This is a genomic window from Cupriavidus taiwanensis (assembly GCF_900249755.1).
Classification (GTDB): domain Bacteria; phylum Pseudomonadota; class Gammaproteobacteria; order Burkholderiales; family Burkholderiaceae; genus Cupriavidus; species Cupriavidus taiwanensis_D.
Genome location: NZ_LT976854.1, coordinates 651,075 through 706,854, shown reverse-complemented (window position 1 = coordinate 706,854; position 55,780 = coordinate 651,075). Strand labels below are relative to the sequence as shown.

General features: G+C 69.1%; 53 protein-coding genes (2 of these 53 only partly in view). 21 read left to right on the top strand and 32 right to left on the bottom strand.

Annotation, left to right across the window (positions count from 1 at the left end; all coding sequences use genetic code 11):
• From CBM2594_RS19040 to CBM2594_RS19030, 3 genes are all read right to left on the bottom strand, one after another.
• Positions 1-429, bottom strand: partial view of an aromatic ring-hydroxylating oxygenase subunit alpha gene (locus tag CBM2594_RS19040; protein ID WP_116358372.1) — the beginning only. Its footprint begins 639 nt before the window's first position; only the first 429 of its 1,068 coding nucleotides appear in the window; it begins with the start codon at positions 427-429; the stop codon falls past the left edge of the window.
• A gap of 66 nt (positions 430-495) precedes the next feature.
• A complete protein-coding gene (locus tag CBM2594_RS19035; protein ID WP_116358371.1) occupies positions 496-1,248 on the bottom strand; it encodes an SDR family NAD(P)-dependent oxidoreductase in 753 nt (250 codons plus the stop codon).
• Positions 1,249-1,305: 57 nt separating this feature from the next.
• Positions 1,306-2,292, bottom strand: a complete 987-nt coding sequence (locus CBM2594_RS19030) for a PDR/VanB family oxidoreductase (RefSeq protein WP_116358370.1) — start codon at positions 2,290-2,292, stop codon at positions 1,306-1,308.
• A gap of 94 nt (positions 2,293-2,386) precedes the next feature.
• Here CBM2594_RS19030 and CBM2594_RS19025 point away from each other — a divergent pair, with 94 nt between their 5' ends.
• Positions 2,387-3,301, top strand: a complete 915-nt coding sequence (locus tag CBM2594_RS19025) for a LysR family transcriptional regulator (RefSeq protein WP_116358369.1) — start codon at positions 2,387-2,389, stop codon at positions 3,299-3,301.
• 124 nt (positions 3,302-3,425) lie between these two features.
• Here the strand turns inward: CBM2594_RS19025 and CBM2594_RS19020 are convergent, their stop codons facing one another.
• Positions 3,426-4,532 carry a LysR family transcriptional regulator gene (locus CBM2594_RS19020; RefSeq protein ID WP_116358368.1) on the bottom strand — a complete coding sequence of 369 codons (1,107 nt, stop codon included), beginning with the start codon at positions 4,530-4,532 and terminating at the stop codon, positions 3,426-3,428.
• Between the two features lie 263 nt (positions 4,533-4,795).
• Between CBM2594_RS19020 and CBM2594_RS19015 the strand changes: the two genes are divergently transcribed.
• From CBM2594_RS19015 to CBM2594_RS19005, 3 genes are all read left to right on the top strand, one after another.
• Positions 4,796-5,824, top strand: a complete 1,029-nt coding sequence (locus CBM2594_RS19015; RefSeq protein WP_116358367.1) for a GlxA family transcriptional regulator — start codon at positions 4,796-4,798, stop codon at positions 5,822-5,824.
• Between the two features lie 144 nt (positions 5,825-5,968).
• Positions 5,969-6,727: an SDR family oxidoreductase gene (locus CBM2594_RS19010; protein ID WP_116359682.1), complete on the top strand. Its 759-nt coding sequence runs from the start codon at positions 5,969-5,971 to the stop codon at positions 6,725-6,727.
• A 15-nt stretch (positions 6,728-6,742) separates the two neighbouring features.
• Positions 6,743-7,243: an Ohr family peroxiredoxin gene (locus CBM2594_RS19005; RefSeq protein WP_116358366.1), complete on the top strand. Its 501-nt coding sequence runs from the start codon at positions 6,743-6,745 to the stop codon at positions 7,241-7,243.
• Positions 7,244-7,268: 25 nt separating this feature from the next.
• Here the strand turns inward: CBM2594_RS19005 and CBM2594_RS19000 are convergent, their stop codons facing one another.
• From CBM2594_RS19000 to hisD, 12 genes are all read right to left on the bottom strand, one after another.
• The gene (locus CBM2594_RS19000) at positions 7,269-7,664 is read right to left on the bottom strand and encodes a cupin domain-containing protein (RefSeq protein ID WP_116359681.1); all 396 of its coding nucleotides are present in this window, start codon (positions 7,662-7,664) and stop codon (positions 7,269-7,271) included.
• A gap of 19 nt (positions 7,665-7,683) precedes the next feature.
• On the bottom strand, positions 7,684-8,160 hold the full coding sequence (locus tag CBM2594_RS18995; RefSeq protein WP_116358365.1) for a carboxymuconolactone decarboxylase family protein: 477 nt from the start codon (positions 8,158-8,160) through the stop codon (positions 7,684-7,686).
• Positions 8,161-8,411: 251 nt separating this feature from the next.
• The gene (locus CBM2594_RS18990) at positions 8,412-9,152 is read right to left on the bottom strand and encodes a GntR family transcriptional regulator (protein WP_116358364.1); all 741 of its coding nucleotides are present in this window, start codon (positions 9,150-9,152) and stop codon (positions 8,412-8,414) included.
• A 125-nt stretch (positions 9,153-9,277) separates the two neighbouring features.
• Positions 9,278-10,135, bottom strand: a complete 858-nt coding sequence (locus tag CBM2594_RS18985; RefSeq protein WP_373457597.1) for a Bug family tripartite tricarboxylate transporter substrate binding protein — start codon at positions 10,133-10,135, stop codon at positions 9,278-9,280.
• A 208-nt stretch (positions 10,136-10,343) separates the two neighbouring features.
• Entirely contained in the window at positions 10,344-11,366 is a 1,023-nt protein-coding gene (locus CBM2594_RS18980) for an Ldh family oxidoreductase (protein ID WP_116358363.1), read from the bottom strand.
• A complete protein-coding gene (locus CBM2594_RS18975) occupies positions 11,363-12,298 on the bottom strand; it encodes a hydroxyacid dehydrogenase (RefSeq protein ID WP_116358362.1) in 936 nt (311 codons plus the stop codon). The genes CBM2594_RS18980 and CBM2594_RS18975 overlap by 4 nt, the downstream gene beginning before the upstream one ends.
• Positions 12,298-13,473 (bottom strand): UxaA family hydrolase, encoded by a 1,176-nt coding sequence (locus CBM2594_RS18970; protein WP_116358361.1) that lies wholly within the window; start codon positions 13,471-13,473, stop codon positions 12,298-12,300. Before CBM2594_RS18970 ends, CBM2594_RS18975 begins: the two co-directional genes overlap by 1 nt.
• A gap of 70 nt (positions 13,474-13,543) precedes the next feature.
• Positions 13,544-13,825 (bottom strand): UxaA family hydrolase, encoded by a 282-nt coding sequence (locus CBM2594_RS18965; RefSeq protein ID WP_116358360.1) that lies wholly within the window; start codon positions 13,823-13,825, stop codon positions 13,544-13,546.
• A 116-nt stretch (positions 13,826-13,941) separates the two neighbouring features.
• Positions 13,942-14,955 carry a galactitol-1-phosphate 5-dehydrogenase gene (locus CBM2594_RS18960; protein ID WP_116358359.1) on the bottom strand — a complete coding sequence of 338 codons (1,014 nt, stop codon included), beginning with the start codon at positions 14,953-14,955 and terminating at the stop codon, positions 13,942-13,944.
• Positions 14,956-15,026: 71 nt separating this feature from the next.
• Positions 15,027-16,397, bottom strand: coding sequence for an MFS transporter (locus tag CBM2594_RS18955; protein ID WP_116358358.1), 1,371 nt, complete (start codon positions 16,395-16,397; stop codon positions 15,027-15,029).
• 96 nt (positions 16,398-16,493) lie between these two features.
• Positions 16,494-17,279 (bottom strand): (S)-sulfopropanediol 2-dehydrogenase HpsO, encoded by a 786-nt coding sequence (hpsO, locus tag CBM2594_RS18950; RefSeq protein ID WP_116358357.1) that lies wholly within the window; start codon positions 17,277-17,279, stop codon positions 16,494-16,496.
• A gap of 2 nt (positions 17,280-17,281) precedes the next feature.
• Complete coding sequence (hisD, locus tag CBM2594_RS18945; RefSeq protein WP_116358356.1) at positions 17,282-18,592, bottom strand: histidinol dehydrogenase; 1,311 nt, start codon at positions 18,590-18,592, stop codon at positions 17,282-17,284.
• A 250-nt stretch (positions 18,593-18,842) separates the two neighbouring features.
• On the opposite strand from hisD, the gene CBM2594_RS18940 reads away from it, so the two are divergent.
• Positions 18,843-19,856 carry a LacI family DNA-binding transcriptional regulator gene (locus CBM2594_RS18940; protein WP_232346672.1) on the top strand — a complete coding sequence of 338 codons (1,014 nt, stop codon included), beginning with the start codon at positions 18,843-18,845 and terminating at the stop codon, positions 19,854-19,856.
• 161 nt (positions 19,857-20,017) lie between these two features.
• Here the strand turns inward: CBM2594_RS18940 and CBM2594_RS18935 are convergent, their stop codons facing one another.
• From CBM2594_RS18935 to CBM2594_RS18920, 4 genes are all read right to left on the bottom strand, one after another.
• Positions 20,018-21,049 carry a tripartite tricarboxylate transporter substrate binding protein gene (locus tag CBM2594_RS18935; RefSeq protein ID WP_116358354.1) on the bottom strand — a complete coding sequence of 344 codons (1,032 nt, stop codon included), beginning with the start codon at positions 21,047-21,049 and terminating at the stop codon, positions 20,018-20,020.
• Between the two features lie 46 nt (positions 21,050-21,095).
• On the bottom strand, positions 21,096-23,564 hold the full coding sequence (locus CBM2594_RS18930) for a CaiB/BaiF CoA-transferase family protein (protein WP_116358353.1): 2,469 nt from the start codon (positions 23,562-23,564) through the stop codon (positions 21,096-21,098).
• Between the two features lie 43 nt (positions 23,565-23,607).
• Entirely contained in the window at positions 23,608-26,925 is a 3,318-nt protein-coding gene (locus CBM2594_RS18925; RefSeq protein WP_116358352.1) for a carboxyl transferase domain-containing protein, read from the bottom strand.
• 62 nt (positions 26,926-26,987) lie between these two features.
• Positions 26,988-28,538 carry an acyl-CoA carboxylase subunit beta gene (locus CBM2594_RS18920; RefSeq protein ID WP_116358351.1) on the bottom strand — a complete coding sequence of 517 codons (1,551 nt, stop codon included), beginning with the start codon at positions 28,536-28,538 and terminating at the stop codon, positions 26,988-26,990.
• Positions 28,539-28,714: 176 nt separating this feature from the next.
• Between CBM2594_RS18920 and CBM2594_RS18915 the strand changes: the two genes are divergently transcribed.
• A complete protein-coding gene (locus CBM2594_RS18915) occupies positions 28,715-30,478 on the top strand; it encodes a sigma-54 interaction domain-containing protein (protein WP_116358350.1) in 1,764 nt (587 codons plus the stop codon).
• Positions 30,479-30,521: 43 nt separating this feature from the next.
• Here the strand turns inward: CBM2594_RS18915 and CBM2594_RS18910 are convergent, their stop codons facing one another.
• Positions 30,522-31,583, bottom strand: coding sequence for a VWA domain-containing protein (locus CBM2594_RS18910; protein WP_116358349.1), 1,062 nt, complete (start codon positions 31,581-31,583; stop codon positions 30,522-30,524).
• Positions 31,584-31,657: 74 nt separating this feature from the next.
• Here CBM2594_RS18910 and CBM2594_RS18905 point away from each other — a divergent pair, with 74 nt between their 5' ends.
• The 4 genes from CBM2594_RS18905 to CBM2594_RS18890 are packed head-to-tail and all read left to right on the top strand — an operon-like array spanning position 31,658 to position 35,682.
• On the top strand, positions 31,658-32,578 hold the full coding sequence (locus CBM2594_RS18905) for a S1C family serine protease (protein WP_116358348.1): 921 nt from the start codon (positions 31,658-31,660) through the stop codon (positions 32,576-32,578).
• An 11-nt stretch (positions 32,579-32,589) separates the two neighbouring features.
• Positions 32,590-33,600 (top strand): AAA family ATPase, encoded by a 1,011-nt coding sequence (locus CBM2594_RS18900; protein WP_116358347.1) that lies wholly within the window; start codon positions 32,590-32,592, stop codon positions 33,598-33,600.
• Complete coding sequence (locus CBM2594_RS18895) at positions 33,581-34,615, top strand: DUF58 domain-containing protein (protein WP_116358346.1); 1,035 nt, start codon at positions 33,581-33,583, stop codon at positions 34,613-34,615. The genes CBM2594_RS18900 and CBM2594_RS18895 overlap by 20 nt, the downstream gene beginning before the upstream one ends.
• Positions 34,612-35,682: a VWA domain-containing protein gene (locus CBM2594_RS18890; RefSeq protein WP_116358345.1), complete on the top strand. Its 1,071-nt coding sequence runs from the start codon at positions 34,612-34,614 to the stop codon at positions 35,680-35,682. The genes CBM2594_RS18895 and CBM2594_RS18890 overlap by 4 nt, the downstream gene beginning before the upstream one ends.
• A 17-nt stretch (positions 35,683-35,699) precedes the next feature.
• Here the strand turns inward: CBM2594_RS18890 and CBM2594_RS18885 are convergent, their stop codons facing one another.
• The 5 genes from CBM2594_RS18885 to pdxR form a co-directional block, all read right to left on the bottom strand.
• Positions 35,700-36,287, bottom strand: a complete 588-nt coding sequence (locus tag CBM2594_RS18885; RefSeq protein ID WP_116358344.1) for a hypothetical protein — start codon at positions 36,285-36,287, stop codon at positions 35,700-35,702.
• Between the two features lie 158 nt (positions 36,288-36,445).
• Complete coding sequence (locus CBM2594_RS18880; RefSeq protein ID WP_368041352.1) at positions 36,446-37,261, bottom strand: AadA family aminoglycoside 3''-O-nucleotidyltransferase; 816 nt, start codon at positions 37,259-37,261, stop codon at positions 36,446-36,448.
• A 5-nt stretch (positions 37,262-37,266) separates the two neighbouring features.
• Positions 37,267-37,590 (bottom strand): hypothetical protein, encoded by a 324-nt coding sequence (locus CBM2594_RS18875; RefSeq protein WP_116358342.1) that lies wholly within the window; start codon positions 37,588-37,590, stop codon positions 37,267-37,269.
• Between the two features lie 180 nt (positions 37,591-37,770).
• Positions 37,771-38,769 (bottom strand): tripartite tricarboxylate transporter substrate binding protein, encoded by a 999-nt coding sequence (locus tag CBM2594_RS18870; RefSeq protein WP_232346671.1) that lies wholly within the window; start codon positions 38,767-38,769, stop codon positions 37,771-37,773.
• Positions 38,770-38,929: 160 nt separating this feature from the next.
• A complete protein-coding gene (gene pdxR / locus CBM2594_RS18865; RefSeq protein ID WP_116358340.1) occupies positions 38,930-40,411 on the bottom strand; it encodes a MocR-like pyridoxine biosynthesis transcription factor PdxR in 1,482 nt (493 codons plus the stop codon).
• Positions 40,412-40,494: 83 nt separating this feature from the next.
• Here pdxR and CBM2594_RS18860 point away from each other — a divergent pair, with 83 nt between their 5' ends.
• Positions 40,495-41,118, top strand: coding sequence for an FMN-binding negative transcriptional regulator (locus CBM2594_RS18860; protein ID WP_116358339.1), 624 nt, complete (start codon positions 40,495-40,497; stop codon positions 41,116-41,118).
• Between the two features lie 87 nt (positions 41,119-41,205).
• On the top strand, positions 41,206-41,823 hold the full coding sequence (locus tag CBM2594_RS18855) for a LysE family translocator (protein WP_116358338.1): 618 nt from the start codon (positions 41,206-41,208) through the stop codon (positions 41,821-41,823).
• A 46-nt stretch (positions 41,824-41,869) separates the two neighbouring features.
• Here CBM2594_RS18855 and CBM2594_RS18850 read toward each other — a convergent pair whose 3' ends face one another.
• Complete coding sequence (locus tag CBM2594_RS18850) at positions 41,870-43,366, bottom strand: M81 family metallopeptidase (RefSeq protein ID WP_116358337.1); 1,497 nt, start codon at positions 43,364-43,366, stop codon at positions 41,870-41,872.
• 29 nt (positions 43,367-43,395) lie between these two features.
• Positions 43,396-44,715 (bottom strand): MFS transporter, encoded by a 1,320-nt coding sequence (locus CBM2594_RS18845; RefSeq protein ID WP_116358336.1) that lies wholly within the window; start codon positions 44,713-44,715, stop codon positions 43,396-43,398.
• 168 nt (positions 44,716-44,883) lie between these two features.
• Here CBM2594_RS18845 and CBM2594_RS18840 point away from each other — a divergent pair, with 168 nt between their 5' ends.
• Complete coding sequence (locus CBM2594_RS18840; RefSeq protein ID WP_116358335.1) at positions 44,884-45,819, top strand: LysR family transcriptional regulator; 936 nt, start codon at positions 44,884-44,886, stop codon at positions 45,817-45,819.
• A gap of 11 nt (positions 45,820-45,830) precedes the next feature.
• On the opposite strand, the gene CBM2594_RS18835 is transcribed toward CBM2594_RS18840, so the two are convergent.
• On the bottom strand, positions 45,831-46,235 hold the full coding sequence (locus CBM2594_RS18835; RefSeq protein ID WP_116359680.1) for a PaaI family thioesterase: 405 nt from the start codon (positions 46,233-46,235) through the stop codon (positions 45,831-45,833).
• A gap of 264 nt (positions 46,236-46,499) precedes the next feature.
• Between CBM2594_RS18835 and CBM2594_RS18830 the strand changes: the two genes are divergently transcribed.
• The gene (locus tag CBM2594_RS18830) at positions 46,500-47,906 is read left to right on the top strand and encodes a selenium-binding protein SBP56-related protein (protein WP_116358334.1); all 1,407 of its coding nucleotides are present in this window, start codon (positions 46,500-46,502) and stop codon (positions 47,904-47,906) included.
• Positions 47,903-48,568, top strand: coding sequence for a hypothetical protein (locus CBM2594_RS18825; RefSeq protein WP_116358333.1), 666 nt, complete (start codon positions 47,903-47,905; stop codon positions 48,566-48,568). Before CBM2594_RS18830 ends, CBM2594_RS18825 begins: the two co-directional genes overlap by 4 nt.
• 51 nt (positions 48,569-48,619) lie before the next feature.
• Here CBM2594_RS18825 and uraD read toward each other — a convergent pair whose 3' ends face one another.
• Positions 48,620-49,138, bottom strand: a complete 519-nt coding sequence (gene uraD / locus CBM2594_RS18820) for a 2-oxo-4-hydroxy-4-carboxy-5-ureidoimidazoline decarboxylase (RefSeq protein WP_116358332.1) — start codon at positions 49,136-49,138, stop codon at positions 48,620-48,622.
• 124 nt (positions 49,139-49,262) lie between these two features.
• Positions 49,263-50,207 carry a LysR family transcriptional regulator gene (locus tag CBM2594_RS18815; protein WP_116358331.1) on the bottom strand — a complete coding sequence of 315 codons (945 nt, stop codon included), beginning with the start codon at positions 50,205-50,207 and terminating at the stop codon, positions 49,263-49,265.
• A 381-nt stretch (positions 50,208-50,588) separates the two neighbouring features.
• Between CBM2594_RS18815 and CBM2594_RS18810 the strand changes: the two genes are divergently transcribed.
• Genes CBM2594_RS18810 through uraH (CBM2594_RS18800) form a run of 3 tightly spaced genes read left to right on the top strand, consistent with a single transcriptional unit; the run spans position 50,589 to position 52,815 of the window.
• Entirely contained in the window at positions 50,589-51,938 is a 1,350-nt protein-coding gene (locus CBM2594_RS18810) for an MFS transporter (RefSeq protein ID WP_116358330.1), read from the top strand.
• 1 nt (position 51,939) lies between these two features.
• On the top strand, positions 51,940-52,449 hold the full coding sequence (uraH, locus tag CBM2594_RS18805; protein WP_116358329.1) for a hydroxyisourate hydrolase: 510 nt from the start codon (positions 51,940-51,942) through the stop codon (positions 52,447-52,449).
• 30 nt (positions 52,450-52,479) lie between these two features.
• Positions 52,480-52,815 (top strand): hydroxyisourate hydrolase, encoded by a 336-nt coding sequence (gene uraH, locus CBM2594_RS18800; protein ID WP_012355646.1) that lies wholly within the window; start codon positions 52,480-52,482, stop codon positions 52,813-52,815.
• Positions 52,816-52,833: 18 nt separating this feature from the next.
• Here uraH (CBM2594_RS18800) and CBM2594_RS18795 read toward each other — a convergent pair whose 3' ends face one another.
• The gene (locus CBM2594_RS18795) at positions 52,834-53,280 is read right to left on the bottom strand and encodes a winged helix-turn-helix transcriptional regulator (protein ID WP_116358328.1); all 447 of its coding nucleotides are present in this window, start codon (positions 53,278-53,280) and stop codon (positions 52,834-52,836) included.
• A 179-nt stretch (positions 53,281-53,459) separates the two neighbouring features.
• On the opposite strand from CBM2594_RS18795, the gene CBM2594_RS18790 reads away from it, so the two are divergent.
• The 3 genes from CBM2594_RS18790 to CBM2594_RS18780 form a co-directional block, all read left to right on the top strand.
• Entirely contained in the window at positions 53,460-54,647 is a 1,188-nt protein-coding gene (locus CBM2594_RS18790; protein ID WP_116358327.1) for an MFS transporter, read from the top strand.
• 141 nt (positions 54,648-54,788) lie between these two features.
• Complete coding sequence (locus CBM2594_RS18785; RefSeq protein WP_198048217.1) at positions 54,789-55,358, top strand: hypothetical protein; 570 nt, start codon at positions 54,789-54,791, stop codon at positions 55,356-55,358.
• A gap of 346 nt (positions 55,359-55,704) precedes the next feature.
• A protein-coding gene (locus tag CBM2594_RS18780) for a hypothetical protein (RefSeq protein ID WP_116358325.1) crosses the window boundary here: on the top strand, positions 55,705-55,780 show its start. 1,331 nt of this gene lie beyond the right edge of the window; the window shows 76 of its 1,407 coding nt (coding positions 1-76); its start codon is at positions 55,705-55,707; the stop codon falls past the right edge of the window.

The window sequence follows — 55,780 nt, the reverse complement described above, 5'->3', positions numbered from 1 at the left end:
CGGGCAGGGATACACCGGCTCTTCCAGCGCAACCCAGATGATGCCGGCCTGCTCGGTCGCCCGAAAACACGAGGTCGAGACCTTCATGGCCTCGGTCAACTCTTCCCGCGCCGGAATACGCACGCAGGCGCCGTCGCCAGCGAAGCGCCAGCCGTGGTACGGGCACTCGATGGCGCCGTCGACGATCTGGCCCAGTGCCAGGTCGGTGCCCTTGTGCGGGCAGCGCCGGTTCATCGCGCGAACTTCGCCGTTCAGTCTGGCGAGCACGACCGGCTCGCCCAGCAGCGTCACGCCGAGCGGCTTGTCCAGCAGCTCCGCCGCATAGGCGACGGGATGCCAGTATTTCCTCAGTGCGCGGTAGAGCGGCGGCGCCTCGGCCTGTCCGCGAAGATCGTGCAAAGGAATGCCAGTATTGGAGAGGTCTGTCATAGAGGTATCCGTACGAATGCGAGTTGCGCCGGCCGCTGGCGGTTGCCGCCGGCGCCCATGGCCGTGTCAGTTGAAGAACGCGCCGCCGTTGACCAGCAGGCTCTGGCCGGTGACGAAGTCCGCGCCGTCGCTCAGCAGGAACAGCGCCGAGCCGACCATGTCTTGCGGCTTCTGCGTGCGCTTCAGGCAACGGCCGGCAATGGTCCGCTCATCGGCGGCACTGCCCTGCTTCGCGGTAATGTCCGCATCGGGAATCAGGTCGGGGCACAGCGTATTGACCTGGATATTGAACTCGCCGACCTCGCGCGCCAGGGCGCGCGTCAGGCCAATGATCGCCGCCTTCGAGGACACGTAGTGCAGGAAGTTCGGCACGCCCTTGTACGGCGTGTTGGACGACACGTTGATGATCTTGCCGCCCCGGGTGCGCATGTGCGGCACCACCGCCTTGCAGCACAGCCAGACGCCGCGGACATTGACATCGAAGCACAGGTCCCATTCTTCGATGGGGATATCGAGGAAAGACCCGAAGGAGCAGCCCTTGAAGAAGCCCGCATTGTTCACCAGGCCATCGATGCCGCCAAACGCCGCCACCGCCCGGTCGGCCATCGCCTGTACCGAAGCGGGGTCGGAAACGTCCACCCGCACGGCAATGGCGCGGCCGCCCTCGCGTTGAAATTCGCTGGCGAGCCCGGACAAGTCGGCCAGGTCTGCCATGACCAGGTTTGCCCCCGCCGCGATCAAGCCGTCGCAATAGGCCCGGCCGATATTGCCACCGGCTCCGGTGACAATGATGGTCTTGTTGTCGAGTAAACGCGTCATCCTCTTCTCTCTCTCTGATGAACCCCGGGGATGTCTTTCCCCGGGAAGTGCTGGTGGCTACAAGGCAAGGACGAGCGATTCGCCCTTGCAACGGGAAACACACACCATCATGGTCCGGCCCGTGGCGCGCTCCTGCGGCGTCAGCACACGGTCATGGTGGTCGGGCTCGCCGGCCAGTACCTGCGTCTCGCATGAGCCGCAGATCCCTTCCCGGCACGAACTGAAGACCGGCAGGCCGTGTTCCAGCAGCACATCGAGCAGCGACCGGTCGGCGGGCACGTCCAGGGTCCTGCCGGAGCTGTTCAGCACCACCTGGAAGGGCCTGGCCGCCTGCTGCGCGACGCTGCCGTCTTGGGCATTGCGCGCCGCTCCAAAGAACTCGACGTGGACACGTTCCGGCGCAATGGCGGCGCAAGCTTCAGTAAAGGCATCCAGCAGCGGGCTCGGGCCGCAGCAGTAGAAGTCGGCCCCGGCGTGCTTGCCCACCACCGGGGCAAGCTCGAGCGCAGCCTGTCCCGGCTCGCCGTCGAAGATGCAGTGCAGGGTTGCATCAGCCGCGTGGCCGGCAAGCTGCGCAAGCGCTTCCAGGAACGCGGCCCGCGCCCGGGTCCGCGCGCAGTAGTAGAAGGTCCAGGAGCGCCCCAGCCGGCTCAGCCGGCGCGCCATCGCCAGCAGCGGCGTGACGCCGATTCCGCCAGCGATCAGCACCGAATGCGGCGCGGCTTCGTTGAGCGGGAAATGGTTCCTCGGCAGGCCGATCAGCAGTTCATCGCCGACCTGCACCTGCTCATGCAGATAGCGCGAGCCGCCGCGGCTGCTGGGATCGCGATTGACCGCGATGATGTAGCGATGCGATTCGCCCGGATTGATCAGCGAATACTGCCGGGTCAGGCCACCGGGCAAATGCACGTCCACGTGCGCGCCGGCTTCGGATTCGCTGAGCGTTCCCGTCACAGGCCACAGCTCGAAGCTGCGAATGCCGTCCGCCTCTATGCGGATCGAGCGGACGCGGGTGGCAACCGGTGGATGGGGGGTGGTCGACATGGGGGCGTTCTCATCTGGTGTTGACGGCCCCATTTAAGCAAGCCCCCTTTCATCATACAATTCAAATTATTTTGTAGATTATTAAGATACGCTGATGAATGCGAACATCACCTTGCGGCAGCTGCGTGCCTTCGTTGCGGTGGCGGAGAGCGGGCAGTTCACCGCTGCCGCGGACACGCTGTGCGTGACGCAAGCCGCGCTGAGCATGCTGGTCAAGGACCTGGAGGATGAGCTCGGGCTCAAGGTGTTCGACCGGCACACGCGGATGGTGCGGCTGACCACCTCCGGGCAAGAGCTGCTGGGCATGGCCCGGCGCGTGCTGCGGGACGTCGAGGACGGCGTACAGCGGACACGCGAGACGCTGAGCTACGCACGCGGGCGCGTTGCGCTGGCCAGCGCCACCGTGCTGTCCAACACGCTGCTGGTCCCGTTCATGGCGCGGTTTCGGCAGGACTACCCCGGCATCAAGCTCCAGTTCATGGACATGGCCGAGCAGGATCTGGAGCGTGCGCTTGTCGACGAAGAGATCGACCTGGGCATTGGCACGTATCTGGAGCCGCATCGGGAAATCACCTGCACCCCGCTCTTCACCGACACGTACCGCGTGGCAATGCCTGCCGCGCATCCGCTTGCCCGGCGCCGCCGCATCCCATGGACCGCGCTGGCCAGCGAGCCGCTGATTGCGCTGTCGCCGCGCAGCCCCTTGCGGCGCCAGCTCGACAGCCACCTGGCGGCACTCGGCATCACGCCCAACCCGGTGTTCGAGGTTTCGTTCCCCGGGACCGTGTTCTCGATGATCCGCCACGGCATGGGCTTGTCGATTCTCCCGGCGAACGCGCGCATGCTGGCCGACGCGGGCGACCTGGTGTTCCGCGAGCTGGGCGCGCCGGCATTGCAGCGCACCGTGGGCGCGTTCCACCTGGCGCGCCGCAGCCCGTCGCCCGCGGCGGCGATGATGCTGGAAGCGCTGCAGGCCTATGTCGAAACGCACCGCGACAGGCTGGCGTAGCGGCGGCTGCATCGTAGGGGAATGCGTCGGCGCAGTGGGCGCCGTCGAAGACTTGCGGCGGCGCCATGCCGGAGGTGCGGCGTAGCCGAAAAATCGAGCCTGCCGGCCGGCACCGCTGCCGGCATCAGCCGCCGGGACCCGCTTTCGAATAGTCCAGGCCCGGGTCCGCCAGGCAGTGCAGGTCCTGCGCCCGGATCGCATCCGTCATGAAGTCGACGAACACGCGGATGCGCGACGGCAGGTGCTGCCGGCTCAGGTAGCAAAGATAGTGGCCGCGATCGTCCGGCGCATGGCGGCCCAGCGCGGTGACCAGCGCGCCACGGGCGATCAGGTCGCACACCTGGTAGCCCGCCATTTGTGCGAGGCCCAGGCCGTCCAGCACCGCCGCCAGCACCAGGTCCGGGTCATTGAAGGTCAGCCTGGCGGCAGGCAAGAGCTTGCGCAGGTGGCCGTCGACCTTGAATTCCCATTCCAGCACGCGCGCGCCGCCGCTGCGGGTATTGATGCATTCGTGCCGGGCCAGGTCGTCCAGCGTCGACGGCAGACCGTGCCGCGCGGCATAGGCCGGCGACGCGCACAGGGCCAGTTGCATCGGGATCAGCTGCCTGGCGATGACGCTGGAATCCTCGATTCGCCCGTTGCGGAACGCCACATCGATCTTCTCCGCCGCGAAATCCGGCGGGCGGTCGTCCAGCTGCAGGTCGAGCGAGACCTCCGGATAGGCAGCCGAAAACCGCGACAGCAGCGGCGCCACCACCTTGCGCCCGAAGCCGGTGGCGGCGCGGATCCGCAGCAGGCCGCTTGGCGGCCCGAGGCGCAGCGCAAGCATGTCGTCCATGGCTTCGACGATTTGCGCCACGCCCTGGTGGCAGTTCTCGAAGAAGCGCTCGCCCTCGCGGGTCAGCCGGGTCGAACGCGTGGTGCGCACGAACAGCCGCGTGCTCAGCTGCGCCTCCAGCTTCTGCACATTGCGGCTGACCGCGGAGCGGCCGATGCCGAGCCGCTCGCCCGCCCTGGAAAAGCTGCCTTCGGTGGCAACCGCCATGAAGGCGACGATGCCGGCGTAGCTGGCGGCAAAGCTGGCGGACAACCCGTCCGCGCGGTCGGGCGCGCCCGGGCGGCAGTCCTGCTTGCCCGGCTGCCCCCGCCGCAGCAGGCCGGGGATTTCCCGGTCCGGGCCCGCGCGCCGGGCGGGGGACGCCGGACGGCGGTCGGGGACGACGATGTCCATGTCAATGCCTTTCGGCGCAACGCCTGGGTCCAGGCCCACGCTGCGCGGTGCGCAACCATGCCGGAATCTTAATGACGCGCCGCGGCGCAGGTAAATGCCAGGCGCCCCTTGATTTCTGCCAGCCGGCCCCGCCCGCGCTGCCCGGCGGCTTCCCCGCAGCCGCTTCGTGGCGCACGCGTCGCACGCGCCGCGCCGGTGGCCGCCGCGCCTTGCCGCGGATCGCACGCCTGGCATAACATCGACCGACTTTCGCGATCCTTGCCATGGCCCCTTCCGCACCCCCGCCCCCCGCACACGACCCTGCCCGCCCGTTTGACGACCGCCCGCGCGGCCTGCTGTTCGTGGCCTTTGCGGGGATGAGCGTGCTGGACCTCACCGGACCGCAAACCGTGTTCTGGGCGGCTTCGCGCCATGCGCGCGAGCGCGGCCTGCCCGGCTACCAGATTCATCTGGCCAGCGAGCAAGGCGGCCTGGCCGCCTCGGCCGAAGGCACGGCCGTGGACACGCTGCCGCTTGCTTCCATCGACCTGCGGCGCATCGACACCATCGTCCTGCCGGGCGCGCCGGAAATGATCAGCCTGCTCGACCACGCCACCTCACTGCTGGCGTGGTTGCGGCAAGCCGCCGCACAGGTGCCGCGCGTGGCCTCGGTCTGCAGCGGCGCCTTCATGCTCGCGCAGGCGGGCCTGCTCGACGGCAAGCGCGCGGCCACGCACTGGGCCATGCATGCGGCGTTCCGGGAACGCTTTCCCGCGGTTACCCTGGACCGGGATGCCATCTTCGTGCGCCAGGACCGCATCTGGACCTCGGCCGGCGTGACCACCGGCATCGACATGGCGCTGGCGCTGGTCGAAGAAGACTATGGCCACGACATCTCGCTGAGCGCGGCGCGGGAACTGGCGGTCTTCATCAAGCGACCCGGCGCCCAGCCACAGCTCAGCGAAATGCTGCTGACGCAGAGCCGGCAAGTGCCGCTGTTCGAGGCCCTGCATCTGTGGATCGTCGAGAACCTGTCGCGCGAAACGCTGTCGGTGGAGCAGCTTGCCGAACAGGCCGGCATGAGTCCCCGCAACTTTGCGCGGGTCTACAAGCAGCAGACCGGCCGCACCCCGGCCAAGGGCGTGGAGCATTTCCGGCTGGAAGCCGCGCGGCGGCTGCTGCAGGATCCGCAGCGGCCGGTCGACCAGATCGCGCGGCAGTGCGGCTTCGGCAGCGAGGAGCGGATGCGGCTGACCTTCCAGCGCCACCTGGGCGTCTCGCCCAGCGCCTACCGCGCCGGCGTCATCGGCTGAAAGCCCTTGCCGCGGCAGCCGGCCGATTGGTGCCGGATGGGAAACACCATGCATCCGCCGGCGGCGCTACCGCGGCGCCCCGGGTTCCCCTAGCATGGGACATGGGCTGCGTGCCCATCCTCTCCAACCGAACCGAGGTGCATGATGAAGATTGTCGTAATTGGCGGTACCGGACTGATCGGCAGCAAGGTGGTGGCCCGGCTCGCCGCGCAAGGCCATGACGTGGTCGCCGCATCGCCGCAGACCGGCGTGAACGCGCTGACCGGCGCGGGCCTCGACCAGGCGCTCGCGGGCGCGCAGGTGGTGGTGGACGTGGCCAATTCGCCGTCGTTCGCCGACGATGCCGTGCTGCATTTCTTCGAGACCTCGGGCCGCAACCTCGCGGCCGCGGAGAAGGCCGCCGGCGTCGCGCACCATGTGGCGCTGTCGGTGGTGGGCACGGACAAGCTGGCGCAAAGCGGCTACTTCCGCGGCAAGATCGCGCAGGAAGCCCTGGTCCGCAACGCCGGCATCCCCTACACCATCGTCCGTTCCACGCAGTTCCTCGAGTTCCTTGGCGGCATCGTCCAGTCAGGCGCCGACGGCGAGGTGATCCGCCTGTCGTCCGCGTCGATCCAGCCGATTGCCTCCGACGACGTCGCCGAGGCTGTCGCCAGCCATGCCCTTGCCGATCCCGCCAACGGCATCGTCGATATCGCCGGACCGGAGCGCTTTGCGCTGAGCGACCTGGTGCAACGCTATCTCCAGGCCACTGATGATCCGCGCAAGGTGGTCGTCGATGCCAAGGCGCGCTATTTCGGCGCGGAGCTGGACGATGGCACGCTGGTACCCGAGGGCCCCGCGCGGCTGGGCCAGACCCGCTTCGAGGCATGGCTGCGACAGCGCCCGCAGCCGCGAGCCTGAGCCCGGAGCAGGCCCATGGCGACCAAGGGACTGCAAGCCCCACCGTTGAGCCTGCTCGACAAATACCGCGGGCGCGGCTTCCATCCGCTCTACACCACCACCGTCACCGTCACCGGCGGGGAAACCGGACACGGCCGCGCCTCCGGCGTGGCCCGCTCCGATGACGGCAACCTGGTCATCAACTTGCGCCTGCCCGCGGCGCTCGGCGGCCCGGGCAACGGCACCAACCCCGAACAGCTGTTCGCCGCCGGCTATGCCGCGTGCTTCCACGGCGCGCTGCACCTGCTGGCGCGGCGCGCGCGCCTGCAGGTCGAAAACGTCGCCGTGGCAGTCGAAGTCGACTTCGGCCGCGACCCCGTCGACGGCGCCTACGCGCTCGCCGTGCAGGTGCGCGTCAGCATGCCGGGAGTGGCCCGGCCGCTGGCGGAAGAGCTGGTGCGCAACACGGAGCGTTTCTGCCCCTATGTGAAGATGGCGCGGCAGGGCATTGACAGCGTCGTGGCCGTGGTCGACTGATCCGCGCCGCCACGACGCGCCGGCGCTACCTTGTCGGCGTCAGGATTGGCGCGCCCTGGTTCTTCAACAGCAGCACCAGGAACTTGGCCGGCTTCGTGCTGCTGGCGTTGCGCCCCACGGTATGGATATCCTGCGGTCCCTCGTGGAAGGTCTGGCCGGCATGCAGCGTGACCTCCTTGCCGCCCCTCACCGCCATCACGATGCTGCCCTCCAGCACATAGACGAAACCGTGCGCGTCATGCCGGTGGACCGGGTCGGCACCGCCCGGCGGGTACTCCACCACGAGCATCTGCGCCTCCTTGCCGGGGTATTCCGGCAAGGCTTCGGTCGACAGCACGGTGACCGCGGGCAGCGGCGGCGCAGCCATGGCCGCCTGGCCCGTCCACGGCATGGAAAAGAGAAGCGGGAGCAGGCCCCGCATGGCAGTGGTCTTCATGATGTCATTCCAGGTTGGCCTTATCCAGGCCGTAGGCCTTGTCCGCCGAGCCCGGCACGGTGCGAAACGCCACGTTGAGGCGGTTCCAGCCGTTGATCGACATCACCAGGAAGGTCAGGTCCGACAGCTCCTTCTCCGACAGCTGCCCGCGCACGCGCTCGTAGAGCTCATCCGGCACGCCCTGCGCCGGAAGCTGGGTCAACGCCTCGGTCCACGCCAGCGCGGCACGCTCGCGCGGCTGGAACAGCGTCGATTCACGCCAGATCGCCACATGGTGCAGGCGCAGCTCGCGTTCGCCGTGCAGGCGTGCCTGCTTGACATGCATGTCGAGGCAAAAGGCACAGCCGTTGAGCTGCGAGGCACGAATCTCGACCAGGTCGCGGATGGAGGCTTCGATAGCGCCGTCCAGCGCGGTGGTGAATTCCAGGTACTTCTTGAATAGTTCGGCGGACTGCTTCATCGCGTTGACACGTTGGGTCATGGCGGCTCCTGATGGATGGAAATGGTGGAAGGCATGCGGCGGCACGGAAATTCCCGTGCCGCCGCATGCAGCCATCGTAGAACGCGAGGATAAGCAGCGGTAGGCGCGCCAAGGTGCCCACACTGTTGCCGCATCGACACCAATCGGTGCGATGAGCGGAATGAACTCAGGGAGCTGCGCCGCGGAGGCGCCAGAGGCGACTAGCGCGTCGCCCCTCGCCAGACCCAATCAGAGAATCCTTCTGCGCCCCGTCACGGCTGCGACAGCGCAAACTCATAACCCGAAGTATCCAGCCTGGAAACACGGTACTCGATGCGCTCGTTCTGGTAGGACGACGCCACCCGCAGGATCTTCAGCATCGCGGTGCCGACGGGGACGCCCAGCAGTTCATGGTCTTCCTCGTCGGCCAGCGCCGCGCGCAGGCGCTCTTCGGTGCGGATGATGTTGATGCCGAAGACGTCCTGGTAGAAGTTGTAGAGCGTGTTCGGGCGCTCGCGCAGCAGCTTCTCGGTAAGCGTCCTGAAGCGTTCCGCCGGCACGGTGATGGCGTCGATCATGACCGGGCGCCCTTCCAGCGAAAGCACGTTGGTGAAGCGGAACACGGCCTCGCCGGCGGCAAGCCCCAGCGCCGCGGCTTCTTCCTTGTCGGCCCGGGCGCGGCGAAACTTCGCCAGCTGCACGGTCGGGTACTCGCGGTAGCCGTCCTGGCGCACGATGCGGAAGAAGCGGAAGAAGTGGTCTTCCTGCCGGTGCGTCGCGACGAAGGTTCCCCGCCCCTGGTGGCGGATCATGATGTTCTCGGCCACCAGTTCGTCGATGGCCTTGCGCAGCGTGCCGATCGAGACGCCGAAGCGCTCGATCAGCTTGCGTTCCGACGGAATGGCTTCGCCCGGTTTCCACTCGCCCTCGGCAAGGGCGGCCAGGATGGCTTGCTTGACATCCTTGTACAGCACGCCGCCAATGGCTGCGCCGGCATCGAATCTGGAACCCACGTTAATGTCCTTTGCAACGCCGCCTGCGGGGCGGCCGGCCGATCCATGACTGACTCATATCGATAGAACGAATCATACTAAAGCCGGTCGCCAGATCCCCTAGACCAACGCGGCCAGACGCGCCGCTACTCGACCCGGATCTGCTTTTCTTCGATCAGCCGGGCCCAGCGCGTCACCTCGCCGCTGAAGTAGTCGGCAAACGGCGCTCCTCCGGCCGCCGGGCTGAAGCCCGCGGTGACAATGCGCCCGCGCACCGACTCGGCGGCCAGCATGCGTGCCACCGACGCGGCCACCTTGTCGACGATCGGCCGCGGCGTGCCGGCCGGCATCATCAGGCCGGTCCAGTTCTCGACGATCAGGTCCGGGTAGCCGGCCTCGGCCACGGTGGGCACGTCGGGCAGCAGCGGATGGCGCTCGCGCGTGGTCACGGCCAGCGCGCGCAGCTTGCCGCCCTTCACATAGGCGAGCGACTCGGGGAAGTTGGAGAAGACCACGTCGATCTGGCCGCCGATCAGGTCGGTCATCGACGGCGCCCCGCCCTTGTAGGGCACATGGGTGAAGCTGGTGCGGGTCTGGCTTTCGAACAGGGCGAGCGTCAGGTGCGGCGGCGTGCCGTTGCCGCTGGAGCCGGCGTTCAGCCTGGACTTCTGCGCCGCCGCGGCCAGGTCCTTCATCGACTTGATCGGCGAGCTGGCGGGCACCACCACCATCATCGGCGACGAGGCGATGCGCGCCACCGGCACCAGGTCTTTCTGCATGCTGAACGGCAGCTTGGGGAACAACGTCACGTTGGACGCGTGCGTCAGCGTGACCGCCAGCCAGGTGTAGCCGTCGGGCGGCGCCTTGGCGACCTGCTCGGCGCCGATGTTGGCGTTGCCGCCTGGCCGGTTCTCCACCACGATCGGCTTCTTCCATTCTTCGGAGAGCTGGTGGCCGACCATGCGCGCCATGATGTCGGTCAGGCCACCAGCCGCGAACGGCACGACATAGCGGACCGGCTTGCTCGGATACTCCGCGGCCGCGGCATCGCTGCCGCCCTGCGCGGCGGCAGCGCAGCGAGGGCCGATACAATTGACAAGGCTAGCAGCACGCGGTTCAGGTGCCTGCGCGCGCCGCACATCAAGCGTCGATCCATGGTTTTGTCTCCGGTAGTTGTGGCCGGCCCATCTGCGTGGGTCCGTTGTGAGGAAATCAATGCGGCGCGCCAGCCTCCTCGCCCGCGAGCGATTGCAGTTCGCGCCAGAGCGCGTCTGGTACGTCAACGCCGTGCGCGGCCGCCTGCGCCTGCGCGGTTTCGCGGCGGGCCCCCGGCACGCGCGTACCGTCGTCTTCCAGCATCGCCGCCAGCAGCGCTTCCACGCGCGCGGCGTAGACCTGCGAGCCGGCGAAGGCGCCCGGGTCCAGCACGAAGAACAGCTGCCCGATGCGCGGACGGTTGCCGGCATCGCTGAAAAAAGAATCGGCCTCGGCGCCGAACTGCGCGCCCGCCAGCGACGTCACCAGCAGTTCCACCAGCAGCGCCAGCATCGCGCCCTTGACCCCGCCCGCCGGCAGCATCGAGCCGCGCAGCGCGGCCTGGGCGTCGGTGGTCGGCTGCCCGGCTTCATCCAGCGCCCATCCGACCGGAATCGGCTTGCCCTGCTTCGCCGCCACCATGATCTTGCCGCGCGCGACTTCCGACAGCGACAGGTCGATCACCACCGGCGCATGGCCCTGCCGCGGGAATACCGCGGCAATGGGGTTGGTGCCGAACAGCGGCCGCTTGCCGCCCCACGCCGGCATGGCCGCGGGCGAATTGCCCATGGCGATGCCGACCATGCCGGCGCGCGCCACGGCTTCCAGCGGCAGCGCGGCGGCGCCGAAGTGGTGGCTGTTGGTGACCGCGGCCACGCCGACGCCGGTTGCCCGCGCGCGCGCCATGGCCTCGGCGATGGCCAGGTCGCACGCGGCGAAGGCAAAGCCGCAGCGCGCGTCGACCAGCACCGCGCTGGCGCGCGTGGACTGCACCGCCGGTTCGGCGTTGCCGTCGACCCGGTCATGGCGCAGGTGCGCCACGTACATCGGCACGCGCGAGACCCCGTGCGACGGCAGCCCCGCCGCATCGGCCCGCACCAGGGCCGCCGCGGTCGCCTGCGCCTGCAGGGCGCTGGCGCCGGCACGGCGCAGGCCCGCAACGGCCACGCGCTCCAGTTCCTGCAACGCGATCCGGCTCATGGCATCTGCTCCAGCGACTGCCGCACCTCGCGCGCAATCATCATCGATACGCGCGCATTGGCTTCTCGCGTCACGCCGCCGACATGCGGTGTCAGGATCAGGTTGGGCACGCCCCGCAGCGCGCTGCCCGCGGGCAGCGGTTCGCTGTCGAACACGTCCAGCGCCGCGCCGGCCAGGTGCCCGGCCCGCAGCGCGTCGGCAAGCGCCGCTTCGTCGACCACGCCGCCGCGCGCGGTATTGACCAGCACCGCGCCCGCTTTCATCGCGGCCAGGCGGCCGACATCGATCAGGTTGCGCGTGGCGTCGACCAGCGGCACGTGCAGGCTGACCGCATCGGCCCGCGCCAGCAGCGCGTCGAGCGGCACGCAGGCGACGCCGGTGGCGGACCAGACCGGATCATCGGCCGGCAGCATCGGATCAAAGGCGATGACTTCCATGCCGAAGGCACGGGCCAGCGCCGCGGTCTGCCGGCCGATGTCGCCAAAGCCGACCAGGCCCAGCGTCTTGCCCAGCGCCTCCCTGCCCTCCGACAGCCTGGCGCGCGGCCACTGGCCGTCCGCCACCTCGTCGCTGGACAGATAGGCGCCGCGCAGCAGCACGGCGGTGGTGGTGACCACGTATTCCGCCACCGAGCGCGCATTGGCCCCGGCGGCGGGAATTACGCGGATGCCGCGTTCGCGGCAGGCGGCGACGTCGATGTTGTCCAGCCCCACGCCGAGCCGGCCCACTACCCGCAACGCGGGCGCATGGGCGAGCAGCGCCGCGTCGACCTGGGTGCGGTTGCGCACCACCAGCGCGTGCGCCCCGTCCAGGACCGAGAGCAGGTCACTACGGCGATCGACCCAGCCCGGCTCGTAGCGCAGATCGAAGCCGGGGCTCAGCGCCTGCACCGCGGCCGGGTCCATGAACTCGCTGATGCAGATGCGCTTCATCATGCCGACTCGTGGATGCGGGTCAGCACGAACTCGCGGTGGCCGAGCGCCTCGGCCGCGGTCCAGCGGCCGTTGACGGTGGCCAGCATGCATTCCAGCAGCTTGTCGCCGGTCTGGTCCAGGGTCTGCTCGCGCTGCAGCAGGCCCGAGCAATCGACGTCCATATGCTCGCTCATCAGCCGCACGGTGCGCGGGTTGGCGCACAGCTTGATGACCGGGACGATCGGGTTGCCGATCACGTTGCCTTGCCCCGTCGGGAAAAAGTGGACCACGTAGCCGGCGGCCGCGCACAGCGTGACCATCTCGGCCGCGGCGGACGACGAGTCCATGAACCACAGGCCCGGATGCGTCGGCGCCTCGGCCTTGTCGAGCACGCCGTCGACGGTGCATTTCTTGCCGATCTTCTGGATATTGCCCAGCGCCTTCTCTTCGATGGTGGTCAGGCCGCCGGCGATATTGCCCTTGGTGGGCTGCGACTCGGACAGGTCGGACGTCTTCCAGCGGTCGATCATGCCCTGGTAGCGCTCGAACATCGCCATGAACTGGTGGCGCACCTCGTCATTGGCGCAGCGTGCCGCGACGATATGCTCCCCGCCGGTCAGCTCCGAGGTCTCGCCGAACACCAGCGTGGTGCCGAGCGGATGCAGCTTGTCGAAGGCGTTGCCGACCGTCGGGTTGGCGCCGCAGCCGGACGTGGTGTCCGATTCGCCGCACTTGGTCGACACCCACAGCTCGTTGATCGGGCATTCCACGCGGTGCAGCGCGGTGGCGTACTGGACGAACTCGCGCGCCGCCTTCGAGGCCCGCATGATGGTGTCGTGGTCGCCATGGCCCTCGATGCCGAAGCCGACCACCGGCTTGCCGGTCTGCGCGATGCCGTCGACGACCTTCTTGGTCCAGCCTTCCTCGATGCCGATCACCACCACCGCGGCGACGTTGGGGTTGCTGCCCGCGCCGATCAGCGTGCGGAAATGCAGGTCCAGGTCCGGCCCGAACTGCAGGCGGCCGTACGGGTGGGGAATCGCCATGGTGCCCTTGATGGCAGCGGCGACGGCCTCGGCGGCGGCGTTGGACAGGTCGTCCAGCGGCAGGATGATGACGTGGTTGCGCACGCCGACGCGGCCATTGTCGCGGCGGTAGCCCCAGAAGGTGGTGTTTTGGTCGATCACGGACATGACGTGGATCCTTGGAAGCGGGATGGAAGCGGGATGAAGTCGGATGGAACCCGGGCGCGGCGCGCCCGGCTTACCAGCGCTTGGTCTTGATGTTGTGGACGTGGGCGTGCTGGCCGGCCTTGATCGGGGCCACCACCTTGCCGATGTCGATGCCGTACTTGTAGACCGTCTCGTTCACATCCATGTCGCGCAGCGCCACCTTGTGGCCGATGGGAATCGGCTGCAACGCGGTCACCGTCACGATCTTGTCTTCGTCCATGATCCAGGCGTTGAGCTGGATGCCGGGCTGGATTCCCTCGACCACGGCCACCGCGACGGTGTCCCTGGCGTCATGAAGCACTACGTGAATCATCGTTGTCTCCTCTGTGTGGGTCGTGCGTGAAGTCATGGTAGGTGTTGAATTGATACATGTCAACCAACGCATATATATGAATTTTGATTGACGCCTTGTGGCGGCTTCGGACAATTTCAGACGGCTTCCGGGATCAGCACCACCTTGCCTGCCGCCACGCGGCCCGCGGCCAGGTCGGCGAAGGCCGCCGGGCCGTCGGCGAGCGCGCGCGTCTCGACCCATGCCAGCGTGCCGAAGCTGCCCTGCTCCAGCGCCGCCACGGTGGCGCACAGGTCGGCCATGGTGTAGGTGTAGGTCCCCAGCAGGGTCAGCTCGGCCAAAGTCAGCTTGCGCATGTCGATCTCGCTCGCCCAGTCCTGCAGGCCGATATGCATGACCACGCCGCCGGGGCGCGCCGCGGCGATGGCAAGCTTGCGCGTGGGCCCCGCACCCACCGCATCGAACACCACGTCGAAGACCGACTCCGGCGGCGGGCCGGCCAGCGGGTCGACCGCCTCGCAGCCGAGATGCCGCGTCACCGAAGCCCGGCGCAGCGCATTGGTCTCGGCCACGCGCACCTCGCGGCAGCCATATGACCTCACCAGCGCGGCGGTCAGCATGCCGACCGCGCCGCCACCGATGACCAGCACGCGCGCCTCGGGCAGCGGCCTGGCCATGGCGCGCATGGTCAGGTTGACCGCATGCAGCGCAGTGGCCGCGGGCTCGGTCAGCGCCGCGCTGACGCTCGGTAGCGCGTCGGGAATGGGAATCGCGCAACGGAGCGGAATCGCCAGGTACTCGGACAATGCGCCTGGCCGGCTCATACCAACCATGCCCCGGTTTGCGCACAGGTTGTCGCGCCCCTGCAGGCAATAGTCGCAATGACCGCAGGTCACCAGCGGGTTGGCGGTCACGCGCTGCCCCACGGCCAGCCGGGTCGGGTCGGACGAGGCCACCACCGTGCCGGCGAATTCGTGGCCCAGCACCAGTCCGGGCTTGCGCCGTGGATCGTGGCCGTGGTACGCGTGCAGGTCGGAGCCGCAGATGCCGCTGGCATCGATGCGCAGCAGCGCTTCGCCGGGAGCCAGGGCCGGCATGTCGCGCTCCAGGACCGCGACGGCGTTGGGTTCGGTATAGACGATCGCTTTCATGGCCTTGCCAGTAGTAAGGATGGGAGGGGAATAACGCAGACGGGCGGCGCGATGCCGCCGGAAAGAAATGGTCAGGCGCCGGCTTTTGAGGGTGCCAGCGCGTGCGCGCCCGCCGGCGCCGAGCGCCGGCCGATCCACAGCGTGCAGGCCGCGCTGAGCACGCCGATCGCCAGCACGTAGCCGCACAGGTACCAGGGCTCACCTGCGCCCCGTGCATTCAGCCAGGTGGCGATGATCGGCGTCAGCCCGCCGGCGAACACCCCCGCGAACTGATAGACGAAGGAAATCCCGGTATAGCGCACGCGCGCGTCGAATACCTCGGAGAACATCGACGACATGGTGCCGAACACGGCGGCATGGAAGATGCCGAAGGGAATGATGATCGCCGCCCACACCAGCAGCACGTTGCCGCCCGAATGCTGCATCAGCCAGAACGCGGGAAACGCCGACAACCCTGCCAGCAGCGCGCCGGTGCCATAGACCAGCGGCCGGCCGACGCGGTCGGACACGGCACCCCACAGCGGAATGAACAGCGTCATCACGCCGGCACCCAGCAGCACGCCCAGCAGCGCCTCGTTGCGCGACAGCTTCAGGGTCTGGGTCAGGTAGGACAGCGAGTACACCCCGAACACGTTGAAGAAGACACCGTCGATAAAGCGCGCGCCCATGCACGCCAGCACTACCCTGGGGTACTGGCGCAGCATCGCGAGGAACGGCAATCCCTGTGCGTCCGGCTGGTTGCGCGGCGAATTGCGCCGGGCCGCGGCAAATTCCGGCGACTCCTCCACGTGCGTGCGCATGTAGGAGCCGATGAACACCATCACCGCACTGAGCAGGAACGCGATGCGCCAGCCCCAGGCCAGGAAGTCCTGGTCCGACAGCGCCAGTGACAGCAGCGCAATCACGCCGCTGGCCAGCACCAGGCCCAGCGACATGCCGGTCTGCGGCAGGCTGGCGAAGAAGCCGCGGCGGCCCGCCGGCGCGCTCTCGAATGTCATCAGCACCGCGCCACCCCATTCGCCGCCCAGGCCGATGCCCTGCGCGATCCGGCACAACAGCAGCAGCACCGGCGCCCAGATGCCGATCTGGTCATAGGTCGGGATCAGGCCAATCGCCGTGGTGGCAATGCCCATGATCATCAGCGTCAGCACCAGCATGCGCTTGCGCCCCAGCGTGTCGCCGAAGTGGCCGAAGATGACGCCGCCCAGCGGGCGTGCGACAAAGCCGGCGGCGAAGGTGGCGTAGGCCAGCAGCGTGCCGACCACCGGGTCGGTCGACGGAAAGTACAGCTTGTTGAAGACCAGGCCGGCGACCACGCCGTACAGGAAAAAGTCGTACCACTCCACCATCGCACCGATCGTGCTCGAAGTCACGATCTTCCGCAGCTTGCGTCCTGAATCCTCGGCCTGTGCCGGCGGCTGTGCCGATACCTGTCTCGTCATGCTGGTCTCCTGTCGGGTCTGTTCCCGTGTCGGCGCGTATGGCGCTCTGGGTCTCGGTCACCGCGCGGGACGATAGCGATGCCCCCGCGGCGGCGCTCATCTTGCGGTGTAGCCACCGTCGACCATGAAGGTCTGCCCGGTGATATAGGCGGCCATGTCGCTGGCCAGGAACGCGGCCAGTCCGTGCAGGTCAGGCAGCGCGCCGTTGCGGCCGATGCAGGTGCGTTCGGCGTGATGCCCGGCCAGCGCCGCGTCGGCGAACACGGGCCCGGTCAGCGCGGTCGGGAAGAAGCCCGGCCCGATCGCGTTGCAGGTGATGCCGTGCCGCGACCAGGCTTCGGCGATGGCCCGCGTCAGCTGGACGATGCCGCCCTTGGCCGCGCCGTAGGGCGCACTGTTGGCGAAGGCGCGGTAAGACTGCAACGACGCGAGGTTGAGCACGCGCCCCCATCGCTGCGCCTGCATCGCGGGCGCCAGCGCCTGCGTCAGGAAGAACGGCGCCCCCAGGTGCGTATCCAGTTGCAGCCGCCACGACGCCGGCGTGACGCTGGCAAACGGCTCGCGCAAATTCATTCCCGCGGCATTCACCAGGATATCGATGGTGCCGCAGCGGCGCTGCAAGGCCGCCGCGGCCGCGCCAATGGCATCGAGGTCGGACACATCCAGCGCCTGCGTGTCGACCGCTATGCCCATCGCATCGAGCCGCGACGCCGCGGCGTCGAGCTGCGGCTGGCGGCGGGCCGCCAGCACCACGCGGGCGCCGGCCCGGCCCAGGGCTTCGGCAAGGCTCTCGCCTATGCCGGAACTGCCACCGGTCACCAGCGCCTGCCTGCCGCGCAGGTCGGGGCCACGCGTGTCGGCCGCATTCTGCAGGGGCGCCATGCTCACACCTCCACCGCCGCGCCCATCTCGAAGCGGGCGTCCGGAAAGTACTTTGCCATGCGGTCGTCGGCAGTGCGCGCGTGCGCCTCCATGCCCTCCAGGCGCGAGATGCGCGCGGTCACCTGCCCGATCTGCCGCGTCGCCTCGCGCGACATCTTCTGCCAGGTCAGGGTCTTCATGAACTTGTGCACCGAGAGCCCGCCCGAATAGCGCGCCGCGCCCTTGGTCGGCAGCACGTGGTTGGGGCCGCTGGTCTTGTCGCCGAAGGCGACCGTGGTCTCTTCGCCAAGGAACAGCGAGCCATAGCAGGTCAGGTTGGCCAGCCACCAGTCCAGGTCTTGCGCGTGCACCTCCAGGTGCTCGGAGGCGTAGCGGTCCGAGACCGCAGCCACTTCCTCGCGGCTGTCGCAGACGATGACCTCGCCATAGTCGCGCCATGCCGCCGTGGCCGCGTCGCGCGCGGTCGGCGGCAACGCGGCGATCAGCGCCGGCACGCGCGCCATCACCTGTTCGGCCAGCGCGCGCGAGGTGGTGAACAGCCACGCCGGCGACTCGTGGCCGTGTTCGGCCTGTCCCACCAGGTCGCTGGCGACGATGGCGGGGTCGGCGCTGTCATCGGCAATCACGGCAACCTCGGACGGCCCCGCGAACACGTCGATACCCACCTGCCCGTACAGCGACCGCTTGGCCTCGGCGACAAACTTGTTGCCGGGGCCGACCACCACGTCGGCGGGCTTGCCGGTGAACAGGCCATAGGCCATCGAAGCAATCGCCTGGACACCGCCAAGGGTCATGATCACGTCTGCGCCTGCCGCCTGGAACGCGTAGAGCACGTGCGGATGGATGCCCTGGCCGCGGAACGGGCTCGAACACGCCACCACAGTGCCGACGCCGGCAGCCTTGGCCGTCGCCACCCCCATGTAGGCCGAGGCGATATGCGCATAGCGCCCGGCCGGCGCGTAACAGCCCACCACGTTGACCGGGATCACGCGCTGCCCCGCTGTCACGCCCGGGTGCAACTCGACCGAGAACTCGCGCAGCGATTCGCGCTGCGCCAGCGCGAACTCCCGCACCTGGCGGATCGCGAAATCGATGTCGGCGCGCACCGAAGCCGGCACGTCGCGGGTCTGGTGCCGGACCTGGTCCGCAGACAGCACGATCTCGCCGTCCCAGCCGTCGAGCTGGCTGGCGTACCGCCGAACGGCGGACTCGCCATGCGCCTGGATCTCGGCCAGCATGTCGGTCACAACATTCTGTGCGGTGGCGGTCTCCGTCTGCGGTGTCTTCTCTGCTTGCTTCAGGTACGTGATCATCGGGGTTCCTTGGGATGGCTAGGGCTTAATGTAAGCGCTATCATTATTTATCGCAGCTTGAAGTACAAGGCCATTCTCCGTGCCTTTTTCTCGATGAAAGCGCTTTCATAAAAGCTTAGTCGCGGCGCCGGGAACCGCAAGGAAGGGTTTTCCCGCAGCTATCGCGCATCGGCAGCGCAGCCCTGCCGCTGCAGTCGTGCGCAGCGCACAGATCGGTGACAATGGCGCAACTGCAACCAGGACAGCAAACGTGCGGCGCACCAGACTTGAAGACGTGGCAAAGCTTGCCGGGGTATCGATGGCGACGGTGTCGCGCGCCCTGTCATCGCCTGCGCTGGTACGGGAAGACACCCTGCTGCGGGTGCGCCAGGCTATTGACGCGCTTGGCTATGTCCCCGATGCGTCGGCGCGCACGCTGGCTTCCGGCCGCTCGCGCACCGTGGCGGCGGTGGTGCCGACCCTCGACAACGCCATCTTTTCGCATGCGATCCAGGGCATGCAGCAGGTGCTGGCGGCCGGCGGCTACCAGTTGCTGCTTGGCTCGCACAACTATGATCCGGACACCGAGACCGACGTGGTGCGCGCCCTGTCGGAGCGCGCGGTCGACGCCATGGTTCTGGTCGGCGCCGACCATGCGCCGGACACGCTGGCGCTGCTGCGTCAATCCGGCACGCGCACGATCCTGACCTGGTCTTTGTCGAACCACTACCCGTGCATTGGCTTCGATAATTTCGAGATCGGCGCGCAGGCGGCGCGCCACCTGTATGACCTGGGCCACCGCCGCTTCGGCATGATCTCCGGCATCGGCGCCCACAACGACCGCGCGCGGCTGCGCACCGAAGGCTTCCTCGGCACGCTGCGGGCGCTACGCGCGCCGCTGCCCGCCGGCGCCGTCTGCGAGCAGCCCTACACCTTTGCCGGCGGCCGGGCCGGCTTGCGTGCGGTGCTTGCCCATGCCCCGGAACCGCCGACGGCCGTATTTTGCGGCAACGACGTGCTGGCGCTTGGGTGCCTGTTCGAGGCCGCCACCATCGGCCTGGAGGTGCCGCGGCAACTATCCATCGTCGGCTGCGACGACCTGCCGATCTCCGCCGAGGTCACCCCTGCGTTGACGACCATTGCGCTCGAAAGCAGCGAACTGGGCCGGCAGACAGCGCTGGCGCTGCTGCGCTGGCTGCAGGACGGCATCGAGCCGGGCCGAATGGAAATGCCGGTCGCGCTGGTGCAGCGCGGCACCACCGCGCCGCCGGACAGCCGGGCCTAGAACGCCTGCGGACCCCGCGACTTGCCCGCGCGCGATGCGGTCGCCGGCCCGTGCGCAGCTCCCGACCGCGGTAAAGCGCTGCGCGGCGGCGCCGGGTTCGCGCGGCGCGCGTCAAGGTGGTTGCCGCCTCAGTCACGCACACGACGGCTGTATTTCCCAGGTCAATCGAGCGTAATGCCTTCGCGCTGGATAACCGCCGTCCAGCTGCCCTCTTCCTTCTCCACGCGCCTGGCGAAGCTTGCCGGATCGATCATCACCACATCGCCTTGCTGCCCCAGCGCGGTCCGGGCCTTGCTGTCTTCGAGCAGCCCCTGCGTGACGGAATAGAGCTTCTGCACGATCTGCGGCGGCGTGCCGGCCGGTGCCAGCATGCCGATCCAGAAGGTCACGTTGAAGGGCGAGATGCCAAGTTCTTCCAGCGTCGGTACATCCGGCAACTGCGTCATGCGTTTCGAGGCGGTGACTGCGATGGGCTTCAGCTTGCCTGCCTTGATCTGCGGCAGCGCCGTCCAGGTGTCGAATGCCGTATCCAGCTCGCCGCTGATCACGGCCAGTTGCGCCTGGGCGGCAGACTTGTACGGGATGTGCGTGGTCTTGATCTTCGCGCGGTTGTTCAGCATGGCGAAGCTCAGGTGCGCGATATTGCCCGGCCCCGCCGAGCCATAGCTGACCTTGCCGGGATGCTGCGCGGCGTAGCGCACGAATTCCGGCACCGAACCCACCCCGTGCTTCTGCGACCAGTCCGGATTGGTCACCAGGATGAACGGCGCCTCCAGGACCAGCGTGACTGGCGTGAAGTCCTTCGGCGAGTACGTGCCCTTCTTGTAGATCTGCGGATTGATGGTGATGCTGCTGGAGTTGGTGACCAGCAAGGTATAGCCGTCGGGCGCGGCCTTGGCGGCCTCGCCGACGCCGATCAGTCCGTTGGCTCCCGCCTTGTTTTCCACGACCACGGGCTGGCCGAGCGATTTGGTCAGGCGTTCCGAAAGCACCCGCGCCACGGTATCCGTGAACGAGCCGGCCGGAAAGGGAACGATCATCCGGATCGGCTTGTTGGGCCAGCCGGTATTCTGCTGCGCCGCGACGGGCGCGGCCATCGTCGCGGCCAGGATGCCAAGCGCGGCTGCCGCCATGCTGAATTTGCCGGCCTTTGCGCCTGCCTGGCGGCGCTGGATCCCTGTCGGTGTGTTCATGTCGTCTCCGTATGGTAATTGTGGTGTCTCTGAAGATTTGCAGGGTCTATGCCATTTCCCTTGCCTGCCTGGGTTTCGCGACGGTGCCGGTGATGCCCTGCCGCTCCAGGCTGGCGATCTGCTCCGCGCTCAGTCCCAGCACGCCGCTCAGCACCGCTTCGGTGTGTTCGCCCAGCGTCGGCGCGACATGGCGGATGGGCAGCGGCTGCGGCCCGGTCCTGAACCATGCCGTGCTGGCCGTGTAGCGGCCGATGTGGGCGCGTTCGACCTCACGCCAGAAGCCGCGCGCGCGCAGGTGGATGTCCTGCAGCACCTGCGACATGGGCCGCACCACGCCGGCGGCGACGCCGGCGCTTTGCAGCAGTTCCATTGCCGTTTCCGCGTCCCGGTCCGCGCACCAGGATTTGATTGCCTGCTCGATCCGGTCTTCCTCGGCGCGCCGTCCCGATGCGTGCGCCAGGCGTGGATCGGCCGCGAGGTCTGCCCGGTCGAGCGCCCGGCACAGTGCGGGCCAGTCCGCGTCGGTCACCGTCAGCACGATCCACGCATCGTCCCCTGCGCAGCGGAAGCACCCATGCGGGGTATGCAGCGGATGGCGATTGCCCTGCCGCGGCGATACGGTGCCGCGGGCGGATTGCTCCAGCATGAACGGTGCGGCCATCGGCAACATGGCCTCCACCTGCGACAGGTTGATGTGGCGCCCCTGTCCTGTCGCTTGCTGGACAAACAGCGCGAGCAGGCTCGCCGCGCCGCCGTTCAGGCCGCCGATCGGGTCGCCATAGGCGTATGACGTCATGGCCGGCGGGCCATCGGGGTGCCCCGTGTACAGCGGCAACCCGCTGGCCTGCTCGAGCGTGCCGCCGTAAGCGCGGGTATTGCTCCAGGCATTGCCAAGCCCGAACGCCGGCATCGACAGCACGACCAGCCGTTCGTTCCTGGCGCGCAGGGCCTCGTAGTCCAGGCCGAGCTTTGGCAGGACCTCCGCCGAGTAGTTCTCGATGACCGCATCGGCCGTTTCGACCAGCTGCATCAGCAGCGCCTTGCCTTCCGGGCGGGTCAGGTCCAGCGTGATGCCCTGCTTGTTGCGGTTCATCAGGTTGAAGTTCGAGTTCTTCTCGTACAGCCTGTCCCGGTAGAACGCCTCGGTGAAATTGGCGCCGCGCCACCAGTCGGGATAGCCGGTGCTTTCGACCTTGATGATCTCGGCGCCAAAGTCGGCCAGCGTCCTCGACGCAAGCGGACCGGCCCAGCCCATGGTCAGGTCGACGACGCGGAGACCCTGCAGCGGCAAGCGCTCCCCAGCCACTCGGCTGAGTTGCCGGCGCGGGCGGTGATCCAGTCCCGATGTCCGGTAGTAGAGGTCATGCGCGCCCTTCACCGGCGCCCTGCCGCCGGGCAGCGGGCCCGCCGCGTCGAGGCGCAGCGGCACCACCGGGCCTTCGAGCGACACGCCGGCCACGTCGACCGGTACGAACGCACCGCGCTGCCGGTGCACTTGCTGGCCAAGCAAGGTCTCCATGGTCGGCACGATTACGGCCGGATGCTTCTTGTCGCCCAGGATCGCGAACCACTCCCCGGCCGTGCGCGCCAGCAGCGCAGGCAGCAGCAGCGCATCGATCTCGTCGGCCCGCGCCATCCGCTCGGGGCCGCTTGCATAGCGCGGATCGCTGCCCAGCTCCGGGCGTCCGATGGCTTCGCACAAGCCCTTCCACTGCGGCAGGGTATGCGTAAAGAGGCCGATCCACCCTTCGGCAGTCTGGTAGATCCCGGCCGGATGGGTGCCGCAGAAGCGGTTGACGCCAAGGCGCCGGAGCGGATGGCGCTGGTCCTGCACCATGCCCGCTTCCATCTCGACTACGCTGAAAATGGCTTCGTGCGCGCTCAGCACATAGCGGCGGCTGCCCTGCCCGCTCCCGGTCAGCGCCGCGACGGCGGCGGAGAAGGCGCTCAGCCCGACCACGATGGCCGACTGCACGTCGTGCGGCATGTGCGGCGGCCCATCCGCGGGACCGCTGCCGTGCACGGCGCCGGCAAGCCCGCGGCACACCGCCTCGGCGCCGGCGTAATGGCTGTACGGCCCGCTCTCGCCGAACCAGGTGAGTGCCACCTCGATCGGCTCGTGGCCCTGCGCTTCGTCGGCCGCCGCCTGCCACACCGGTGTGCCGAGAATGCCAGGGCCCGCAGCCAGGGCTCGGGCATCCAGCACCACGTCGCACGTCCGCGCCAGCCGGGCCAGCCATGCGCCGTCCTCAGCGTTTGCGTCATCGGCAGTCACGCTGCGCTTGTTGGTGTTCAACCACGCGAACAGGGCGCTTTCCGGCGCGGCGCCCGCTGCGCCGACCAGGGGCGGCATCTGCCGCCACGCGTCGCCAGCCGGGCTCTCCACCTTGATGACTTCGGCGCCGAAGTCCGAAAACAGCTTGCCCGCATAAGCCAGCGCCGGCCCGCTGCCGAGCTCGAGCACCCGCAACCCGCCCAGCGCCAGCTGCGCCGGGTCCAATCCATGCTTGATCATGGGAATCTCCAGGCCCTGTGTAGGGATCCGTCAGGCACGGCGCTTACCATGCATCGATGAAACCGCGGCGCGCCCTGCGGCTGCGCACCTCCGCCGAGGCGATGCCCTGTGCGATCCACTTCCGGGTCTGCGCAGGATCGATCACGGCGTCGATCTCGACCGCTGCCGCCGTGTTGATCGCATGGCCGCGCTCGTAGGACTGGGCCACCAGCCGGTCGAACAGCGCCTTGCGCTCCGGGCCATCGGGCACGGCCTCGAGCTCCTTCTTGAAGCCCAGCCTGACAGCCCCTTCCAGTCCCATCGGCCCGAATTCGCCGGTCGGCCACGACACGGTAAAGCTTGCCGAGCGGAAGCCACCGCCCGCCATGGCCATCGCGCCCAGCCCGTAGCCCTTGCGCAACGTCATCGCCAGCAACGCGACACGCAGCTTGGCCGCCGTCAGGAACATGCGCGACACGTGCCGCACCTGCGCCCGGGCCTCGCATTCGGGACCGACCATGAACCCCGGGGTGTCGATCAGCGAGATAATCGGCAGCCCGTGCGCATCGCACAGCTGCATGAAGCGCGATGCCTTGTCCGCGGCATCCGCGTCGATGGCGCCGCCGAGGTGATAGGGGTTATTAGCCATGATGCCGACCGGCTGCCCTTCCACGCGGGCCAGCGCGATGTGGATCCCCGCGCCGAAACCGGCGCGCAGCATCAGCACGCTGCCGACGTCGGCAATGCCCTCGATGGCCTTGCGGGTGTCGTACACGCGCAGCCGGTTCTCGGGCACGACATGGCGCAGCGCCAGCGCGTCCGGCGCGCTCCATTGCGCCACGCGTCCCTGGAACATGGACAGGTAGTGCTTTGCTGCCCGCACGGCCTCGGCCTCGTTGTCGACCAGGATATCGACCACGCCGTTGGCAACCTGCACCGACGCGGGACCGACTTCCTCGGGGCTGAAGATGCCGAGACCGCCGCCTTCGATCATGGCCGGTCCCGCCATCCCGATATTGGCGGACTTGTCGGCAATGATGACGTCGCAGCAGCCGAGGAAGGCCGCGTTGCCGGCGAAGCAGCGGCCCGAGACAATGCCCACCACCGGCACATTGCCGCTCAGCTCGGCAAAGGCAGCGAACGACGGCTGGTACAGCCCGGACACCGAAGGAAAATCCACGTCGCCGGGCCGGCCGCCACCGCCTTCACCAAACAGCACCAGCGGCAGCTCGTCGCGCAGCGCTACCTCGACGATGCGGTCGGTCTTGATGTGGTTGCGCTTGCCCTGCGTGCCGGCCATCACCGTGGCGTCGTAGGCCATTACCGCGCTGCGGGCCCGCTCCTTGCCGACCAGCTCGCCGTTGATATCGCCGATGCCGGTGATCAGGCCATCCGCCGGGGTGTTGGCGATCAGGTCCTGCTGGGTGCGGCGCGATGCCTGCGCGGCGAGCGCGAGCGCGCCGTACTCCACGAAGGTGCCCGGATCGCACAGGTCGGCGACGTTCTCGCGCGCGGTGCGCTGGCCGCGCGAGCGGCGCCGGGCGACGGCCTCGGGCCGCGCGGCGTCATCCAGGTAGGCATGCCGGTCCAGCACGCGCTGCAGGTCCGCGCGGATCGCATCGGGATCGGCCTGCTGCGCGGCGGCGACGGCGATGCCATCGGCCTCGAGCTGCTCCAGCACGATCAGCACCTGGTTCTCGGCAGCCAGCGCGCCCGGCTCCAGCCGCAGGTCGACCACGCGCCCGCCGCAATCGGCGGCGATGGCGTGCTCCATCTTCATGGCGTCGAGCACCGCGACGGTCTGGCCGGGCTTGACGATTTCGTCGAGCGCGACAGCGATCTCCACGACGCGGCCGGTCAGCGGCGCACGGATGGCCACCAGCCCCTCGCTGATTTCTTCTACCGGATCGACGTGGCGCGGCGCGAGCGCCGGCGCAGGGCGGGCCGCGCCGCCCAGCAAGGCTTCGTGCGCACGTCCGTCCTGCGCAAGGACCTCTGCCGCCGCGGTCAGTTCCTGCACGATCGCCTCGAAGTGCCGGGTATGGACATCCTGCGCGAGGAAGTCGTCGCGCTGCACCAGCGCGCGCAGCAGGTTGAGGTTGGTCGGCACGCCGGCGATGCGGAACTCCGCCAGGCTGCGCTGCAGGCGCCGCACGGCCGCGTCGAACTTCGGCGCTGCGCTGGTGACGATCAGCTTGGCCAGCAGCGTGTCGAAATTGGGCGACGGTTCATAGCCGGTGTAGCCGTGGGTATCGACACGGACGTCGGGACCGGACGGCGGATCGAAGCGCTCCAGGCGGCCGTGCGCCGGACGCGCCAGGCCCTGTGCATCGGTCATTTCGGCGTTGATGCGCACCTGGATGGCAAATCCGCGGGGCGTCGGCGGCACAGCGGGGTCCAGGCCCAGCTCGGACAGCGTCTGTCCCGCGGCAATGCCGATCTGCAGCGCGACCAGGTCGACGCCGGTGACCTGCTCGGTGATGGTGTGCTCGACCTGCAGGCGGGGATTGGCTTCGATAAAGACAAAGTCCTTCTGCTCGCCGGATTCGGTTTCCTCGACCAGGAACTCGAAGGTGCCCAGGCTCTGGTAGTTGACGCGGCGCGCCAGCCTGAGCGCCGCCTTGATGATCTGGTCGCGCAGCTGCGGCTTGAGCACCGGGCTGGGGGCGATCTCCACCAGCTTCTGGAAGCGGCGCTGCAAGGTGCAGTCGCGTTCGCCGAGGGCAATGGCGTGCGTGCCGTCGCCGGCGACCTGCACTTCGATATGGCGCGCGCGCGCAACCAGCCGCTCGGCGTAGACGGCGTCGATGCCGAACGCCGAGCTCGCCTCGGACCGGCAGCGCGCATAGGCTTCGGCCAGGTCTTCGCGCCGGCGGACCACGCGCATGCCGCGGCCGCCGCCGCCGCCGACCGCCTTGATCACCACGCCGGCGCCGCCTTGCTTGTCGAAGAAGCTGGCGATTTCCTCCAGCGTCGCGGCGCCGCGCGTCGCCGGCATGACCGGAACGTCGCTGTCGGCCGCCAGTTCAAGCGCCCGCCCCTTGTCGCCGAACAGCGCAAGCTGCTCGACGGTCGGGCCGATAAAGCGGATGCCGGCGGCGTGGCAGGCCTGGGCAAAGTCGGCCCGTTCGCTGAGGAAGCCATAGCCCGGATGGATCGCATCGCAGCCGGATGCCCTCGCCGCGGCAATGATGCCTGCCATGTCCAGGTACGCGGCCGGCCCGGTCCCGTCGAGGGCAATGGCCTCGTCGGCCAGGATCCGGTGCAGCGCGCCCTGGTCGTCTTGCGAATAGACCGCGACGGTCCCGATCTCGAGATCGCGAGCCGCGCGCAGCACGCGCAGCGCGATCTCCCCTCGATTGGCGATCAACAGCTTTTTCAATGCAGTCTCCTCGTTGGCATTGTTCGATGTCTGTGCCATGCCCGGCGGCACGGCGTGGCCGCTCAGGGCCGGATGCCGAACCGGCTGATCCCGGCTTCGCGCAGCGGCGCCGCCAGGTTGGCGAACTCGCACAGCAGCATGCGGGTGTCGCGCGGGTCGATGATGTCCTCGATGACGAAGGCCTCGGCGCTGCGGAACGGCGACGTCAGGCTGCGCACGCGCAGCTCGATCTCGGCGCGCTTCTGCACCGGATCGTCGGCGCCTTCGATCTCGGCCTTGTAGGCGACGTCGAGGCCGCCTTCGAGCGGCAATGCGCCCCAGTTGGCGGATGGCCAGGCATAGCGGAAGTTGAAGCGCCCCATGTGCTGGTGGGCCGCAGCCGAGACGCCGTAGGCACGGCGCAGGATCACCGAGCACCACGGCACCGTGGCCTGGTAGAGCGCTGCCAGCGCGCGCACGCCGTAGCGCATGATCCCTACCCGTTCGGCCTCCAGGCCGACCTGGAACCCGGCGGTATCGACCAGGTTGACCACCGGCAGGTGGAACGCCTGCGCCATGTCGACGAAGCGCGTGAATTTCTCCGCGCTGTCGCTGTCCCAGCTGCCGCCATGGAAGGCCGGGTCGCTGGCGATCACGGCCACCGGCCAGCCATCCAGGCGGGCCAGCGCGGTAACGATGGCGCAGCCCCAGTGCATGCCGATCTCGAAGAAGGAATCCACATCCACCAGGGCCTGCACGATCGGCCGGACCTGGTAGTCGGCGCGGCTGTCCCGCGGAATCGCCGCCAGCAGCCATTCGTCGCGGCGCGCCGGGTCGTCGCCGGGCTCGGCCCGCGGCGGAAGTTCGAAAACCGAAGACGGAAGATAGGACAGGAACCGGCGCGCGCGCGCGAAGGCCTCCTGCTCAGTGCCGACCTCATCGTCCACCACGCCGTTGCGGGTGTGGATCTGGCTGCCGCCCAGCTCGTTCTTGCTCAGCGCCTCGCCCACGCGGGCCACCACCGATGGCGGACCCTCGCTGAACAGTTGCGAGGTTTCCCTGACCATCACCGAATAGTGGCTCGCGGCCACGCGCGCCGCGCCCATGCCGGCCACCGATCCCAATGCCAGCGAGACCACCGGCACCACGGACATGTTGTCCACCACGTGTTGCCAGACCTTCATGGTGGGGATCAGGGTATGGCCCTTGATCTCGATATTGCGCACCGAGCCGCCGCCGCCGGTGCCGTCGACCAGCCGGATCATCGGCAGACGCAGGTCGTGCGCCATTTTCTCGGCGTGGATCAGCTTGTCGCCGACCGCGCCCTCGTTGGCACCGCCGCGCACGGTGAAGTCGTCGCCCACCAGCACCGCCGGCCGGCCGCCGACCTGCGCGCGGCCCATCACCAGGTTCGACGGAATCAGGTCCACCAGCCGCCCGTTGCTGTCATAGCGACCGCTGCCGGTAAGCCCGCCGACCTCGCGGAACGAGCCGGGATCGGCCAGCGCATCGATACGCTCGCGCACCGTCAGCTTGCCGGCGGCCTTGTGGCGTTCCACCTTGCCTTCGCCACCCATCCGGGCGGCAAGCCGCCGGCGGTGGGCCAGTTCATCGATTTCGGGCTGCCAGCTCACTGTCTCTCCTGTGTCTTCGCGCGGTACATGTGCCGGTAAGCTTCCGCAGGAGCCGTGCCAGCCACAGCACGCTCAATGACGCGTTGATTTCATTGAATATTTTCCTGGCCGCCGTTAGGATGTCCGCAATGACTACATAAGTGTGTCCGCAGCAGAGGCACATACGGAGACACGCAGTGCCCTCACTGACGACACAACACCCGGACCCGGTCGCGCTCAGTGCGCTGGTTTGTTCTCGCGACGGCATTCGGGTGGCGGCGATCGGTGACTGTGCCGACCCGGTCATTGCCGACGCGGCGCTCGCGGCCTGCGCAGCCGCCAGGGCGCCTGGCCTGGGCCGCACGCTGTTCCCGGTCGAGGCCGGCGCCCGGCGATACATCGGCCTTTGCCTGGAAGACGGCGACCACCAGCTGATCCTCCTGCATCGCGCCGACGCACAGACCGTGCTGCTCGACTTCCTGGGCACGGTGCCCTTCGCCGGCGCGATCCTGGACTACTTCCTGAACGACCCGTACCAGGCCATCACGGTGGTCGACAAGGCGGGCCGGGTGCGCTTCATCAGCCCCATCCACGAAAAATTCCTGGGCCTCGACACCGGCGGCGGCATCGGCCGCCCGGCGGCCGACGTCATTCCCAATTCGCGGCTGCCGCAGGTGGTGGCCAGCGGCAAGGCCGAGATCGGGCAGCTGCAGCAGCTTGGCGGCGCCACGCGCGTGGTCAACCGCATGCCGATCCGGCAGGACGGCAACGTGGTGGGCGCCATCGGCCAGGTCATGTTCAAGGGGCCGGAAGCACTGGTCCGCATGCACAAGGAGCTGGTCGAACTGCGCTCGGAGGTGGCGCGCTACCAGCGCGAGTTCCATGGCCTGGGCGACGGCATGCACGGGCGCCAGGCGGGCTTCGGCCTGATCGGCGAAAGCGCGCCGATGCAGCGCCTGCGCCGGGAAATCCAGACCGTGGCGCGCCTTGACGTGCCGGTGCTGATCCTGGGCGAAAGCGGCACCGGCAAGGAACTGGTGGCCCGCGCCATCCACGGCGCCGGGCCCGAGCCTGCAAGCGCGCGGCCGCTGGTCAGCCTGAACCTCGCTGCCCTGCCTGCGACGCTGATCGAGTCCGAACTGTTCGGCCACGCGCCCGGCGCCTTCACCGGGAGCCAGCGCCGGGGCCAGGCGGGCAAGCTCGAACTGGCGGCCGGCGGCACGGTCTTCCTCGACGAGGTTGCCGACATCCCGATGGAGATCCAGGTCAAGCTGCTGCGCGTGCTCGAAGACCACATGGTCGAACGCCTGGGCAGCCGCCAGGCGCAGCGGGTCGAGTTCCGGCTGGTCTCGGCTACCAACCGCGATATTCCCGAGCTGATCGATGCCGAGCGTTTTCGCCTCGACCTGTACTACCGCCTCAGCGGCGTGGTGCTGCGCATCCCTGCCCTGCGCCAGCGGCGCGAGGACATTCCTGCACTGCTACAGCATTTCGTCGACGCCTTCTGCGTGCGCAACGCCATGCCGCCGCCAGTCATCGACCATGAGGTGGCGCGCTACCTCGCCGGCCAGCCGTGGCCAGGCAACGTGCGCCAGCTGCGCCAGCGCATCGAGGAAGCGCTGGTCTTCTGCGATGGCCGGACGCTGCGCGTGGCCGACTTCGCACGCGGCGAACCAACGCCCGGTCGGTCCGCGCCGGAGCATCAGCCCGCTGTGCATGCAGCCGGCCCGGCGTATTCGTACGAGACTGCCGCGGCGGACACGGCACCGTTGCCAGCGGCCGCGCCCCGGCCTCAAGGCGGGTCCGCCGCTGGCATGAGGGAGCTTGCCTATGCCGCGGTGATGGACGCAGTCGCGCGCCATGGCGGCAACAAGAAGCGCGCGGCCGAGCAACTGAAGATTTCCCGCTCTCACCTGTACAAGATCCTCGAGCGCGGACCAGACGCCTCGCGATCGAAGTGAAGCGCATGTCGTCAGCGACCCGCGACCGAGGTGAACGCCGTGATCACCGCCTGAACCACAACATCGACAACCCGCAAGCCACCGCCAGCAACAGCACCGAGCCGGCGGCGAACAAGGCACCCAGCTCGGTTTCCCGGCGCTCCAGCGCAAAGCGCGCGCTGAGCTGGCGGTAGACCTGGCTCAGGTCGGCCGCCGTGCCCGCGTGGAAGTATTCGCCGCCGGTGATGGTGGCGACCGCGCGCAGCGCAGGCTCGTCGAGCTGCATGAAGTAGGACAGGCTGGATTCCGGCGCGCCCGTGACCTGGGGCGAGCCGAAGCCGACGGTGTAGACGCGCACGCCGCGCTGCGCGGCCATGCGCGCGGCGTCGAGAGGGTCCGGGCCGGTGGTGCGGCGGCCGTCGCTGAGCAGGATCACCGCGCCGTGGCGGTATGAGCCGGGTTGCGCCGCCTGCTGGCTCTGCTCGCGCCGGCGTGCGGCATCGGCGGCGGCGGCCTCGTCCAGCGATGTGCCGCGTCCGGCGCGGTCGGTGCGGCTGCCGAACAGGATCACTTCGAGGTCGATGCCGTCTTCCGGAAACAGCACCGCCAGCGCCTGGAACAGGCCGCTGCCGGTGGCGGTGCCGCGCTGCAGCTGGAAGCGCTCGATCGCGTCGAGCATGTCTTGCCGGTTGTCGGTGGGCGGCAGCACCACCGCGGCGGTGCCGGCAAAGGAGACGATGCCCAGCCGCACGCTGGCCGGCAGCCCCACCACCAGGTCGCGGGCGGCCTGCTGGGCGGCGCTGATGCGGTTGGGCGGCACGTCGGCGGCCTCCATGCTGCGCGAGGTGTCCATCGCCAGCACCAGGGTCACGGTGTCGGCCGGCAAGGTGATGGTCGCGCTGGGACGCGCGCACGCCAGCAGCGCCGCGGCCAGCGCGAAGAAAAACAGCAACGGGGGAATGTGGCGCCGCAGGCGTTGGCGCGGGCCCAGCGCGGCGCGCGGCAATGCAAGGCTTGCATACAGCAGCGCCGCCTTCTTGCGCCGCGCGAGCAGGTACAGGTAAGCGGCTGCCAGCACCGGAAGCACAAGCAGCAACCAGAGCATCTGCGGCCAGAGAAACTGCATGCCCTGCTCCTTGGCGCGTGGTTAAGAGGATGGTACTGTATTTTCCACGGCGGGACGGGACCTCGGGGGCTGCGATGAAGCGGGTGACGATCTACGGGTGGGTCTCGGCGGCCGTCGCGCTGGTTCTTGCCGCCGGCGTGGGCTCGGCGTGGCTGATGCAGCCCAAGGTGCGCGCGCTGACGCAGAAGGACATCGACGCGGCCGTGCTGCACACGCTGGAGACCAAGCCCCTGCCCTCGCGCACCGCGATGGCGGCCGAGGCGGTGCGTGAATCGGTGGTCGAAATCCGCAACTTCCCCGCGCCGGAGAAATCCGCCGATGCGGCTTCCGCGCCGCAGGCCGGGCGTGACGCCCCGGCCACGCCGCCCGAATCTTCCCCCTCGACTCCCCCCGCCCCGACCGTCCCGCCGCTGCCCAACGAGCGCCCGCCCGGCAACAGCGCCGAAAACACACCCGAATCGCGCCACATCGGCTCGGGCGTGGTGGTGACCGAGCGCGGCGTGATCCTTACCAGCCTTCACGTGGTCGCCGGAGCGCGCCGGCTGGAGCTGACCTTCCACGACGGCCACACCTCCGAGGCGACCCTGCTGCAGGCGATTCCCGAGAAAGACCTGGCCGTGCTCCAGGCCAAGTCGATACCCGACGACCTGCCCGCGGCCACGCTCGGTTCCAGCCGCGACCTGATGCCGGGTTCCGAGGTGGTCGCGGTCGGCTTTCCGTTCGGCATCGGCCCGTCGGTGTCCGCCGGCGTGGTGTCGGGGCTGGACCGCGAGTTCGTCGCGCCGGACAACAAGCGCACGCTCGACAAGCTGATCCAGTTCGACGCCGCGGTCAACCCGGGCAATTCGGGCGGCCCGCTGGTGAACATGAGCGGCGAGGTGGTGGGCATCGTCACCGCCATCCTCAATCCCGGCAATAGCGGCACTTTCATCGGCATCGGCTTCGCCACCACGATCGAAAGCGCCGGCGTATCCATCGGATCTTCCCCCTTCTGAAGCGAGGACCTATGAACGACCAGGCCAGGAGCGCTGCCGACAGCGCCAACTTGATGGAACGCCTGCTGTACGAGGTGAAACGCGTGGTGGTCGGGCAGGACCACTTCCTCGAACGGGTGCTGGTGGCCATCCTGTCCGGCGGCCACCTGCTGGTCGAAGGCGTGCCCGGGCTGGCCAAGACCCTGACTGTCAACACGCTGGCCCGGACCATGAGCGGCAGCTTCAAGCGCATCCAGTTCACCCCGGACCTGCTGCCGGCCGACCTGGTCGGCACGCGCATGTACAACCAGGGCACGGGCGAGTTCTCCACGGTGCGCGGCCCGGTCTTTGCCAACCTGCTGCTGGCCGACGAGATCAACCGCGCGCCGGCCAAGGTGCAGAGCGCGCTGCTGGAGGTGATGCAGGAAAAGCAGGTCACCATCGCCGGCGAAACCCACCGCGTGCCCGCGCCCTTCCTGGTCATGGCCACGCAGAACCCGATCGAGACCGAAGGCACCTATCCGCTGCCCGAGGCACAGGTCGACCGCTTCATGATGAAGGTGCTGGTGGGCTATCCGTCGGAAGAGGAAGAGGTGGTCATCGTCAACCGCGTCACCGGCCCGCGCATCAGCGTGAGCCCGGTGGCCACGCCCGAGCACCTGACCGCGCTGCAGGAGGCCTGCCGCAAGGTGTATGTCGATCCCAGCCTGGTCCAGTACGCGGTGCGCCTGGTCGCGGCCACGCGCAAGCCGGGCGACTATGGCCTGGCCGACCTGGACCGCTACGTGTCGTTCGGCGCGAGCCCGCGCGCCACCATCGGCCTGATCGAAGGCGCGCGCGCGCTGGCCTACCTGCGCGGGCGCCACTATGCGCTGCCGGAGGACGTGAGCGACCTGGTGCCGGACGTGTTGCGCCATCGCCTGTCGCTCTCTTATGAGGCCATGTCCGACGGCGTGACGGCCGACCAGATCATCACCCGTATCTCGCAGGCGCTGCCGGTTCCCGAGCGGCCCATGGAATCCCATGTTCGGGCGGCGGACTAAGCGCCGGGACGCCCCGGACCAGGCGGGCGGCGCCACCCCTGCCACCATGCCCGGCGGAGAGCCCGCGGGCGTGGCGCTGGCCGGCGTCGGCTCCAGTCAGACCGACGCCCTGCTGCGCCGGCTGGAATGGACCGTGGTGCGCCGCCTCGACGGGCTGCTGCAAGGCGACTACCGCACGCTGTTCCGCGGCTTCGGCCTGGACCTTGCCGACCTGCGCGAATACCATCCCGGCGACGACGTGCGCCACATCGACTGGAACGTGACCGCGCGGCTGCAGACGCCCCATGTGCGCGAGTACCAGGAAGACCGCGAAGTCGCGGCCTGGTTCTTGCTGGACCTGAGCGGATCGATCGACTTCGGCTCGGGCAGCGTGCGCAAGCGCGACCTGCTGAGCGACTTCACCACGGTCATGGCGCTGCTGCTGACGCGCTATGGCAACCGGGTAGGCGCCGTACTGTACGGCGGCGCCACCGATGTGGACGCCACCGTGGTACCCCCCCGCGCCGGGCGCCGCCAGTTGCTGCACCTGCTGCACCGCATGCGCGCCACGCCGGCGGCATCGCCGGGCGACACCCGCCTGCGCGACCTGCTCGAACGCGCCCGCGCGGTGGCAAGGCGGCGCTCGGTGGTATTCGTGGTGTCGGATTTCATCAGCGCGCCGGGCTGGCAGGCATCGCTGGGCATGCTGGCGCGGCGGCATGAAGTGGTCGCGGTGCGGCTGGTCGATCCCCTCGAAACCGCGTTGCCGGATCTGGGGCTGGTGGTGCTGCAGGATGCGGAAACCGGCGAGCAGCTGTTCGTCGATACGCACGACCCGTCCTTCCGCAAGCGCTTCGCCGCCGCCGCCGAAGCGCGCGAGGCGGAGCTGCGCCAGGCCTTCGCCCGCGCCGGGGTCGCATGCCTGACGCTGTCGACCTACGCCCGGCTCGACCTGGCCCTGCTGAGCTTCGCGCGCCAGCGCCGGCGCCAGCAAGGCAGCGCCAGGGCCGCGAACATGACCAGGGGCGCAGCATGATCGACGCGCTCAGCCGCCTGCCTGTGTTCAGCTTCCTGTGGCCGGGCATGCTGTGGCTGTTCGCGCTGGTCGGGGTGCTGGCGGCGGGCTATGTCTGGCTCGACCGGCGCAGGCGGCGCGCGGCCGTGCACTATCCGGCGCTGAAGATAGCGGGCGTTGCCACTGGCAGCGGCGCAGGCTGGCGCCGCCACGTGGCGCCCATGTTGATCCTGCTGGCGCTGGCCGCACTGATCGCGGCGATCGCACGGCCCCAGGCCGTGATGATGCTGCCCTCTCGCATCGAGACCGTGGTGATGGTGCTGGACCTGTCCGGCAGCATGCGCGCCCAGGATGTCAAGCCGAGCCGCCTGGGCGCTGCGCAGCAGGCCGCCACCGTGCTGCTGGACGCGCAACCCGCGGGCGTCAGCGTCGGCGTGGTGGCCATGGCCGGCACCGCCGCCGTGACGCAGGCCCCCACCCGCGCCAGGGAGGCGGTGGCCACCGCCATCGAACGCCTGCAGCCGCAAGGCGGCACCGCGCTGGGCAACGGCCTGCTGATTGCGCTGACCACGCTGTTGCCCGAGGTCACCGCCGATGCCGAGCGGCTGATGAACGACGACACCCCGCCGCCGAAGAAACCGCGGGCGCTGGCCAGCCCTCCCGCCGACGCCGAGCCGGTGAAGCCGGGCTCCTATACCTCCGGCGCGATCGTGCTGTTCTCCGACGGCGAAAGCAACGCCGGCCCGGCCGCGCTGCGTGCGGCGCAGCTTGCCGCCGAGCATGGCGTGCGCGTCTATACCGTGGGCGTGGGCACCACCGACGGGGTAGTGCTGTCGGTCGACGGCTGGTCGGCCCGCGTGAAGCTGGACGAGAAGGTGCTGAAGGAAGTCGCCGATGCCACCGGGGCCGAGTACTTCCGCCTGGAAGACGCCACCGAACTGAAACGGGTGTACCGCGCGCTGAACGCGCGGCTGGCATTCGACAAGCGCAGCCAGGTCGAGATCACCGCGCTGTTCGCCGCGCTGGGCGCGCTGCTGGCGGCGTGCGCGGGGCTGTTGTCGCTGTGGTGGTTCGGGCGCGTGATGTAGCCGGCTGCAGCCAGCCATCAGCGCGTATTGCGCGGCGTCACCGAGATCGCCATCGCCTCGGTGTAGACCGCCTGCACCTGCTCGCCGGCGCGGACCGCCTTCAGCTGCTTCGGGTCGGCGACATGCACGTCCACCGTCCGGCCGCGCGGGCCCTTCAGCGTGACCATGCCGGTGTTGGTGTCGACCGCCACCACGTCCGCGGTGACCGTCACCTCGCGCCCCACCATGCCGCCCGGCCTGGCGCCGGGCGCGGCGCGCTGGGCAATCTCGCGCTCGCTGCTGGAGCGGATGCCGCTCTGCCGGTTCAGGCTGACCGACAAGGCCTGCGTGTACTCGGCCGTGACCGCGTCGCCCACGCGCAGCTGCCCGAAATTGCGCACGTCGTCGCCCACCTGCACGTCGGTGACCTTGCCCTGCTCGTCCTTCAGGGTGATGGTGCGCGTGGCGGCGTCGATCCCCACCACCGTGGCCGTGGCCTTGACCGTGCCGGTAGTGCGCGACGCGCCCACGCCGGCAACCGAGTCAACGCGGGTCTCGGGTTGCGCCATCGCCATGCCGGACGCGGCGGCAAGCGCCGCCGCCACCAATAGCTTGCCGGTTTTCATGCCGTTCTCCCTGGTTGCGGTGTTGCCGTGGGCCACCGTCCGTGGCGCCGGCATGGGCCGGCGCGCGTGGCGGACGGGCCAGTTAACCATAGCAGAGCGCAAGCCACGCCGTTGGCGGCGGCGGACCGGCGTCAGCGTGTCCGCAGCGGTATCGGCCCTCAGCGTGGGGCGCTCGACCCCGCCGGCTGCGCCAGCAGTTCGCTGACAACGCCTGCGGCGTAACGCATGAACGCCGCGGTCGCGGGGCTGCGCAGCACCGGATCGTCCGGCCCGCCCGACAGGTACGACGCCCGCGCCGCTGCCAGCAGCGGCCGATGCGTGGCCGGCAGGCGCTCCAGCACCCAGGCCGCCGCCACGTCCTTCGGCGCGATCCGGCCGGTGGCGGCGCTGTACCAGATCCGCGCCATCGCCAGCACCACGTTGCGCTCGTCGCCGGCCCAGTCGCTGTCGGTCTGCCACTGCGCGACGGTGTCGGTCAGCGCAGCGATGAAGTCCTGCCAGGGCACGGGTTCGAAGCAGGTCGTCGCCGGCGGGCCAAGCAGCGCGGTACTGTGCTGGCGCACCTGGCTCAGCAGGATGGCGAGATCGTGATCCGGCATCCGGGCCTCGAACACGCCGGCCCGGATGTCCTGGCGCAGCCATTCGCCGAACTGAAGCTCGCGCGTGGCCGGATAGCGCCAGGGCACCACTTCGCCGCGCGCCACCACGGTGATCTCCAGCGGCCGCCACGGCCCACCGTTGCCCGGCGGCGCGGAGACCTCCAGCAGCTCGCGCAGCAGCGCTTGCCGCACGGCGTCGCCGGGAATGGCGCGCGTGGTCACCAGCAGGTCGATATCGCTGCGAGGCCTGAGCCCGCCGTCGAGCGCCGAGCCGAACAGGTGGACGGACAGCAGGGTGCCGGCCAGATGCCGTTCGATCACGGCCAGCGCCAGCCGGACTTGCCGGGCGATGTCAGCAGGCAGGGATGCGGCCACCATGTTCACAGCGGCCCGGGCAGCGTCTTCAGGCCCAGCCACAACACGCCGATGACGACGTTGACCGGCACGCACAGCGCGCCGGGCACATAGAAAAGCGCCGACAGTGCCGGCGCTGCAAGCATCAGCTCGACCGCGCTGCCGAGCCCGTAGAAGAACACGCCGCACCAGAGCCAGCGCCGCATGTAGGTCAGCAGCCAATGCGCGCGCGCCTGGTTGAAGTGCCAGGCGCGCGTGCGTTCGGCGCGGTTGCCGCGGCTGGCGTCGCGGAACAGCCAGCCGAAGAAGAAATAGCGGTACAGCAGGGCGCTAAAGGTCAGCTCTTGCATGATCACTCCTTGGGCCGCTGCCAGCCGGGGGAGTGCAACAGTCGCCCGCGCTCAGGGGGCATGCAGGAATGGCAGCGGCAGGTACCCCTTCAGCGTACCAAAGAAGCGGCGCTTGCCGCAGCCGCGCATGCCAGCGCCTGAACGCCCCGCACTAAGACAGTGCAGCCAGCGGCGCGGTGATCACTGCAGGCTGATATCCAGTTGCTGCACCACGCGCTTTTCGCGCTCGAACTGTTCCGCCGCGAACCTGGCGTAGTCGGCGCTGTTGAGGTGCACCGGTTCCAGGTCGATGGCCTCGAGCGAGCGCAGGTAGGCGGGATCCTGCGCGGCGCGGAAGAACGCATCGTGCAGCTTCCTGACCACCGCCGGGTCCATGCCGCGCGGGCCGACGATGCCCACCAGCGAGCTGGCGCTGATGTCGTAGCCCCGCTCCTTCAGCGTCGGCACGTCCTTGAAGCGCGCAAAGCGCGTGTCGCCGACGATGGCCAGCGCCCGCACCTTGCCGGCGACGGCATATTGGCCCCAGCCCGGGTCCAGCACCGCGTCGATATCGCCGCCCAGCAGCGCCATCATTTCCTCGGCACCGCCCTTGTAGGGCACGAAGGTGAATTTCGCGCCGGCGGCACGGCCGAGCTTTTCCATCGAGATATGCCCCGAACTGCCGATGCCGACGGCACCGTAGGTCACTTTGCCGGGGTTCGCTTTGGCGTAGGCAATAAATTCTTCCAGCGTCTTCCAGCGCGCGTCCGCGCGCACCACCAGGCCATAGCGGTAGTTGGTCAGGCCGATGATGTAGGTAAAGTCCTTGAGCGGGTCGTATGGCGTCTTTTGCAGGTGCGGCATGCGGAAGATATTGGCCGCCACCATCGACAGCGTGTAGCCGTTCGGCGCCGCGGTCTGGGACATCACCTGCGCGGCCAGCGTGGCGCCCGCACCGGGCTTGTTGATCGGCACCACGCGCTGGTCCAGCTCCTTGCCGGCGGCCGCCAGCAGCGTGCGCAGCGAGCCGTCGGTGGGACCGCCCGGCGGGAACGGAATCCAGAACTCGATCGGCTTGGCCGGGAACTCCCCCGCCGCCATCGCGGCCGGCACTGCCGCCGCGCAGATCGCCATTGCCGCCATGGCCCTGGCCATGACCGATAGCAGACGCCCGCCCCTTCCACGCTTTGTGATCGCCATGCGCTGTCTCCTGGTTGCCGTTCTTGTGTTGCCGCCCGGTGTGCCGGCTGCGGTCGTTTTCGACAGACCTTAGAGCGTTGCGCCAGGCCGGCCAATTGCCGTTCTGTTCAATGTCATTGGCAGAATCGCCCGGCATGCGCGGCCGGGCGCACCGGCCGGTTCATTGCGCCATCGTCGCAACCACAGTGCCGAGCACGCGCACACCCTGCTCGATCTGCGCCGTCGTCAGGCTGGCGTAGCCCAGCACCAGGCCGGCCGCGCGGGGCCGGCCGGGCCCATGCGGGCGCGCATACAGCGCCGAGACCGGATAGACCCCCACGCCGTGGCGGCGCGCGGCGGCCACCAGCGCCGGCTCGTCTTGCGGCCGCAGCGACGGCAGCCACAGCACCACGTGCAGCCCGGCGGCGGTGCCGCTGACCTCGGCATCGCCCGGCAGGTGGCGCGCAATGCCATCGAGCAGCGCCGCGCGGCGGCGCTCGTTCTCGCGGCGCATGCGGCGGACGTGGCGTTCATAGGCACCGCTGTCGATCAGCGCGGCCAGCACGCGCTGCTCCAGCACGGGCGCGTGGCGGTCAGCCAGCCGCTTGGCCTGCCGGAACACGGGCACCAGTTGCGGCGGCAGCACCAGGTAGCCCAGCCGCAGCTGCGGCGACAGCGCCTTGGAAAAGGTGCCGACATAGATCACGCGGCCATCGGTGTCGATCGCGCGCAGCGTGTCGATCGGCCGCTGGCCGTAGCGGAACTCGCCGTCGTAGTCGTCCTCGACGATCCATGCGTCATGGCGCCGGGCCCAGTCCAGCAGGGCCTGGCGCCGGCCGATCGGCAGCACGCCGCCCAGCGGGAACTGGTGCGACGGCGTCACGTAGGCCAGCCGTACCCGGCCATCCGCCGGCAGGCTGGCGGCATCCATGCCATGCCCGTCCACCGGCACCGGCACGCAGCCGGCGCCGGTGGCTTCGAAGCAGCGCCTGGCCATCAGGTAGCCCGGGTCTTCGAAGGCGAAGGCATCGCCGTCATCCAGCAGCAGCCGCGCGCACAGGTCGATGGCCTGCTGCGAGCCATGCACCACCACGATCTGCCCGGCATCGCAGGCCAGCCCGCGGGCGCGGCGCAGATAGCCCTGCAGCGCGCGCCGCAGCGAGGCCTCGCCTTCGGGCGCGGCGTAGCACAGGCTGTCCTGCTGGCGCAGCAGCTCGGCCTGCCACGCGCGCCGCCAGGCCAGCGCGGGGAAGTCGCGCCAGGCCACCGCGCCGTACAGGAAATCGAAGCGGACCGGTTCCGACGGCGGGGCCGGCAGGGCCATTGCCGCCACGCGACGGCCCTGCCGCGACAGCACCGGCTCCGCGGTGGCTGGGCGCGCGGCGGCCGGCATCGCGGGGGTGGAAGCCGCCAGCGGGCTGGCAATCCGGGCCGCCCGCCCCCTGGCCGTGACCAGGAAGCCCTCGGCCGCAAGCTGTTCGTAGGCCGCGGTCACGGTGGTGCGCGAGACCCCCAGCTCGGCCGCCAGGCCGCGCGTGGACGGCGCCGGCGCGCCCGGCGGCAGCGTGCCGTCGGCGATCTGGGCGCGCAGCAGGTCGTAGATGCGACGTCCCGCGCCCGCGGCGCCCGGCCGCGAGCCGGCGGGCTGGTCTAACTGGCCCATGCAAATTCCCGGAAACTGGACCTTCCGATTGTGCCAGTTGTCGGCGAAAGTATCGAGCATCCAACCGTCCCCAAGTCCCCGCGATGTACATCCCAGACGCTTTCGCCGAGCAACGCCCCGAGGCCCTCGCCCGCATCATCCACGCGCACCCGCTGGGCATGCTGGTCACGCATGGCCCGCACGGACTGGATGCCGACCATATCCCGTTCGAATTCGATCCCGGCACCGGCCCCCACGGCGTGCTTACCGCCCACGTGGCGCGCGCCAATCCGGTCTGGCAGCGGTGCCCGACCGGCACGCCGGTGATGGTGGTGTTCCGCGGCGCCGAGGCGTATATCTCGCCGAACTGGTACCCGAGCAAGCATGAGGCGCACCGCCAGGTGCCGACCTGGAACTACGAGGTGGTGCACGCGCACGGTACGCTTGCCGTACGCGACGACGAACGCTTCGTGCGCGCGCTGGTCGCGCGCCTGACGCGGCGGCACGAGGCGGCCCAGCAGAAGCCGTGGAAGATGGGAGACGCCCCGCCCGATTACCTTGACGAACTGCTGCGCAGCATCGTCGGCATCGAGATTACCGTCACGTCGCTGGTGGGCAAGGTCAAGCTCAGCCAGCAGAAGGAGGCGCGCGACCGGCTTGGCGTGGCCGCTGCGCTGGACGCGGGCGGCCACCGCGAACTGGCGCAGTCGATGCGCGACGCGCTCTGAGCCGGTATCGCCGCAAGCCGCGCTGGCGCGGGCGCAGCGCCGCGCCTTTCCACATACTCTGACCCACCGCTGAAGGAACTTCGCACCATGTCCCTGATTCCCTTCCTGATTGCCGCCGTCGTGCTCGCCATCACCCCCGGCCCGGCCATCGCCTACGTGGTCGCGCGCACGGTGGCCGGCGGGCGCGCCGAGGGCCTGGCCTCATGCCTGGGTACGGGCCTCGGCGGATTGCTCCACGTGCTGGCGGCAGCGGCAGGCCTGTCGCTGGTGATCGCGCAGTCCGCGCTGGCGTTCAGCCTGCTCAAGTACCTGGGCGCGGCGTACCTGGTGTACCTGGGCATCCGGCTGCTGCTGCGCAGGGAACAGCCGGCCGTGGTCGCCGCCGTGCCGTCCCGGGGCGCGCGCCGCGCGCTGGTCGATGGCGTGGTGGTCGAGGTGCTGAACGTCAAGACCGCGCTGTTCTTCCTCGCGTTCCTGCCGCAGTTCGTTGCGCCGGGCGCAGCGGCGGTGTCGCAACTGGTGCTGCTGGGCTGCATCTGCGTGGCGCTCAACACGCTGGTGGACGTGGTGGTGGTGTTCGCCGCGCACCGGCTGCTCAGGTCGGGCGCCGCGCGCGCGGCACGCGCGCGTCTGATGACGCGTGCGTCGGGTGTCACCATGCTGGGCCTGGGCGCGTTCGTGGCGCTGGCGCGGCGCGAGGCATAGGCCGCCCCGCCGCCCCCCTCCGCCGACCTTCGCAGCCGGCCCGCTCTCAGCGCCGGAAGGGCCTGCCCATCGGCTTGAGCCGGATGCCCGGCGCGAGCCGGGTCCAGGGCAGGTCGGCCGGATCGGCCGTCATCGGGCCCGGCGCCTTGGCCACCAGCACGGCATGCGCGATGCCCTGGAAATCCGCGCGGAAATGCACGGAGCTCTTGTTGACCAGGATCTTCATCGCCTCTGGCTCGACCCCGCCCGCGCGGAACAGGTTGCGGTCCAGCATCTGGGCCTTGCCGGCGCTGACCACCACCTGGACATCGTCGATGCGCAGCAGCGCCACCGGCCCGATATCGGCCAGCATGCCGTGCATCATCGGCCCGCCGTAGCGGCAGACCCCGTCGGACAGCTTCAGCACCTCGAAGCAGCCCTGCAGCGGCGCATCGCCGGGCACCCCGGAGACACCGCCGAGCGCGACCTCGATGGTCGCGCCCACGCCGGCACGGTGCGCCTCGGCCACCACGGCCGGGTCCCAGATCAGCCCGATCGCCGCCTGCCGCGCGCCGTGGCGCAGCAGCGCGCGCAGCATGCCCATGGTGTTCGAATCGCCGCCCGCGCCGGGGTTGTCCTGGGTGTCGGCAATGACCACCGGGCGCGTTGCCGCCGCGGCCATGCGCATGGCCTCGAGCACGGCTTCGTCTGGCGACAGGAACGGCACCTCCCAGGCCGGCTCGTCGGCCAGCATCCGGTCGTACAGCGCCTGCACCGCCGCTTCGGCCGCACCGGCATCCTCGCCATACCCCCAGATCACCGGACCGCACTCCGGAAAGTCCGCGGCCGGAAAGCCCGGCGCGAACGACAGAGACACCACCTCGCCGCGCTCGCACTGCTGCAACAGCGTGTACATGGCCCGCGCCGGCTCCAGCATCGTGCACATGCCGTTGATCGGGATCAGGAACGGCAGCCGGCGCACCGCGCGGTGCAGCGGCAGCTTGCGCGCCAGCAGGCGCTGCAGCAGCGCCGCGGCGCGCGCGCCGGTCTCGGCCATGTCGACGTGCGGGTAGGTGCGATAGGCCACCAGCACGTCGGCGGCCTGCAGCATGGCCTGCGTGACGTTGGCGTGCAGGTCGAGCGACGCGACCACCGGCACGCCGGGCCCCACCGCCGCGCGGATGCGCTCGAGCAGCGTGCCCTCGCCGTCGTCGGTATGCTCGGCCACCATGGCGCCGTGCAGGTCCAGATAGACCGCGTCGAAGCCGCCCGCGCGCGCCGCGCCGACGATCTCGCCGGCGATGCGCTCGTACGCGTCCTCGGTCACGTGCGCGGACGGGCTGGCGCCGGCCCAGATCACCGGCAGCAGGCTCCAGCCATGCTGCTCGGCGGCGGCCATGAAGCCGCCGGCCGGTATGTTGACGTCGCGCAGCGCGCGCATGTCGTTGCCGCGCACCATCGCCGGAAAGCCCTCGCCGCGCTCGAAGCTGGCATAAGTAGCCTTTGACGGGGCAAAGGTATTGGTCTCGTGCTGGAAGCCGGCGACCAGGATCCGTGTTGCCAAGGTTTTCTCCGTGAATGGAATGACCGGCCTCAGGCCGGCGACACCGCGCCCTGCGGCGACGGCATCCGGTTGGCCACCAGCACCGCCGCGCCGGCCACCAGCAGCGCCACCATCACCAGCAGGCCGGCCTGCATGCTGCCGGTGGCGGTGCGCACCGCGCCGATGATGGTGGGGCTGAGGAAGCCGCCGATCAGGCCGATGGTGTTGATCAGCGCAATGCCGCCGGCGGCGGCATCGCCCTTCAGGTATTGCGACGGAATCGCCCAGAACACGGTATAGGCGGCCCACATCATCGCCGTGGCGATGGTCATGCACAGCAGCGACACCGGCAGGTTGCCGCTGTACAGCGTGGCCACGGCCAGCGCCACCGCGCCGGCAAAGGCGGGCACCGCGCTATGCCAGCGGCGCTCGCCGCGGCGGTCGGAACTGCGGCCGATCACGACCATGGCGATCGCCGCGGCAATATAGGGAATCATCGAATACAGCCCGATCTGCATGGTGTCGGTGACGCCGTCCGCCTTCAGGATGGACGGCAGCCAGAAGCTCACCGCGTAGATGCCGCAGATCATGGTGAAGTAGGCAAAGGCCAGCAGGTACACGCGCGGATCGCGCGCCACCTGGCCGAACGACTGATGCCCGCCCGCCGGCGCGTGCAGCTCGGCGGCGAGCAGGCGCTTCTCCGCGTCGCTGAGCCAGCGGGCCTCGGCCGGCCGGTCGGCGAGCACGCGCAGCGCCAGCACGCCCAGCAGCACGCATGGCAGCCCTTCGACCAGGAACATCCATTGCCACCCCGCCAGGCCGTGCGCGCCCGACAGCGCCGTCATCAGCCAGGTCGACAGCGGCGAGCCGAAGATGCCGCCGATGGGACCGGCCAGCATCACCACCGCCATCACCCGGGCCATGCGCCGCTGCCCGTACCAGTAGGTCAGGTAGAAGATCATGCCAGGGGCAAAGCCGGCCTCGAACACCCCGAGCAGGAAGCGCAGCACGTAGAACGTGGTTTCGTCACGCACGAACATCATGCCCGCCGAGGTCAGGCCCCACAGCACCAGGATGCGGCTGATGGTCTTGCGCGCACCGATGCGGGGCAGCAGCAGGTTGCTCGGGATCTCGAACAGCACGTAGCCGAAGAAGAAGATGCCGGCGCCCAGCCCGTATACCGCATCGGAAAAGCCCAGGTCGCTCTGCATCTGCAGCTTGGCGAAGCCGATATTGACGCGGTCCAGGTAGGCAAAGGTGTAGCACAGCAGCAGGAACGGCAACAGGCGCCAGTTCAGCTTGCGGTACAGCGCCTGCTGTGCGGCGCTGCCGGTTTCCGTGATGGTGCGTGGGGGCAGGGTTGCGGACATGTCGATCTCTCCCGTGGTCGGCTCTGTGGACGCGATGTCTGTCGGTGGCAGGCATCGATCGTCTGGCATCTGAAAAAACAGAGCAAGAGCAACTTAAGTCGGCTATCGTTGCCCTGCTGGCAACAAACGGCACGCCGACGCCTTCCACCCCAGACCACGAGATCCGACATGCGGGAACTGAACCAGCGCAGGCTGCGCTACTTCCACGAGGTGCTGACCCACGGCTCGATCCGCGGCGCAGCCGACAGCATCAACACCTCGCCGTCGGTGATCACGCGCCAGATCCGCCTGCTGGAAGAAGAAGTCGGCGCGCCGCTGTTCGACCGCCATGCGCGCGGCGTGCAGCCGACCGAGGCCGCGGCGCACCTGCTGGAGTACTGGCGAGGCTGCCGCGCCCAGCAGGAGCTGTTCGAAGACCGCCTGCAGGCCCTGCGCGGGCTGCAGCACGGCCAGGTGCGCATCGCCACCAGCGAGGGCTATGTCGACGGCCTGATGGATGAAGTGCTGACCGACTTCTGCGCGCGCTATCCCAGGCTCGACGTCACCGTCGACATCCTGCCGGTGAACAACGTGCTGCAGGAAGTGGCGGAGAGCCGCGCCCATATCGGCCTGGCCTACAACCCGCCCGGCCATGCCGACATCGCCTGGGTGGCGACGTCATCGCAGCCGGTGGTGCTGCTGGTGCATGCCGGGCATCCGCTGGCGCGCCGGGGCGGCAAGGTCGACGTCCACGAACTGGCGGACTATCCGCTGGCGATGATGCCGCCGGCGTTCGGCCTGGGCCAGGTGGTGCAGATGCTGGCCTATGCGGAGAACATCCAGATCCGCCCGACGCTGACCACCAACTCGCTGGCGGTGCTGCGCCACTTCGTGAAGCGCCATGACGGCATCACGTTGATCGGTGGCTTTGCGGCCTACCGGGAATTGCAGTCCGGCGAACTGGTGACATTGGCGATCGCCCATCCGCTGTTCGAAGCCGCCAAGGCGCGCCTGCTGGTCAAGGCCGGCCGGCCCATGGGCGTGGCGGCCAACACGCTGCTGGACTGCATCCTGCGCGACATGTCGATGTTCGCGACCGCACGCGCGCGCCACCGCAAGCGGTAGGCCGCAGGCCGCTACTTCAGGTACTTCATCGTGGCAACACCAGTGGCCACCAGCAGCTCGCCATCGAGCCACACCTCGGCGCGCGAAAAGAAGATCGAACGCCCGCGGCGGTCGACCATCCCTTTCGCCGTCAGCAATTTTCCGGTGCCGTTGCTGAGGAAGTTCGACGTCAGCGACAGCGTGACCGCGTGCCGCGGGGTCTCGCCCGGCGCCGCGTAGAGGCCGGCATAGCCGGTGGCGGCATCGAGCAAGGTGCAGATGGTGCCGCCATGCACGACGCGGCTGCGGTTCAGCATATTGGGCGCGAGCGGCAGTTCCAGTTCGACGTAGTCGTCGCGCCAGTGGGTGATCCTGACCCCGATGCTTTCCAGTGCCGGATTGTCGAGGTCGTATGCCTCGCCCTTGCCTGCTGCCATTGCCGCGTCCATCGCCTGGTTTTTCCTTTGCTTGATCAAGCCTCCTTTCTGCGCGATCTGCGTGTTTCCGACAATCTGTATTTCGCAAACCGGACCTTCCGCCTGCATGAATCCCCGCCGGCACTGCTGCCGCGACAGGCAAGCGCGGCTTTGACTCGGAATTCGTAACGACCTAGTCTAGGTAGGCTTACCGCGCACTCGGCCATGCGCCAAGTGACGTACCGGCGATGTCGCAAGGTCCGCCAGGACCAGGAGGGGCTCACCATGAACATGCGGCCAGATCCGACGTTTCACGCCTCGCCGGAGCTTGCGATCCACGCGCCAGCGGAATCCTTCGCCTATACGGTGCTGCTCAGTCCCGGCGGCGCGCAGCCCGACGCGCTGGCGGTGATCGACGTCAAGCCCGGATCGCCCACCTACAGCCAGGTGGTGCATACGGTGCCGATGACGCACAAGGGCGACGAACTCCATCACTTCGGCTGGAACGCGTGCTCTTCGGCGCTGTCGCCGCTGACCGGCCATGCCTTCCTGGAGCGGCGCTACCTGATCATTCCCGGGATGCGCTCGTCGCGGCTGTATATCGTCGACACCAGGCCGCATCCGACCCAGGCGCGCATCCACAAGATCGTCGAGCCGGAGGAGATCTTCCGCAAGACCGGCTATTCGCGGCCGCATACCGTGCATTGCGGCCCGGAAGGCATCTATGTCAGCACGCTGGGCGGCAGCGGGCCGGATGGGACGGGCGGCACGCCCGGCATCTTCATCATGGATTGCGAAACCTTCGAGGTGCTGGGCCGCTGGGAAATCGACCGCGGCGAGCAGCAGAAGCACTATGACTTCTGGTGGAACCTGCCGCGCGACTACATGGTGTCCAGCGAATGGGCGCTGCCGCCGCAGTTCGAGAACGGGCTGGTGCCCGAAGACCTGCTCGGCAACCGCTACGGGCACAAGCTGCATTTCTGGGACCTGCGCGCACGGCGCAACGTGCAGACCATCGACCTGGGCGCGAACCACCAGATGGCGCTGGAAGTCCGGCCCGCGCATGATCCGGTGCGCGAGTACGGCTTCGTCGGCGTGGTGGTCGACACCACCAGCCTGGAGGGGTCGATCTGGACCTGGTGGCGCGAGGACGGCAAGTTCCACGCCGAGAAAACCGCGACGATCCCGCCGGAAGGCGCCGACGCCAGCCAGCTGCCGCCGCTGCTGCAAGGCTTCGGCGCGGTGCCGCCGCTGGTGACCGACATCGATCTGTCCCTGGACGACAGGTTCCTCTACGTGTCGTGCTGGGGCACGGGCGAAATGCGCCAGTACGACGTCACCGATCCACGCAAGCCCCGGCTGGCGGGCTCGGTCCATCTCGGCGGCATAGTCCGCCGCACCCCGCACCCCAACGGCAAGCCCTTCGCCGGCGGGCCGCAGATGGTCGAGATCAGCCGCGACGGCCAGCGCGTCTACTGGACCAACTCGCTGTATTCCACCTGGGACCAGCAGTTCTACCCCGACGGGATTCCCGGCGCGCAGGTCATGGCGCGGGCGGGCGCGGACGGCGGCCTGACGCTGGCCGACGATTACTGGGTCGAGTTTGCCGACGGCTACCGCGCGCACCAGATCCGGCTGGAAGGCGGCGACTGCTCGACCGATTCGTTCTGCTATCCGTCGGCCAGCGCTTGACCGGACATGCGTGGGAACAGTTCGGCCTGTGGTCGGCGGTGCTGGCCAGCGGGCTCTATCACGGCGTCAATCCGGCGATGGGCTGGCCGCTGGCGGTATCGAACGGGCTGCTGGCGCGCAGCAGCGGCGCGCTGGTGGCCGCGCTGGGGTATCTGGCCGCCGGGCATGCGCTGGCGGTGCTCGCGGTGACGCTGCCATTCGGCATGCTGGCCGCGCTGGTCGCATGGCAGGCGCAGATCCGCATCGGTGCCAGCGTGCTGCTGGTGGGATGCGGTATCGCGCTGCTGCTCAGGCGCGGCCATCCGCGCGCGCTGGTGCGCATCGCGCCCTCGCGCCTCGCGCTGTGGTCGTTCGCGGTAGCAATCGCGCATGGCGCCGGGCTGATGCTGGTGCCGATCTATCTTGGCCTGTGCCGCGCCGACACCGAGCCGGGGCACCAGGCCGCCGCCACGCTGGCCAGCGCCAACCTGGGCATGGCGCTGGTCGTCGCCCTGCTCCATACCATGGCGATGCTTGCCGCGGGCGGCGGCATGGCGTGGCTGGTCTACCGCTACCTGGGGCTGCAGTTCGTGTCGCGCAGCTGGTTCAACCTGGAGGCGGTCTGGGCCCTCAGCCTGATCCTGGTGGGCGTGCTGGCGCTGGCCCTTGAAGTCTCTGGCTAGGCTCCGCGGTTATCCGTCAGCGCTTATCCGTCAGCGCTTATCCGTCAGCGCTCAGCCTGCCAGCCGCGCCGCCAGCCGCCCGCGCGTGATGGCCGCGATCTGGGCCAGCGCCTCGTCCAGTTCCTGCGGCGTGCTGCGGCCGATGCGGCGCTCGAACGCGGCAAAGATGCCTTCGCGGGTGTAGTGGCGCACGCAGATGATGAACGGGAAGCCGTGGCGCGCCTGGTAGTCGGCGTTGAGCTGGTCCAGGGCGGCTTCCTGCTGCACCGACATCGCATCCAGGCCCGCGCTCTTCTGCTCGGCATTCGAATCCGCCGTCATGGTCCCCGCGCGGATATTGCGCGCCGACAGCTGCGGGTGCAGGTTGAGGAAATCGCGCTGGCGCGGCGCATCGAGCTTGCGCACCACGTCCATCATCGCGTCATGCAGCGCCGCGGCCGAGGCGAACGGGCGCTGCGCCCAGGCGCCTGCCGCGGCCTGCGGAAAGTGTTCGAAGACGCTGCCGAGGGCGTCGGCAAAAGCGGCCTGGTCGAGCGCGTTGACCGTCGCCAGGTCGAAGGGTTGAGGCATGGAGGCTGCTCCCGTAGGGATCCCGCGCAACGCGGATCGTTGGATACGGGGCCGAGTATAGGAACGCCCCGCCGCAGCGGCGAGAGCCCGCGCCCTATAGATCGCATAACAGAAACTGATACCGCTAGCGGCGCATATCGCGCAGCTCGCGCAGTTCCTGCGAGGCCGCGCTCAGCATGCCGCGCAGCCACACATGCGCGGCCGAGCGGTGGCGCGACGGATGCCACAGCTGGTAGAAGCGCATGAAGGGGAACTCGATCGGCGGCTCCAGCACCGCCAGCGGCACATGCTGCGCATGGTAGTTGGCGAAGTGGCGCGCCGTGGTCAGGATCAGGTCGGTGCCGGGGATCAGGCTGGGCGCGAGGTTGAAGTACGGGCAGCTGACCCGGTTGTCGCGGTGCACGCGCATGGTACTCAGGCCGGCATCGACCAGCCCGCGCTGGTCGCGCGAGTACGGCGTCGGCACGATATGCGATGCGCCCAGGTAGGCCTGCGCGGTGAACTTGCCGGGCTGCGCGTGCACGCTGTCCTGCGCCACCACGCACACCACCTCGTCTTCCAGCAGCACGGACAAATGCAGGTGCTCGGGCGGGTTGGGCCAGTTGCCGATCACGATATCGACCGCGCCCGCCGACAGCGCCTGTTCATAGTCGAAGCTGGCCCCCAGCGGCAGCGCCGACAGCCGCGCATGCGGCGCGGCGCGGCGCACGGCGCGCACCACATGGGCAAAGAACGGCGGCGCCAGGTAGTCCGGCATCGCCACCACGAAGCTCTGCTCGGTGGTGGCGGGATCGAAGCGGTCGTCGGAGACCAGCAGGTTGTCCAGCGCGCTGAGCGCGGCCTGGGCGTTGCGCGCCAGTTGCAGCGCGCGCTCGGTCGGCACCATCACGTTCTTCTCGCGCGTCAGCAGCGGGTCGTTGAAAATCGCGCGCAGCCGCTTGAGCGCGGCGCTGATGGCCGGCTGCGACTGGTTCAGGCGGATCGCGGTGCGCGACACGCTCTGCTCGGCAATCAGGATGCACAGCACGCGCAGCAGGTAGGTATCGAACGGGTCGTCGGCGCGAATCATGTCGGGTCAGTGGCGGGAATCGGGAAGGCATGGCGGGGTGCGGCGGCCGCCGCTCCGGGCGGCGCCGGCGCGCCGGGCCATGGCGACTTTGTAGCGTGTCGCGCACCGCACGGCAACCGGTGGAACCCGCACCGGCGCCCCCACTCGCCCCGCGCGGCGTGCCGATCAGGGTAATCCATAGGTCCGCGCGGAGCCGCCGCCGATGCCCGGAAACCCGCGCCCGGCAAGGGATTGCGGCCCATATCGACGCTGCTATGGGCCCTATACCAGCCCCCTCGTTTCGCAGCGGCGGGCCATTCATATACTTGCTCCCAACCCGGCGGACCGCATGCACCCGCCGCCAAGCTAGACCTGGCAGAACACCACAAGACAGGAGACATCATGTCGATCACGAAACAAGGCGTTCCGGTATTCGCCGGCACCGCCGAAGACGCCGAGGACAGCGTCTACCGCAAGGTTACCTGGCGCCTGCTGCCCTTCCTCGGGGTGCTGTGGGTGCTGGCCTGGCTGGACCGCGTCAACATCGGCTTCGCCAAGCTGCAGATGCTCGATGCGCTGCGCTTCAGCGAAGCCGTGTACGGGCTGGGCGCGGGCATTTTCTTCCTGGGCTACTTCTTCTTCGAGGTGCCGTCGAACATGCTGCTGCAGAAGATCGGCGCCAAGAAGACGATCATGCGCATCACCATCTGCTGGGGCGTGATCTGCATGCTGCAGAGCTTCGTCACCACGCCCACGCAGTTCTACATCCTGCGCTTCCTGCTGGGTGCGTTCGAGGCCGGCTTCTACCCCGGCGTGATCCTGTACCTGACCTACTGGTACCCGTCGCAGCGCCGCGCGCGCGCCTTCGGCACCTTCATGTCGGCGTCGGCCATCGCCGGCGTGCTGGGCGGCCCGCTGGCCGGCTGGATCATGACCGGCATGGCCGGCGTCAACGGCATGCACGGCTGGCAGTGGCTGTTTATCCTGGAGGGGATCCCGTCGGTGCTGGCCGGCATCTTTGCCTGGTTCTACATGACCGACAAGCCCGAGCAGGCGCGCTGGCTCTCCGACGCCGAAAAGCGCGTGGTGCACGACGCCCTGCGGCGCGACAACGCCACGCTGGGCGAGCGCGGCCACGACTGGCGCACGCTCTTCACCAACCGCAAGGTGTGGCTGCTGATCGCGATCTTCTTCTGCCTGCTGTGCGCCAACTCGACGCTGACCTTCTGGATCCCGACCATCATCAAGGACGTGGGCTTCACCACGCCGATGGCGGTGGGCTGGATCGCCGCGGTGGCCTACCTGTGCGGCGCCGCCGGCATGATCCTCAACGGCGCGCATTCCGACCGCCGCAATGAAGTGCGCTGGCACTTCAGCGGCGCAGCGCTGGTCGGCGGCGGCGCCATGGCCGTGCTGGCCGTGCTGCTGGGCGCGCAGGTGCTGTCGCCGGTGATCGCGCTGCTGGCCATGACCGCCGCGCTGGTCGGCACCATGAGCGCGATTCCGGTGTTCTGGCAATTGCCCAACCGCTACCTGGCCGGCAGCGCCGCCGCGATAGGGGTGGCGCTGATCAACTCGGTGGCCAACCTGGCCGGCTTCGGCGCCCCGTACGTGATGGGGCTGGTCAAGAACAGCACCGGCAAGCTGGCCTCCGGGCTTTACCTGGTGGCAGTGATCGAAGTGCTGGCCGCGGTGCTGGTGCTGGTGGGCATCCGCCAGCTGCGCGCCAAGCCTGCACATCAAGGAGCCTGAGATGGACGACCACAGCTTCGATCCCGCGCGCCGGCGCTTCGCGCTGCAATCGATGACGCTGGGCGGCGGCGCGCTGCTGGCCGGCGCCAGCTGGGGCGCCACGCCGGACGCGCCGGCCCCCGACCAGACCGCGGCGCCGGTGCAGCAGGGCGGCCTGGGCCCGCGCCTGACGCTGCATGCGCTGGACACCTACCACGGCACCCCCGCGGCCGGCATGCGCGTGGAGATGTTCCGCATCGACAATGGCCGGCGCACGCCGCTGCAGACCGTGACGCTGGCCGCCAACGGCCGCAGCGAACCGCCGCTGCTGATCGGCGACAGCTACCGCACCGGCACCTATGAACTGATCCTGCACGCCGACGAATACTTCGCCGCGCGCCAGGCCAGCCTGCCGCAACCGTCGTTCCTGTCGAAGATCCCGCTGCGCGTGCGCGTGACCGACGCCGGCCAGCGCATCCACCTGCCCGTGCTGTTCGGGCCGTGGAGCTACAGCTACTACCGCGGCAGCTGAGCGCGCGGCCCCACCCGGAGACATCGCATCATGGCAGGTATCAGCACGCATGTGCTCGACGTATCGCTGGGCCGGCCGGTGGCCGGCATGCAGGTCGAACTGTTCGACGTCGCGGTGCAGCCGCCCCGGCTGCTGGCGCGCACCCGCACCAACCACGACGGCCGCACCGACGCGCCGATGCTGCCGCCGGCGCAGGCGCGCACCGGCGAGTTCGAGCTGCGCTTCTGGGTCGCGGACTACTTCCGCACGCCCGACGTGTTCGCCGACATCGTGCCGGTGCGCTTTACCATCGCGGATGCCGCGCAGCACTACCATGTGCCGCTGCTGTGTTCGCCGTGGAGCTTCGGCACGTACCGGGGCAGCTGAGGCCCCGCGCGCGGGCGCCTAGCGCGGCTTGCGCACCTCCGCCTGCGCCGGCGCCAGCACCTTGCCGTCGCTTGCTCGCGGCACCATCGGCGGCACCGGCTTGCCGGTGCGCTTATCCACCAGTTGCGAGCGGCGCTCGCCGCGCGCGAACAGGTGGTGCTCGCCCCACTGGCGCAACGCCAGCACGATGGGGAACAGGCTCTCACCCATTTCCGTCAGCACATATTCCTGGTAGGCGCAGCCGTCCGATGCCGGCCGCGTCGCCAGGATGCCGGCGTCCACCAGCCGGCGCAGCCTGTCGGACAGGATATTGCGCGCCACCGCCAGGCTGCGCTGGAAGTCGCTGAAGCGGTGCATGCCGTCGAAGGCATCGCGCACGATCATCAGCGTCCAGCGGTCGCCGACCAGCGCAACCGCGCGCGCCACGGGGCAGGTGTCTTCGCCGGGGTCCTTGCGGGTGGCCATGTCTGGTTTGCCTTGGGCATATCGCCCTGCTGTCAAAGTGGTTGCATTTTAAAACTAGTATGCTTACGCTTCAACTGGTTTTATTTTGCAACTACTTTTGCAACGAGTTAGGAAGCCAGCCCATGGACGCCTGTTCCTCCTCGCCGGACGCGGCATCGCCGCTACCCTGCCCCGCAGCCATGCCTGCCACCCTGCCGCGCGCCGCGGTGCTGCTGTTCGCGTGCGCCAGCGGGCTGAGCGTGGCCAACGTCTATTACGCGCAGCCGCTGCTGGATGCGCTGATGGCCGATTTCCACATCGGCGCCGCGGCCATCGGCGGCGTGGTCACCGCGACCCAGGCCGGTTGCGCGCTGGCGCTGCTGTTGCTGGTGCCGCTCGGCGACCTGCTGCCGCGCCGCCGCCTGATGCTGGCGCAGGTGCTGGCGCTGGCCGGCGCGCTGGCGGCAGTGGCTCTGGCGCCGTCGGTCACGATGCTGCTGGTCGGGATGCTGCTGACCGGCCTGCTCGGCACCGCGATGACGCAGGGCCTGATCGCCTATGCGGCCGCCGCGGCGCCGCCGCAGGAACGGGGCCACGTGGTCGGCACCGCGCAGGGCGGCGTGTTTGCCGGCTTGCTGCTGGCGCGCGTGGTGGCCGGCGGCGTCAGCGACCTGGCCGGATGGCGCAGCGTCTATGTCTGCGCGGCGGCGGCCATGCTGGTGCTGGCCTTGCTGCTGTGGCGCTCGCTGCCGGTGGTATCCGGCCCCGCGCAACGCATGCGCTATGCCAGCCTGGTGTTGTCGATGTTCGCGCTGCTGCGCCGCGACCGCGTGTTGCAGATCCGGGGCGTGATCGCGCTGCTGATGTTCGCCGCGTTCAATATCTTCTGGAGCGCGCTGGTGCTGCCGCTGAGCGCGCCGCCCTACCAGTTGTCGCACACGGCCATCGGCGCCTTCGGGCTGGTCGGCGCGGCCGGCGCGCTGGCCGCGGCGCGCGCGGGTCGCTGGGCGGACCAGGGTTTCGGCCAGCGCACCACGCTCGCCGCGCTGGTGCTGCTGGTGGTTGCCTGGCTGCCGCTGTCCTGGCTGGAAATCTCGCTGTGGCCGCTGGCGCTCGGCATCGTGCTGCTCGACCTGGGCGGACAGGCCATCCACGTCACCAACCAGAGCATGATCTTCCGCGCCGACGCCAGCGCGCACAGCCGGCTGGTCGGCGCCTACATGCTGTTCTATGCGACCGGCAGCGGCCTGGGCGCGATCGCCACTACGGCCACCTATGACGCGGCCGGCTGGCGCGGCGTTTGCGTGCTGGGCGCAGCGGTGAGCCTGCTGGCGCTGGGGTTCTGGGCCGGCACGCGGCGCTTGATGCCGGCGCACGCCACGCCCTAGCGCGGCCTCACCCGTTCAGGCGAACACTGCGCGAAAGCTGCACGAAAACTGCACGAAAGCGCGGGAAAATCCGGGCAAGAAGGGCTTAGAATCTCGCATCCAACCCGATCCCATGCCGTGAAAGTCCTTTCCCGCCTCAACATGAAGCAGTTCCCCTTGCTCTGCGCCGCATTGCTGGCCTCCGTTTCCGTCCACGCCGCACCCCCCGCGGCCCAGCCCGAGCCTGCCGGTAACACCGCGGCGCCGTTGGGACTCGAACTGGGCAAGGCCAGGTGCTCGCGCCTGTCGCCGCCGCAGAACCACGCCAGGACCGGCGCCTCCGAATGGGCCGGCGGCGATACGGTCGAGTTGAAGCACCTGGAGCGCTTCCACCTGCCCGGCCTGTCGCGCGTGGTGCTGAACTGCGATGGCCAGGATGCCGTGGCGCTGGTCACCATGACCTTCGAGCGCACCGCGCTGGACGAGGTGCGCGGCAAGCTGGACGCGCGCTATGCCGCCTTGCGCAAGACCGAAGGCGCGGCCGAGAACGGCTATGCCGAATGGAGCGCCGCCAATGGCAGCCTGGAGCTGCTCTACGGGCGCGACAGCAAGCACTTCACCGTGGCTTACTGGGCCAGGGGCGCCAAGGCGAAGTACTTCTCGTACAGCGGCGGCGGCAAGAAGCCCGCCGCGGCGGCCACCGCGGCACCGCCCCAGCCTGCGCCGCTGTAGCGGCGTGCCGGCGACTCGGGCTCCGCAGGCCGGCGCCAGGGGCCTTGCGGGCGCCGAGATCATCACTGCGCGCCCGGCGTGCGCAGGGCAAGGGGTGGCGCAAGGCACTCTCGATTCCCCTGTAAGGAAGCCGCCGTGTCGCCTATGCTTTCCAATGCGACGGAAAAATCCGCGCAGCATTCGCACATTCGCACGCACTGAACAACAAGAAGGGGCAAGTCCCCCATGCAGGGAGCGCGCCGCAAGGCTGGCGCCTTCCTCGCGTTATTTTGGCCTGGTCACGGGGTGAGTCGATCGCACACGAGCACGTCGGGGCTCGTGGGCGGCATGCGCCGTTGACGACAACATGACAGACCAATTCCTGTTCAGCAAGCCGTTCACGTTTCTCGCCTGCGCCGGCATGACGGAAGTCAGGGACGGCA

Excerpts from the sequence above, each read along its gene's own strand:
- CBM2594_RS19015 (WP_116358367.1), top strand. The coding sequence starts at position 4,796 with ATGGCCCCTTCCGCACCCCCGCCCCCCGCACACGACCCTGCCCGCCCG.
- CBM2594_RS18980 (WP_116358363.1), bottom strand. The coding sequence starts at position 11,366 with ATGAGCCGGATCGCGTTGCAGGAACTGGAGCGCGTGGCCGTTGCGGGC.
- CBM2594_RS18785 (WP_198048217.1), top strand. The coding sequence starts at position 54,789 with ATGAAGCAGTTCCCCTTGCTCTGCGCCGCATTGCTGGCCTCCGTTTCC.
- CBM2594_RS19025 (WP_116358369.1), top strand. The coding sequence starts at position 2,387 with ATGAATGCGAACATCACCTTGCGGCAGCTGCGTGCCTTCGTTGCGGTG.
- CBM2594_RS18930 (WP_116358353.1), bottom strand. The coding sequence starts at position 23,564 with ATGATCAAGCATGGATTGGACCCGGCGCAGCTGGCGCTGGGCGGGTTG.
- uraH (WP_116358329.1), top strand. The coding sequence starts at position 51,940 with ATGGACGACCACAGCTTCGATCCCGCGCGCCGGCGCTTCGCGCTGCAA.
- CBM2594_RS18965 (WP_116358360.1), bottom strand. The coding sequence starts at position 13,825 with ATGATTCACGTAGTGCTTCATGACGCCAGGGACACCGTCGCGGTGGCC.
- CBM2594_RS19035 (WP_116358371.1), bottom strand. The coding sequence starts at position 1,248 with ATGACGCGTTTACTCGACAACAAGACCATCATTGTCACCGGAGCCGGT.
- CBM2594_RS18955 (WP_116358358.1), bottom strand. The coding sequence starts at position 16,397 with ATGACGAGACAGGTATCGGCACAGCCGCCGGCACAGGCCGAGGATTCA.
- CBM2594_RS18830 (WP_116358334.1), top strand. The coding sequence starts at position 46,500 with ATGAACATGCGGCCAGATCCGACGTTTCACGCCTCGCCGGAGCTTGCG.
- hisD (WP_116358356.1), bottom strand. The coding sequence starts at position 18,592 with ATGATCACGTACCTGAAGCAAGCAGAGAAGACACCGCAGACGGAGACC.
- CBM2594_RS18845 (WP_116358336.1), bottom strand. The coding sequence starts at position 44,715 with ATGTCCGCAACCCTGCCCCCACGCACCATCACGGAAACCGGCAGCGCC.
- CBM2594_RS18860 (WP_116358339.1), top strand. The coding sequence starts at position 40,495 with ATGTACATCCCAGACGCTTTCGCCGAGCAACGCCCCGAGGCCCTCGCC.
- CBM2594_RS18855 (WP_116358338.1), top strand. The coding sequence starts at position 41,206 with ATGTCCCTGATTCCCTTCCTGATTGCCGCCGTCGTGCTCGCCATCACC.
- pdxR (WP_116358340.1), bottom strand. The coding sequence starts at position 40,411 with ATGGGCCAGTTAGACCAGCCCGCCGGCTCGCGGCCGGGCGCCGCGGGC.
- CBM2594_RS19020 (WP_116358368.1), bottom strand. The coding sequence starts at position 4,532 with ATGGACATCGTCGTCCCCGACCGCCGTCCGGCGTCCCCCGCCCGGCGC.
- CBM2594_RS18970 (WP_116358361.1), bottom strand. The coding sequence starts at position 13,473 with ATGTCCGTGATCGACCAAAACACCACCTTCTGGGGCTACCGCCGCGAC.
- CBM2594_RS18900 (WP_116358347.1), top strand. The coding sequence starts at position 32,590 with ATGAACGACCAGGCCAGGAGCGCTGCCGACAGCGCCAACTTGATGGAA.
- CBM2594_RS18890 (WP_116358345.1), top strand. The coding sequence starts at position 34,612 with ATGATCGACGCGCTCAGCCGCCTGCCTGTGTTCAGCTTCCTGTGGCCG.
- CBM2594_RS18975 (WP_116358362.1), bottom strand. The coding sequence starts at position 12,298 with ATGAAGCGCATCTGCATCAGCGAGTTCATGGACCCGGCCGCGGTGCAG.
- CBM2594_RS18790 (WP_116358327.1), top strand. The coding sequence starts at position 53,460 with ATGCCTGCCACCCTGCCGCGCGCCGCGGTGCTGCTGTTCGCGTGCGCC.
- uraH (WP_012355646.1), top strand. The coding sequence starts at position 52,480 with ATGGCAGGTATCAGCACGCATGTGCTCGACGTATCGCTGGGCCGGCCG.
- CBM2594_RS18885 (WP_116358344.1), bottom strand. The coding sequence starts at position 36,287 with ATGAAAACCGGCAAGCTATTGGTGGCGGCGGCGCTTGCCGCCGCGTCC.
- CBM2594_RS18960 (WP_116358359.1), bottom strand. The coding sequence starts at position 14,955 with ATGAAAGCGATCGTCTATACCGAACCCAACGCCGTCGCGGTCCTGGAG.
- CBM2594_RS18795 (WP_116358328.1), bottom strand. The coding sequence starts at position 53,280 with ATGGCCACCCGCAAGGACCCCGGCGAAGACACCTGCCCCGTGGCGCGC.
- CBM2594_RS19030 (WP_116358370.1), bottom strand. The coding sequence starts at position 2,292 with ATGTCGACCACCCCCCATCCACCGGTTGCCACCCGCGTCCGCTCGATC.
- CBM2594_RS19010 (WP_116359682.1), top strand. The coding sequence starts at position 5,969 with ATGAAGATTGTCGTAATTGGCGGTACCGGACTGATCGGCAGCAAGGTG.
- CBM2594_RS18995 (WP_116358365.1), bottom strand. The coding sequence starts at position 8,160 with ATGACCCAACGTGTCAACGCGATGAAGCAGTCCGCCGAACTATTCAAG.
- CBM2594_RS18905 (WP_116358348.1), top strand. The coding sequence starts at position 31,658 with ATGAAGCGGGTGACGATCTACGGGTGGGTCTCGGCGGCCGTCGCGCTG.
- CBM2594_RS18810 (WP_116358330.1), top strand. The coding sequence starts at position 50,589 with ATGTCGATCACGAAACAAGGCGTTCCGGTATTCGCCGGCACCGCCGAA.
- CBM2594_RS18875 (WP_116358342.1), bottom strand. The coding sequence starts at position 37,590 with ATGCAAGAGCTGACCTTTAGCGCCCTGCTGTACCGCTATTTCTTCTTC.
- CBM2594_RS18870 (WP_232346671.1), bottom strand. The coding sequence starts at position 38,769 with ATGGCGATCACAAAGCGTGGAAGGGGCGGGCGTCTGCTATCGGTCATG.
- uraD (WP_116358332.1), bottom strand. The coding sequence starts at position 49,138 with ATGCCTCAACCCTTCGACCTGGCGACGGTCAACGCGCTCGACCAGGCC.
- CBM2594_RS18895 (WP_116358346.1), top strand. The coding sequence starts at position 33,581 with ATGTTCGGGCGGCGGACTAAGCGCCGGGACGCCCCGGACCAGGCGGGC.
- CBM2594_RS18935 (WP_116358354.1), bottom strand. The coding sequence starts at position 21,049 with ATGAACACACCGACAGGGATCCAGCGCCGCCAGGCAGGCGCAAAGGCC.
- CBM2594_RS18815 (WP_116358331.1), bottom strand. The coding sequence starts at position 50,207 with ATGATTCGCGCCGACGACCCGTTCGATACCTACCTGCTGCGCGTGCTG.
- CBM2594_RS19000 (WP_116359681.1), bottom strand. The coding sequence starts at position 7,664 with ATGCGGGGCCTGCTCCCGCTTCTCTTTTCCATGCCGTGGACGGGCCAG.
- CBM2594_RS19005 (WP_116358366.1), top strand. The coding sequence starts at position 6,743 with ATGGCGACCAAGGGACTGCAAGCCCCACCGTTGAGCCTGCTCGACAAA.
- CBM2594_RS18835 (WP_116359680.1), bottom strand. The coding sequence starts at position 46,235 with ATGGCAGCAGGCAAGGGCGAGGCATACGACCTCGACAATCCGGCACTG.
- CBM2594_RS18840 (WP_116358335.1), top strand. The coding sequence starts at position 44,884 with ATGCGGGAACTGAACCAGCGCAGGCTGCGCTACTTCCACGAGGTGCTG.
- hpsO (WP_116358357.1), bottom strand. The coding sequence starts at position 17,279 with ATGGCGCCCCTGCAGAATGCGGCCGACACGCGTGGCCCCGACCTGCGC.
- CBM2594_RS18910 (WP_116358349.1), bottom strand. The coding sequence starts at position 31,583 with ATGCAGTTTCTCTGGCCGCAGATGCTCTGGTTGCTGCTTGTGCTTCCG.